We start from the raw sequence: 55,417 nt of genomic DNA, 5'->3' as shown, positions 1-55,417 counted from the left end.
AATGGATGAAGTCTCAGTCATGGTGTCGGTTCTGAGCGAATCTTCATTTTGAGTTGTTCGACCTGGATTTGAACGATGCGTGCCGGTGAATTTCCCGATATCGAGAGTTGCATTCGGCATCTGGAGGGCGCGTCCAGGTCGTTGCTGAGGACTGAAGCCAGCGGATTCGCCGACCGGTTCGCGCCATTGCTGCAGGCCGACACCGGGGACGTGATCTCCCTCACCCTGGCCCTGCTGGGCGACTATCGGCACGCCAAGGCCCTGGCCGAGCGGCTTTTGCCCACCGCCATGGACTGGTCGATCACGCCGTCGCCGGAAGGCCTGACGGGCAAGACGCGCGCGGCGCGCTATCTGGTGGTCATCGGCGGGGTGCGGGCGTCGAGCGGCGTGGCGTCGCTGGCCCTCATCGCCGCCTTGCTGCGACGGGCGGGCGGCGACGAGCAGACGTGACTGCCGCCTATTCCGATGGCGTCACGCGGGTCCAGAGCTCATTGAACGCGATCGAGTCGAAGAAGGCCGAGGCGCGGACGATGCGGTCGTCGCGCAGGTCGAGAAACCAGGCATAGGTGTTGATGTAAGGTTTCCCGTCGCGGGCGACGCCGCGGGCGTCGAAGAACACGATCACGGTGTCGCCGTCGGCATAGACGCTGCGGATCACGGGCTTTAGCGGCGCCTTCATGCGGGCGTTGAACGGGCGGATCACCTCGCGCATGAACGCCTCGCGGCTTGGATAGGTCTTGGACGCCAGCGAATAGCCCTCGATGGTCCACCGGACGTCGTCGGCGAGGAGATCGTAGGGGCTGCCCGTGCCGGCGGCCCAGGCCGCAAAGCCCGCCTCGACGGTCGCCACGTTGCGGCGTTCGATTTCGGTCCGCGCCTGCGGCGAGGCGCGCGCCTCCAGCCCGCCCAAGGCCAGGATGGCGGCGGCGGCGCCCAGGACGGCGTTGAGGATGCGGCGGGCCGGGAACGCCGGGCTGCGGACGCTCGGGCTTGTGGCGCTGAACATGGCTTCCTCAGGGATTGGATGGGCGCCGCGTGCGGCGCTCGCCGGTGGGGACCTGCCTAGATCTGGTTTTCCCAGGCCTTGAGCTGATGCGCCTTCAGCATGTCCTCGATGACCTTCGGAACCACGTTGCGGAACTTGCCGGTGTCGGCCGGGACGACCTCGATCATGCGGTCGATCATTTCCTTGGGGTCCATCTTGCCCTCGGGGGTGGCGAAGAAGTCGTCGAAACCCTTGCGCAGATCGGCGCGCTTGGTGAAGTTCCTGCTGTCGTCCAGCCAGCGGAACGGATTGTCGGCCATCGTTTCGTTGTAGCCGGTGTAGTAGGCGCCTGGATTGATGGTCTGGATCTTGACGCCGTAAGGGCCGAGTTCCTGCTGCAACGCCTCGGCGATCGCTTCCAGGGCGTGTTTGGTGGACACATAGACGCCCCAGTTGGCCGGGGTGAAGAGGCCGCCCATCGAGGAGGTGAAGACCACCTTGCCCGGCTTGCCTTCGCGCACCCATTTCTGGACGACGCCCTGGGTCAGCACCAGCGGCAGGAAGACGTTGACCTCGTAGTTCTTGCGGACGATCTCGACCGGGATTTCCCAGACCGGGCCGGCCTCGCCCATGCCGGCGTTGTTCCAGAGGACGTCGAAATCCCAGCCCTGCGCCTGCTTGATGTCGTAGGGGTCCGTAAGGTCGAGGCGTTCGACGCGGAAGTTCTTCAGGCCGAGGGCGGCGGCTTCCTCACGCAGCGGCGTGACCTGCGACGAGACCTGCGTGGTGGCGATGATGGCGTGGCCGTTCTGGGCCATGCCGATGGCCGCGCCCTTGCCGAAGCCGGAGCCTGCGCCGGTGATCAGGATGGTCTTGGTCATGGGACTTTCCTTTCGACATGCTCGCTTCAGGCGGCGAGGGCGGCCGCAGCGGCCTGGGCAATTTCGAGATCCTGGGCGACGGCCCCTCCGGACACGCCGACCGCGCCGATCAGGACGTTGCCGGCGTCCATGAGGGGAACGCCGCCGGCGAAGACGACCAGTCCGCCGTTGGTCTGCTCCAGGCCGAACGACGTGCCGCCGGGTTTGCAGAATTCGCCGATCGCTTCGGTGCGCATGGAAAACAGCGCGGCCGTCCGGGCCTTGTTGACGGCGATGTCGATCGAACCCAGCAGGGCGCCGTCCATGCGCGCGAAGGCCTTCAGGTGGGCGCCGGCGTCGAGGACCGCGACATTGACCGGAACGCCGATGTCTCTTGCGCGCGCCTCGCCGGCGGCGATGATCCTGCGGGCGTCGTCGATCGTCATCATCGCTCTGCCTCCTGCTCGTTCGGGTGCTCTCCGTTCGATGAGGCAGGTGTAGGCCGGCAGGCGCGTCGCCGTATTTCCAACTCTTGCTGCACTCTTTGCAGATCTTGCGCTTTGGCCGGCGCGCCGGACGAGCGAATGCCGCTAAGCCGTGACGAGCGCGCGGTACTGGCCGGGCGTCAGGCCGGTCATCTTGCGGAAGACGCGGGTGAAATTCGCCTGCGAGCCGAAGCCGGTGTCGAGCGCGATTTCCACGAGCGAGGACCGTGCCAGCCGCAGCTTTTCCTTGGCCGCCTCGATGCGTCGCTCGGTGACGTAGCGATGCGGGGCCAGGCCGGTGGCGGCGCGAAACATGCGGGAAAAGTGATAGGGGCTGAGGCAGACCTCGGCGGCGAGGTCGTCCAGCGATATCTCCGCGGCGACCCGGGCCTCGATGAAATCGAGGACGCGCTTCAGCCTCTCCGGAGCGATGGTCGGCGCCCGCGCAACGGGCCGCCAGCGCGCCGAGGAATAGGCGCCCAGCAGATGCGCCGCCAGCGCAAGCTGGATCCCGTCGAGGAACAGCCGGTCGGTCGTCTCCAGTTTTCGATTCAGCAACCCCTGAAAGAGCTGGCCGATCTGCAGCACCCTGGGGTCGGGGACGCCGCCCGCATAGGCGAGCTGCACCCCGGCCGGATCGATGTCGAAATTGGACAGCGCGCTCTCGCCGACGAGCGAGGGCGGCAGGAAGATGTGCAGGGATTCCGGCATCGAGCCGACGATCTCCACGTCGCTCTCATGGACGCCGGCCGGGCATATCCACGCAACGCCCGGGCGGGCGATGGCCTCCTGCCGGTGGCCGTCGCCGGTCCACCTGATCGTCGACTGACCCGAGAGCAGCACGGCGATTTCCGTGCAGTCGAGCGTAAGGTCGATCTGCCACCCCGGATCGAAACGCCGGAGCTCGACCTGCAGCGACGCGCATTCGACAAGCCCGCCCACGCGCTCGCTGGTCCGGTATTTCCTGTCCCCTTGCGATGCGTCGAAAGTCATGTCGCATCCTTGCCGTGAAGCTCTGCCGACACGTTGTCCTTGGATACTGCCGGACGCCTGCGGGCTGCGATCAGGAGTTCGACGAAAGCTCAGGCGGGGGCAGGCGTCGTGGTCCGAAGCGCCACCGCAGCCATCCTGGCGATTCTAACATCCGCGCGGCCGGCGTGCATCCGCCGGGAGGTCGCGACGATCGCAAAACCGCGGCTCTGACGGCTCGCAGGGTCGGACAATGTAGGAGGGGCGGCCATTCAGGCCGAACCAAGTGGCTCCCCGAGCAGGACTCGAACCTGCGACAAGTCGGTTAACAGCCGACTGCTCTACCAACTGAGCTATCGGGGATCACGTTGGAGGCCGGGCATATACCCAGCACTGATGCGGTGTGCAAGCGCTCAAATCGACTTTGCCCACAGATCAAAAAAAGAGCCCGGCCGGAGCCGGGCTTTGAACGAAGTTCGGTGATGGTGGGGTGTCTTCAAGGAAGACGCCGGCATGGTCCGGCTTCCATGGTTAAGCGGCGATTAACGCTCCGGGCCGCCAATGGCGGGGCGCGACGCCGAGATCTCTCGACGGGCCGCGCTCGCGCCGGTACGAGGTGCGAAACCTCAAGACGCTAGGGCGGAAATGCGCATCCATTTCACCGGGATAGCTGGGGCGGGCATGAGCGCCGTGGCCCTGATGATGCGCGACGCCGGGCATGAGATTTCCGGGTCCGACGAAGACGTTTTTCCGCCCATGTCGACCTATGTCGAAGGGCTGGGCTTTCCGTTCCACCGCCGATTCGACGCCGCCAACCTTCCGGATGGCCTCGACGTGCTGGTTCTTGGGACCAGCGCCAAGCTGGGCGCCGAATCGAATCCCGAGGTGATTGCGGCGCGGGCGCGCGGCGTGCGGGTCACCACCTTCGCCGAAATGCTGGGCGAGGCGACCTGCGAGCGGGCGGTGACCGTGGTCGCCGGGTCGTTCGGCAAGTCGACCTGCACCGCGCTGATGGCCCACGTGCTCGAGCAGGCGGGCGCCCGGCCCGGCTGGATGGTCGGGGCGATCTCGCCCTCGCTGCCGGCCACTGGCCAGTGGGGCGCCGGCGAGGTCGTGCTGGAGGGGGACGAATACATCGTCTCTTCGAGCGACAGGCGTTCGAAGTTCGAGCTCTATCACCCGGCCCACCTGCTGCTGACCTCGCTGGTCCACGACCACGTCAACGTCTTCCCGACCTTCGAGGACTACGAGGCGCCGTTCCGCAAGCTGCTGCGGCGCATCCCGGGCGAGGGCCTCGTCGTGATGCGCGATCATCCCGCGACGCGGGCGGTGGCCGGCGAGACCGGGGCGCGTGTCGTCTGGTACGACACCGCGCCGTGCGAGGGCTGGTTCGCCGCCGATGTCGTGTTCGGCGAAACCACGCGCTTCGACCTGGTCGCCCCCGACGGGCGCAGGATCGCCCTGACCACCCAGCTCCTGGGCGCGCATAATGTCGAGAACATCGTCGGCGTGGCGGCCTACCTGCTGGAGCGGGGGCTGGTGTCGGAGGCCGCCCTGGTCCGGGGCGTGGCCGGTTTCGCAGGCATCCGCCGCCGGCTGGACCGCCTGACCACCACCTCGCGCATCCCGGTGATCGAGGGCTTCGGCAGTTCCTACGAGAAGGCGCACTCGGCCATCGGCGCCATGCGGCTGCACTATCCGGACCGGCCGCTGGTGGTGGTGTTCGAGCCCCACACCTTCAGTTGGCGCAGCCGCGACGCCTTGCCCTGGTACGACAGCGTCTTCGAGGGCGCCGCGCGGGTGCTGATCTGTCCGCCGCCGGTGCACGGGGCGGGCAGCCACCACCAGTCGACCTTCGAGGAGATCCTGGCCCGGGCGCAGGGGAGCGGGGTCGCCGCCCTGGGCGTCGCCAGCGCCCAGGAGGCCACCGAGGCGCTGTCCCACCTGCACGGCGACGAGGTGGTGCTGCTGCTCTCCTCGGGGCCGCTGCTGGGCCTGCCCGACAGCCTGCCGCCGCTGTTCGACCGTCTCTATGGCGCGCCTGCCTACGCCTGAGGCGCCTTACAATCGCCCGTTGCGGAAGCTTCAGCTTGCGGTTGGAGGCCTGGCCGAGGCGGTGCAGCCTTCGCCGGTCAGGGGAGGGCGGAATGCACACACGGCGAAATCTCGGGCTGATGCTGGGGGCGGGGGCGCTGGCCGGCTGCGCGACCACCGCGGGCGGCTATTCCGACCCGCTGCAGCCTCGGGGCCCGCTGCGGCTGGCTCCGGTCCATGTCTCCGAGGACAGGGTCATCCGGGTCGTCGCCGGCCTGCGGCCCTATCGGCCGGCGGGCTTCGTGGTCCGGGCCGAGAAGCTGGGCGACAAGGTGCTGGTGCACAACTACGGCCATGGCGGCGGCGGCATAACCCTGTCGTGGGGAACCTCGCACCTGGCGGTGGACGAGGGGTTCGCCGGCCCCGAGCGCGACTATGCGGTGCTGGGATGCGGCGCGGTCGGCCTGGCCACGGCCCGGCTGATCCAGCGGCGCGGCGGGCGGGTGACGATCTACACCAAGGCGCTGCCGCCGGAGACCACCTCCAACATCGCCGGCGGACAATGGTGGCCGGCCTCGGTGTTCGACGCCAAGGTCGCGACCCCGCTGTTCATGGAGCAGTTCGACCAGGCCGCGCGGCTCTCCTACCTGCACTACCAGCAGCTCTCCGGCCCTGAATACGGCGTGCGCTGGACGCGCAACTACTCGCTCGACGAGGCGCCGTTCGGGAACCTGTTCCAGCGGCTCTCGGCCCTGGCGCCGGAAGTGCGCACCGTGCCGACCGGCGAGCATCCCTTCGGCCGTTCGACCCTGCGCTACTGGGACAGCATGATGGTCGAGCCGCCGATCTACCTCCAGGCGATGATGGAGGACGTGCTGGCGGCCGGCGGCAGGATCATCGTGCGCGACCTGAAGGGCCTGGCCGACGTCCAGGCCCTGCCCGAGCCGGTGGTCTTCAACTGCACGGGGCTGGGGGCCGGGGCCCTGTTCGGCGACACCGAGATCATGCCCGCGCGCGGGCAGCTCGTGGTGCTGCTGCCCCAGCCGGAGGTGACCTACAACCTGCTCTCCAACTTCACCTACATGTTCCCGCGCCGCGACGGGATCATCCTGGGCGGCAGCTTCGAGAAGGGGAACTGGTCGACAGATCCCGATCCCGAACTGACCGGCAAGATCATCGCCAGCCACAAGGCGATGTTCGCCAAGCTGAAGACCTAGGCGTCCTTGAACTGCGCCCGCCGGGGGCCGAGGTAGCCGAACAGGAAGGCGGCGACCTTGCGCATCTGGATCTCCTCGGCGCCCTCGGTGATCCGGTAGCGGCGATGGTGGCGGTAGATGTGCTCGAAGGGCTTGTGGCGTGAATAGCCGATGCCGCCGTGCACCTGCATGGCCCGGTCGGCCGCCTCGCAGACCAGGCGGTTAGCCCAGTAGTTGCACATCGAGACCTTGTCGGAGAGCTGCTTCTCGACCTCCTTGTGGGGCATCTGGTCCATGTCCCAGGCGGTCTTGCGGATCAGCAGGCGCAGCATCTCGCACTGGGTCGCCAGCTCGACCAGCGGCCACTGGATCGCCTGGTTCTCGGCCAGCGCCTTGCCGAACGGCTTGCGCGCCCGGGCGTACTTGACGCTTTCCTCGATGCAGTAGACCGCCGCCCCCAGCGACGAGGCCGCCTGGCGGATGCGGTTCTGGTGCACGAACGACTGCCCCAGCCCCAGGCCGCGGTCGACCTGGCCCCAATAGCTGTCCTCGGGGATCCAGACGTCGGTGAAGCTGACCCGCGGATGGTCGGTCGGCATGTTGAAGGTCCACAGCCATTCCTCGACCTTCACGCCCGGATTGTCGGCCGGCACGATGAAGCAGGTGATCCCCGCGGCGTCGCCGTCCTGGCCGCTGGTGCGGGCGAACACCATGCAGTGGGTGGCCACGTGCATGCCCGTCGACCACATTTTTTCGCCGTTGATCAGCCAGCCGGGCTGGCCGTCGCGGTCCTGGCGGACGGCGGTGGTCTCCATGAAGGTCGCATCCGAGCCGTGGTTGGGTTCGGTCAGGCCGAAGACCGTGCGCATCTGGCCCGACAGCAGCTTGTCGCCGTCGCGCTCGTACTGAGCATTCGTCGCGAACTCCTTGAACATCAAGATGAAAGGGTTGTTGCCGACGATCGAGTGCTCGTTCTGCAGGTCGTTGTGCAGGCCCAGGCCCTTGGCGGCCAGGTGTTCGCGGATCACCGCCATGTCGAGGTTGCTGCCGGCCTTGCCGCCCATCTCCCTGGGCCAGGCGTAGCGCAGGTGGCCGGCCGCGTCGGCGCGGCGGCGCGCCTCGTGCAGCAGCGCTTCCCATTCCTTCTTCGGCAGGCCGCCGGCGTCCCAGTCGGTGCGCTCGTATTCGCGGCGATGGTCGAAGAACCGGATGTTGTCGTTCTCGTTCTCCAGCGGCTTGATCTCCGCCTCGATGAAGGCGTCGAGCTCCGCCAGATAGGCGGTCAGCGCAGGCGGCAAGCTGAAATCCATAGCGTCTCTCCCTGTTTTGCCGGGCAGTCTAACCCAGGTCCGCGCTTCCGCCGGGTCAGGGCGCCGGCCGCGGGGTTTCGACCGAGGTTGACGTGGCGAGAGCCGTTTACAGCCGCGCAAAACCCCGCCCTGATCTGCCGAAGGCCAAGGGAGGCGCGCGCGACGAATGTCGGAACAGGTGCTGGAAGGGCTGCGACGGCTGGCGCCGGAGCTGGCGGGCGAAGGGGCGCAGGTCGAAGGCCTGCAGCGGCTCTCGGGCGGCGCCAGCATGGAGACCTGGGCCTTCGCCCTGGTCGGGCGCGAGGGGCGCGAGGAGCTGGTCCTGCGGCGGCGGACCGCGCCGATGGCGCCGGAGGAGGGCCGTTCGGTCTCGCTGGCCACCGAGGCGGCCCTGATCACCGCGGCCCACGAGGCCGGCGCGCCGGTCGCCCAACTGGTCCACCTGGCGCGGCCGCAGGACGGCCTGGGCGAGGCGCACATCACGCGGCGCGTGTCGGGCGAGACCCTGGGCCGCAAGATCGTCTCCGACCCCCGCTTCGAGGCCGTGCGGCCCAGGCTGGCCCGGCAATGCGGCCAGATCCTCGCCCAGATCCACGCCGCCCCGCCGCCGCCCGGCCTGAAGAGCGTCGACGCGCTGGAGGAGCTGGCGCGCTACGAGGAGGTCTACCGTAGGTCCGGGGCCGAGCGGCCGATCCTGGAGCTGGCCTTCCAGCACCTGAAGCGCATCGCCCCGCCGCCCGTATCTCCGGTGCTGCTGCACGGCGATTTCCGGAACGGCAACCTGATGATCGATCCGGAGACCGGCGTCGCCGCGGTCCTCGATTGGGAGCTGTCGCATATCGGCGATCCGGCCGAGGACCTGGGCTGGATCTGCGTGAACTCCTGGCGGTTCGGGCGTGCGGACCTGCCGGTCGGCGGGTTCGGCCGGTATCAGGACCTGCTGGACGGCTACGCCGAGGCCGGCGGGCGCGAGGTCCCGCTCTCGCGGGTGCTCTACTGGCAGGCCCTGGGCTCGCTGAAGTGGGGCGTCATGTGCCTGATGATGTACGCCAGCTACGCCACCGGCGCCGACGTCTCGGTCGAGCGGCCGATGATCGGGCGGCGGGTGTCGGAAACCGAGATCGACCTGGTCACCCTGCTGGAGAACGGCCTGTGATCGAACATCCCAAGTCTGAGGAACTGGTCGAGGCGGTCGCCCGCTGGATCGACAGCGTGCGCCCGCAGCTTTCGCCCCGCGACGCCTTCCTGGCGCGGGTGGCGGCCAATGCGCTCGGCGTCGTGCGGCGCGAACTGCAGCAGGGGCCGGCGGCCGAGGCCGCCGCCGTCGAGCGGCTCGCCGCCCTTCTCGGGCGCCAGGGCTCGCTGGCCGAGCTCAACGCCGACCTCTGTGCGCGCCTGCGGACGGGGGAGATGGACGCGGCCACGCCCGGCCTGCTGGCGGCGCTGCGGGCAAACATCACCGACCAGATCGCCATCGATCAGCCAAGCTATGCGCCAGAGCCGGGCTGAGCGGCGAATTCCTGCCCTAGCGGAGGGGGCTGATCGCGGATAGAGCGGCGTCATGTTGAGCCGCAATGACTGTCTGGACCTCGACGCCCGTGACCCGCTGGCGGGACGGCGCGCGTTGTTCGACCTGCCGGACGGGGTGATCTATCTCGACGGCAATTCGCTGGGCGCGCTGCCCCGCAACGTCCGGCCCCGCCTGGAGGCGGCGGTGCAGGGCGAGTGGGGGCGCGACCTCATCAAGAGCTGGAACACCGCCGACTGGATCAATCTTCCGGCCCGCGTGGGCGCGAAGATCGCCTCGCTGGTCGGCGCGGAGCCAGGCGAGGTGATCGCCGCCGACTCCACCTCGGTGAACCTCTTCAAGCTGGCGGCGGGGGCCATGAAGCTGCGGCCCGGCCGCAAGGTGATCGTCACCGAGCCGGGCAATTTCCCGACCGACCTCTACATCCTGCAGGGCCTGCGTGACCTCCTCGGCGACGTGGAGCTGCGGGTCGTCGAGCCCGGCGCCCTGCACGCGGCGCTGGACGACGGCGTCGCGCTGCTGTTGCTGACCCACGTCCACTACAAGACCGGCGCCGTCCACGACATGGCGGCCCTGACCGCCCGGGCCCATGCGGTCGGCGCCCTGGCGCTGTGGGACCTCAGCCACTCGGCCGGCGCCCTGGCGGTGGACCTGAACGGCTGCAACGCCGACCTGGCCGTGGGCTGCGGCTACAAGTACCTGAACGGCGGTCCCGGCGCGCCGGCTTTCCTGTTCATCGCCAATCGCTTGCAGGTGGATTTTCAGACGCCCCTGACCGGCTGGATGGGCCATGCCGCGCCCTTCGCCTTCAGCGACGACTACCGGCCCGCCCCGGGCGTCCTGCGCGGCCTGTGCGGCACGCCCTCGGTGCTGGGGCTGAGCGCCCTGGAAGCGGCGCTGGAAGCCTTCGACGGCGTCGACATGGCGGCTATCCGCGCCAAGTCGATGCGGCTGGGCGACCTCTTCCTCGACCTGGCGCTGGAGCGCTGCGAGGGTTTCGGCCTGGGCTGCTCGCGCGAGGCGGCCAGCCGCGGCAGCCAGGTCGCCCTGACCCACGAGCACGGCTATCCGATCATGCAGGCGCTGATCGCCCGCGGCGTGATCGGCGACTTCCGCGCCCCGGACGTCCTGCGCTTCGGCTTCACGCCGCTCTATGTCCGTCACGTCGACGTCTGGGACGCCGTCGACATCCTTTCCGACATCATGGCCCGCGGCGAATGGCGGCAGGCCCGCTTCCACGAGGTTTCGGCGGTCACATGAGCGAGAACCTGCACACCCCGCCGGCCATGAGCTACGGCGACTATCTCGGCCTCGACACCCTGCTGGCCTCGCAGAACCCGCGCTCGGACGAGCATGACGAGCTGCTGTTCATCATCATCCACCAGGCCTCGGAGCTGTGGCTGAAGCTGTCGCTGCATGAACTGGGCGCGGCGCGCGAGCATATCCGCGCCGACGACCTGGGGCCGGCCTTCAAGATGATCGCCCGGGTCAGCCGCATCCAGGGCCAGTTGATCCAGTCCTGGGACGTGCTCGGCACCATGACCCCCAGCGACTACCACGCCCTGCGCCCGCACCTGGGCCAGAGCTCGGGCTTCCAGTCCTTCCAGTACCGGATGCTGGAGTTCCTGATGGGGGCCAAGGACGCTGCGATGCTGCGCGTCCATGAGGGGACCGAGGTCCACGCGCCGCTGTCCCGGGCGCTGGCCGAGCCCAGCCTCTACGACGAGGCGATCGGCCTGCTGGCCCGGCGCGGGTTCGACGTTCCGCCGGACGTCCTGGAACGCGACTGGCGCGAGCCGCACCGCGAGCATCCGGCGGTCGAGGCGGCCTGGATCGTCGTCTATCGTGATCCGGATAAGTACTGGGATCTCTATGAGTTGGCCGAGAAACTTGTCGACCTTGAGTTCCGCTTCCAGCAGTGGCGCTTTGCGCACTTGAAGACCGTGGAGCGGATCATCGGCTTCAAGGGCGGGACCGGCGGCAGCGCCGGCGCGGCCTATCTGGCCAAGGCCCTGGAAGGCTCGTTCTTCCCCGAACTCTTCAAGGTCCGGACCGTCCTCTAGACGAGCGGCGGCGCGGTCAGGGCGCGGTTGATCGCCTCGCCCAAGGTCTCGGCCAGCAGCGGCTTTTCGACGATGTCCACGCCCGCGGCGTGGGCGCGGCTGCGCACCTGCGCGGTCGGATGGGTGGTGATCAGCAAGGCGGGCAGGCGAACCGCCCGGCGGCGCAGGACTTCGACCAGCTCCAGGCCGTCCATGCCGGGGAGCTGGTAGTCCACCACCAGGCACCCGTTCGCCGGGAGCTTGGCCTTCGCGGCCAGGCTCTCGGCGTCGGGGAAGGTCTCGACCTCGTAGCCGTCGATCTCCAGGGCGAACTTCAGCGCCGTGCGCACGGCCGGATCGTCGTCGACGAGAAGGAGGGAGGCGTGGCGCACGGCGGCTTCCATGGGCTCAGGCCGCGGCCTTCCAGGCCGGTTCCAGCGCCGCATGCGGCGGGCAGGGGGCGACCGGCGCCTGGGGCAGGCCGATCATCTCGTTGGCGAAGCCGTGGTTGACGTCGCGGTGGTGGGCTTCGTCGGCCCGCACCACCAGCACCACGTCGCGCAGGGTCGCGGTGTCGGCCAGGCCCCAGTAGCGCTTGGCGATGTTCGGCGCGGGCACGTTCGGGCTGCGGCCCTCGTCGATCTCGGCCAGATAGTGCGTGTAGCTGATCACCGCCTCTTCCTCGAAATAGCCGACGACCCGGTGGGCGGTCTTGGGCGAGACCAGGTAGAGGCCGAAGAAGAACAGGTAGAACACCCACTGCACGGCCACGACCACGAAGCGTTCGAACGCGGTCGGCTTGCTGATCTCGATGAAGGTCATCAGGTGCATGCGCTCGTTCTCGGCCTCGTCCATCAGGGTCTTGATCCAACCCTTGTCGTCGCACATGCGGCGCAGGCACTTCAGGTGGGTGAGGGTGGCGCCGACCATGCCGGGCACGGCCGCGACGGTCTCCAGCACCACGGCCCGGTGGCCATAGCGCTTGGCGAAAAAGGTGTCGGCGCAGAAGCGCAACAGCTTCACGAAGCCATGGGCGATGGCGTCGGAAAGGCCTTTGGGCTCATGATGGACGCTGGTGTCGACAAGGGGGGCGGTCACGTTCGGGCTCCTGCTCCGATGATGACGAACAGGTAGCCGCATGCGCCCTTGCACAGAATCCGTGTCTTCCTCTTAAGGGGTATCCCCTAGCTTCCGCAGGCCGCCCGATACGGTATCGGGCTGGCGTGCGGCCAACGAAGGAAAGCCAGGTCCTGTCGAACGGATCTTCCAACGTCTGGGTCGGTGCAGCCATCGCCATTCTGGCGACGCTGGCCGGGGTGGCCGCGCACGCGCTGCTGGCGCCGGTGGTCGGCGACCGCGTCGCCTTCCTGGTGTTCGTGCCGGCGGTGGTGCTGGCCTCGGCCCATTCGGGCCTGGTCCCCGGGGCGCTGGCGGCGATGCTGGGCGTGTGGTGCGGCCTGTTCCTGGCCCAGAGGCTCGGCCCTGTCGGCCCTGCGGACATCGCCAGCGCCGTCGTCTTCGCGGGCGTCGCCGCGGCCATCGTGGTCGGCGGCGAGTCGTTCCGGCGCTCGCGGCGCGAGGCGGCGGCGGTGAACCGCGACCTGGCGGCCCGCGAGGCGCATCTGAGCTCCATCCTCGACACCGTCCCCGACGCGATGATCGTCATCGACGAGCAGGGGATCATGCAGTCCTTCTCCAGCGCCGCCGAGCGGGTGTTCGGCTGGACCGCGGCCGAGGCGATCGGGCGCAACGTCAACACGCTGATGCCGCAGCCGCACAAGGAGGCGCACGACGGCTACCTCGAGCGCTACTACCGCACCCACGAGCGGCGGATCATCGGGGTCGGCCGCGTCGTGGTCGGCCTGCGCAAGGACGGCTCGACCTTTCCGATGGAGCTGTCGGTCGGCGAGATGCGGACCGCCGACGGCCGCTTCTTCACCGGCTTCGCCCGCGACCTGACCGAACGCGAGCGCACCGAGGCGCGGCTCAAGGAGCTGCAGTCCGAGCTGGTGCACATCTCGCGCCTGACCGCGCTGGGCGAGATGGCCTCGGCCCTGGCGCACGAACTGAACCAGCCGCTGTCGGCCATCGCCAACTACCTGCGCGGCTCGGTGCGGCTGCTGGCCGCCGAGCCGATCCCGCGCGAACGGCTCAGCGAGGCGCTGGACAAGGCCAATGAACAGACGCTGCGCGCCGGCCAGATCATCCGCCGGCTGCGCGACTTCGTGGCCCGCGGCGAGACCGAGCGGCGGGTGGAGAGCCTGCCCAAGCTGATCGAGGAGGCAGGGGCCCTGGCCCTGGTCGGGGCCAAGGAACATGGCGTGCGCGTCGCCTTCGACCTGGACCCGACGGTCAAGCTGGTGCTGGCCGACAAGGTTCAGGTCCAGCAGGTGATCCTCAACCTGATCCGCAATGCGATCGACGCCATGGAGGACGTCTCGCGGCGCGAACTGCGCATCGTCAGCCGCCCGGCCGAGGATCACCTGGCCCAGGTGACGGTCTCCGACACCGGCCCCGGGATCAGTCCGGAGGTCGCCGACCAGCTCTTCCAGCCCTTCATCACCACCAAGCGGAGCGGCATGGGGGTCGGGCTCTCGATCTCGCGCACGATCGTCGAGGCGCACGGCGGTCGTATATGGGTGGAGACGACGCCCGGCGGCGGCGCCACCTTCCATTTCACCCTGCGCAGCGTTGCGGACGAGGAACTCGATGGCTGACGAACTGGTGCATGTGATCGACGACGATCCGGCGGTTCGCGATTCTCTGGCCTTCCTGCTGGAGACGGCGGACCTGCGGGCGCGCACCTACGACTCGGCGGTCGCCTTCCTGGAGGCCCTGCCCGAGGTGACGGGCGGCTGCGTCGTCACCGACGTGCGCATGCCCGAGATGACCGGCATCGAACTGGTCCGCCGCCTGAAGGGGCAGGGGTTCCGGTTGCCCATCGTGATGATCACCGGCCACGCCGACGTGCCGCTGGCGGTCGAGGCGATGAAGGCCGGGGTCGCCGACTTCATCGAAAAGCCGTTCGACGACGAGGTGCTGCTGGCGGCGATCACTGCGGCGCTGCGCGATGGCGAAAAGGACCGTCAGGGCGCGGCCGAGGCGGCCGAGATCGCGGCGCGCATGGCCTCGCTGTCGGGCCGCGAAGGCGAGGTGCTCGAAGGTCTGGTGGCGGGCCACGCCAACAAGGTGATCGCCTTCGACCTGGGGATCAGCCCGCGCACCGTCGAGATCTATCGCGCCAACGTCATGACCAAGATGAAGGCCGCCAGCCTCTCGGAACTGGTGCGGATGGCCATGCTGGCGCAGCGGGCCTAGCGGTCCTTGGGGGCCATGGCGCACCAGATCGACACCGCGCCCAGGCTCAGCGCAAAGGCCGAGAACGCGACGACGACCAGGGCCAGGTAGATGGTTTCGAACGACATGGTGGGCTCCCTTCCGATGGATCTCACGGTGCCGCCAGCAGGCCCTCCGGAACATTCGTGAGTGCTCCTTAAGGGCTTTTACGGACCCGCCTGGATGGCGAACTCAACCCCCCTGGCCCAGCGGCGCAGGGCGCTTTCCTTTTGTCCGTTGCAAAGATCCCTAGTGATCCCTAGTGATCGCTAGGGAAAAACCAAGCAAGCACTAGGAAACGGGCGGAAGTGAGCGGGCGTCTGCTGATTGGGCTGGACAGCGGGGGCGCCAAGACCGCCGCCGCGCTCTGCGACGGAGAGGGCAGGGTGCTGGCGCGGGCGCGCGATCGCGGCGCGGCGATCGTCGGCCTGCCGGACGCGCGCTTCTTCGAGGTGGTCGGCGGGGTGCTGGGCCGCCTCGGCGCCGAGGCTGGCGTCGACCTGGCCCGGGTCGAGCGCGTCGCCATCGGGCTTTCCGGCGTCGACTATCCCGACGAGCAGGCCCGCCAGCACGCGCAGATCGCCCAGCGCCTGGGCCTGGAGGAGCGCCTCGACCTGGTCAATGACGGCCTGGTGGCCTTGTGGGGCGTCTCGCCGACCCGGCGCGCGGCCCTGGTGCAGCACGGCAGCGGGATCACCACCGCCTATCGCGACGACTATGGCCGCGAGGCGATCTACGACAGCCTGGACGTCGCCGAGGTCTACGACATCCGCCGGGCCGCCTTCGCCCGGACGGCGCGGATGATCGACGGCCGCGCCGAACCCACCAGCCTGCGCGAGCGGGTGCTGGCCCATTGCGGGGTCGCCGCGGAGGACTTCGCCGAGTGGGCGTTCCGCCATCCCAAGGTCGCGGCGGCCAGGCGGCTTGCGGTGGCCGGCGTGGTCTTCGCGGCGCGGAGCGACGGCGACGCCGCCGCGGCCGAGATGATCCAGGCCGCGGCCGCCGACTACGTGCTGGCCGTGCGGGCGATGAGCGCGCGCCTTGAGGGACCGTTCGAGGCCGCGTTCGGCGGCGGCGTCATCGCCCAGGGCGGGGCGGCCTTTCAGGCGGTGATCGGCGAGCGCCTGGCCCGCGAGGTCCCGCAGGCGCGCCTGACGCCGGTCGCCCTGCCGCCGGAGTTCGGCGCGGCGCTGCTCGCCGCCCACGGCTGCGGCCTCGACCCCGAACGACTGTTCGCCAACCTCGCGTCCCTGGAGAGCGCCCCATGAAGCCCGTCGTCCTTTGCATCGTCGGCGCCGGCGGCAGCTATACGCCCGAGATCGTCGAGGGGGTGCTGGAGCGCCAGGGCCTGACCGTCGCGCAGATCAGCCTGACCGACACCGACCCGGACCGCCTGGCCGTCATGGCCGGGCTGACGCGCCGGATGATCGCCGCCAAGGGCGCCAGGATCGCGGTCCGCGAGAGCGCCGATCTCGCCGCCGCCGTCGCCGGCGCCGACTTCGTGGTCACCCAGATCCGGGTCGGCGGCATGGCCGCGCGCCAGATCGACGAGACCATCCCGCTCCGCTACGGCGTCATCGGCCAGGAGACGACCGGCCCCGGCGGCATGTTCAAGGCCCTGCGGACCATCCCGGTGATGATCGACATCGCCCGCACCATCGCGGCGATCGCGCCGAACGCCTTCATCCTCAACTACACCAACCCCAGCGGCGTCGTGACCGAGGCGGTGCTGAACCACACCGACGCCAGGCTGCTGGGGCTCTGCTCCTCGATCCCGCTGCTGCAGCACCGCCTGCGCCGCCAGCTCGCCGAGGCGTTCGGCGCGGTCGAGATCGCCAGCGTCGGCCTCAACCACCTGGGCTTCATCCACCAGATCACCGCCGGCGGCGAGGACGTCACCCGCGCCGCCATCGCCCATCTGAACGAGCGCTATGGCGGCGGCGACGGCATGTTCGCCTCGGCCCTGAAGATCGCGCCGCTGCTGGGGGCCATCCCGGTCGAGAAGTACGGCGACCTCTACTTCCATCGCCGCGCCGAATACGAGGCCATGGCCCTGGCCGAGCGCACCCGCGCCCAGGCGGTGATGGACATCGAGGCCGAGGTCCTGGCCGAGGCGGCCGACCCCGCGGTGCAGGCCAAGCCGCCGGCCCTGACCCGGCGTGGCGGGGAGGGCTATAGCGGCGTCACCTTCGACACCCTCGACGCCATCCTCAACGACCGCGGCGCGAGGATCGTGATGAGCGCGCTCAACAACGGCGCGGTCATCGGCCTGCCCGACAACGTGGCCGTCGAGACCGTCTGCCATGTCGACGCCTCCGGCGCGCGGACCCTGCCGGTGGGCGAGATCCCGCTGGCCTATCGCGGCCTGGTCCAGGCGGTGAAGGCGCACGAGACCCTGACGGTCCAGGCGGCGGTGACCCGCAGCCGCGATGTGGCGCTGCAGGCCCTGCTGGCCCATCCTCTGGTCGGCGACATCGACGTCGCCGAGCCGATGCTGGACGATCTGCTGGCCGCCCACGGCCTCGACTATCAGTAAGGGGGAGAGATGAGCCTCGTCGAACGCCTGGGCCATGGCCCGCAGGACCGCCTGCTGATCGTCAACTGCGACGACGTCGGGTCCAGCCACGCGGCCAACCTGGCCTGCCTGGAGGCGATGACCTCGGGCCTGGCCACCAGCGGCACCCTGATGGTCCCCTGCGCCTGGGCGCGCGAAGCGGTCGACCTGTTCGCCGGGCTCGACCTTGGCGTCCACCTGACCCTGACGGCGGAATATCCCGGCTATCGCTGGCGCTCGCTGACCGGGGCCGCCTCCCTGCATGACGCCGACGGCTTCATGCCCTCCAGCGTCGCCGAGGTCTCGGCCCGCGCCACGCCGGCGGACGTGCGCGCCGAGTGCCGCGCCCAGATCGAGCAGGCCCTGGCCTGGGGTGTCGACGTCACCCACCTGGACTCGCACATGGGGACCAACCAGATCGATCCCCGCTATTTCGAGATCTATGTCGAGCTGGCCGCCGAGTTCGACCTGCCGCTGCGCATGCTCGGCCCGGGGCTAGACGCGCTTCTCGGCTTTGCGGGCCGCGACCGGGCCGCCGCCGCGGGCCTGGTCTTCAATGACGAGTTCGTCTCGCAATGGGGCCGTCCGACCGACGACCTGCTGCGCTCGGCCCTGCCCAAACTCGGTCCCGGCGTGGCCGAGGTGAACCTGCACCCGGTCCTGGATGGTCCGGAGCTGCGCGGCTACGACAGGAAGGAGCCCGACATCCGGGTCGGCGACTACGCCGTGGCCATGGACCGCGGCATGGCGGCGTTCATCGCCGGGCAGGGCTTCAAGCCGATCAGCTTCCGTCCCCTGCGCGACCTGCAGCGCGCGCCATGAGCCAGCCCGTGACCAACGCCCCGGGAACCCGGCAGTCCAGGGGACGGGCGCGGCGGGCCGCGGTGCTGGAAGCGGCCCGCGGGCTGTTCGCCAAACAGGGCTTCAAGGGTTCGAGCCTGGCGGCCATCGCCCAGGAAGCCGGCATCACGGACGCCGGGCTGCTCTATCATTTCCCGACCAAGAACGACCTGCTGCTGGCGGTGGTCGCGCAGGGCGACCGCGAGCAGGACGAGGCCCTGGCCAAGGTCCGCGACGTCCAGGGTCTGCCGCTGCTGCGGCGGATGGCCGAGTTCGGGGCCGACCTGGAGGCCGATCCGATCCTCACCGCCCTGGACGTGACCCTGTCGGCGGAGAACCTCTCCGGGGCCTCGGAGATCAACCGGTACTTCGTCGGCCGCTACGAGCGCTTCCGCGCCATGCTGGCCCAGGCCTTCGAGGAGGCGCGCCGCGCCGGCGACCTGACCGGCGACTTCGATCCGGCGATCGAGGCGGCCAACATGACCGCGGTGCTGGACGGGCTGCGCCTGCAATGGCTGCTCAGCGACGGGGCGGTGTCCATGGCCGAGGGCATGCGCGCCTATGTCGGCGGCGTCATCGCCCGGCTGTCGCCGCGCTAGACCGGCTCCCCGGGCGGGAGCCTGCGGGCGGTCAGTTCGGTGCGCAGGTAGAGGCCCAGGATGATCAGGGCGGTCACGCCCGCGCCCGCCCACATGGTCTGTTCGGGGAAGGCGGCCGGGGCCAGCGCGATCGGCGAGGGGTTGTTGGTCGCCACGATCAGGCCGGCCAGGGCGACGTTGAACAGGCTCTCGCCGACGATGAAGCCCGAGGCGAGCAGCACGCCCAGGCGCTGGGCGGCCTCGCCGTGCGGCTTCTTCGCGACCCAGCGGTCGTAGGTCCAGCCGACCACCGCGCCCAGCACCACGGGCAGGGTCACGGCCGCGGGCAGGTAGATGGCGATGCCCACGCCCAGCGGCGGCAGGCTGTACTTGCGGGTCCGCCGCAGCAGCTCGTCGACGATCACCAGCGCCACGCCCAGCGCGACCCCGACGCCGATGTAGCGCCACGGCAGGTCGCCCTGGATCACGCCCTTGGCCAGGGTCGAGATCAGCACCGCCTGGGGCGCGGCCAGCGGCTGGTCCGAAATGGTGTGGAGGTTCGGGGCGCCGGCGAAGCCGAAGGCCCTGTTGAGGATGTCGAGGATCGGCGGGATCACGCAGGCCCCGGCCACCACCCCGACGATCAGCGCCACCTGTTGCTTCCACGGCGTCGCGCGGACGAGCTGGCCGGTCTTCAGGTCCTGCAGGTTGTCGTTGGCGATGGTCGCGACATTGAGCAGGACCGCGGTGACGAAGAGGGCGTAGGCGACCAGGGCGGCGTGGCCGGTCGGCCCGACCGTGTTCGCGGCCAGCAGCACCAGCAGCAGCGAGGCGCCCAGCACCGAGAGGATGGCCAGGCCTGAGACCGGGCTGTTCGACGAGCCGATCAGGCCGGCCATGTAGCCGCACACCGCCGCGACCAGGAAGCCGGCGACCACGACGTAGAGCACGCCGCCGGCGACCAGCGGCCACAGCACGCTCTCCAGCGGCCCGGCGGCCAGGAAGCTGTTGAAGAGGACGGCCAGCGGCAGAAGGCTGCCCAGCAGCACCGCGCCGACGATCCAGATCGGGATGTCGCGTTCGGTCAGCGGCAGGTCCGCGCCCTGGCCGGCGGCGCGCAGGCTGGAGGCCCGCACCGCGCCGGCCAGCCCGACCCAGACCGGCCCGGCCAGCTTGGCCAGGGTCCAGATCGCCGCCGCGCCGATCGCGCCGGCGCCGATGAAGCGGACATTGGGGGCCCAGGCGCTCTGCGCGATCTCGGCCGCCGTCCCGCTCGCGGCGGGGTTCAGGTGCGTCAGGATCGGCACCGCCACGCCCCAGGCGATGATCGTGCCGACCAGCATGGCGACGCCCACCGCCACGCCCATCAGGTGCCCGGCTCCGATCAGGGCCAGTTGCAGGCCGCCCGCCAGGCCGGTGGCGGTGGTGGGCGTGGGGCGGAACCAGTAGGCGATCTCGCCGGCCAGGACCCGCATGCCGACGCCGGCCGCGACCAGCGCCGAGCCCAGCGATCCGACGACGACGGCCCAGAGCCCGGCCTTGGCCTCGGCGCCGCCGGCCAAATCCCGCGAGCTGGACCCGACCTTCAGCACCTCGGCGGCGGCGCGGCCTTCGGGGTAGGGCAGGTCGGAATTGGTCACCAGCGCCCGGCGCAGGGGGATGGTGTACATCACCCCCAGGACCCCGCCGATCACGCAGATCCAGAACGAGGTCCAGAACGGAAAGCCCGTCCACCAGCCGACCATCACCAGGCCGGGCAGGACGAAGATGATCGACGACAGCGTGCCGGCCGCCGACGCCACCGTCTGGACGATGTTGTTCTCCCAGATGGTCGAGGTCTTCAGCCCCCGCAGGATCACCATCGAGATCACCGCCGCCGGGATCGAGGAGGCGAAGGTCAGCCCGACCCGCAGCCCCAGATAGACGTTGGCGGCCGTGAACACGACCGTGATCAGGCACCCCAGCGCCAGGCCGCGCAGGGTGAGCTCGACTCGCTTGGCGCCCGCGTCCATTCCCGATTCCCCCGGTTCGGCGGCCCTCTATTCCGGATCAGTTGTGGCCGATCCCGGGGGCGCCCGCCAGGGCTCAGCTCGACTGGGTGTTGTCGGGCAGGCCGAGGATGCGCTTGGAGATGATGTTGTTCTGGATTTCGGCCGAGCCGCCGTAGATCGACATCGCCTTGCCGCCGAGCCAGCTACGCACCGCGTCGATCTCGTCGCCGGCGAAGGCCTCGCCCTCCCAGCCCAGGCCCTGGTGGCCCATGATCTCCAGCGTCAGTTCGGCGCGGGTCTGGGCGACGTGGGTGGCCGAGTTCTTGAGGATCGAGGCGGCGTTGGTCGCGCCCGACGCGCCCTTCGATTCCGCCGCCGCCCGCGCCAGGGTCAGGCGGTGGACCTGGGCGTCCATCAGGTGCTGGGTGAGGCGGGTGCGCAGGTCGCGGTCGGCGATGCGGCCTTGCGCGTCCAGCTCCAGGTAGCGCTTGGCGATCTCGTGCATCGGCGTGGCGCGCGGCCCGTTGGCGGCGCCGGTCTGGCTGGCGCGTTCGTGCTGCAACAGCCGCTTGCCCACCGTCCAGCCGACGTTCAGCTCGCCCAGCACCGCGTCCTTCTCGGCCCGCGCGTCGGTGAAGAAGGTCTCGCAGAACGGCGAGGCGCCGGCGATCAGCGCGATCGGCCGCGTCTCGATGGCCGGCTGGTGCATGTCGATCAGCATGAAGGTGATGCCGTCATGCTTCCTGGCCTTCGGGTCGGTCCGCACCAGGCAGCCGCACCAGTCGGAGTATTGGGCGCCCGAAGTCCACGTCTTTTGGCCGGTGATCACCCAGTGGTCGCCGGCGTCTACCGCCCGGGTCTGCAGGGAGGCCAGGTCCGACCCGGCGTTGGGCTCGGAGTAGCCGACGCACCAGCGCACGTCGCCGCGGACGATCGGCGGGATGTGCCTGCGCTTCTGCTCCTCGGTCCCGTAGTCGAGGATCGTCGGGCCGATCATCGTCACGCCCATGCCGAAGGTCAGCGGATTGAACGCGCCGATCTTGGCCATTTCCTGGCCCAGCACGCGGGCCTGCTGGCCGCTCAGGCCGCCGCCGCCGTATTCCGCCGGCCAGGTCGGCGTGCCCCAGCCCTTCTCGCCCATGCGGGTCTTCCAGAGCAGGACGTCGCCCTCCGCCGGCGCGCCGTCCATCAGGGCCGCGGCGACGCCCGGCTTGCCGCGCAGCGAGGCCGGGAAGTTCGCCTCCAGCCACGCGCGGGCCTCCGCGCGGAAATCCTCGAGCCCAAGGTCGCTTCCGAAATCCGCCATGTCCGTTCCTCCGCTATTGGCGGACAAACTATTGGCTGCCGCGCGCGCGGCAAGGCGCCCGTCGCGTAAGCCTGCGGCCTAAATTGCAGGGAGGCCCTGGCGCAGCTTAGTCGCCATGGCGCGCTTCGGCGGCTCGGTTATGGAACTGCAGGGCGATGAGAACGGCCTTGAAGGGCCGAAGCGCGGCCAGGGTCAGCAGCCCCATTCCAGGTAGCCAGAGCAGGAACTGCAGCCATACCGGCGGATGAAAGCTGAACTCGACGAACAGCATCCCGAAGCAGCCGATGGCCCCCACGACAAGCAGGATGAAGACCACCGGCCCATCGCCGGAATCGGCCTGCGAAAGGTCGGCGGCGCAGGCCTCGCACGTGGCGCGGACCTTCAGGTACCCGGAAAACAGCGGGGCCTCTCCGCAGTTCGGGCAACGGCAGCGGAGGCCCGCCAGCATGGCGTCGGACACGTTCATGCGACGGGCCGGGGCGAGGTCGCATGCGCCTGCCGGTAAAGCCCCTGCAGCGTGCTCCGCAACGCGGGCTTGGCGACGACAAGACGAATGAAGCGCGAGAGCCTGCCGGGCGTGAAGGGCCTGGCCAGCACATGGGATCCAGGCGGGGGCGCGCCGCTGGGGCTGCGGGTGAACACGATGTCGGTCCGGGGCGCGGCGGCCCTGGCTCGGCAGGCGAGTTCGTGATCGGGCAGGCCGTCGCCCTCGGGCGTGATCACCAGGATCGCCGGGCGTCCGCCATCGGACACCGCCGCCAGGGCCTCGGCGCTCCTGGCGAACTCGATGACGTTCATCCCGTCGGCGCGCAGGCCTTGGGCCATGGCGCTGCGATGCCCGACGTCGCGTTCGACGACGAAGACCGTGGGGATGTCGGCGATGTGGGGCGCGTAGGCTGGGTTCGCGCGCGGTAGGGCTGGTTTCATATTGATCGAATGATGCATCAAACATCAAAAAGCCAATAGGAAAAATCCATAGGTTGGTTTAATTGCGCTCGCGTGCATGGCGGCGATCAGGGTCCGCGATGGCGCTACCCGAAGGAGAACCGAATGGGCGTGACCGGGAATCTCGCCGCGTTGCGGCAGGGCGTTCGTCCGCTCGAGGGCGAGGTCATGATCGAAGGTTGGGCGGCTGAGCGCGTCCGCGGCGAGGAGTGCGTCTGCGGCCTGGTGCTGGTGACCAACTGGCGGATCATGTTCATCGACGCCCAGGGCGGGCTCAGCGCCTTGCCGATCTTCAAGATCGACTACGCAGAGCATCGCTCCCCGACCTGCGTCGTACTCTCGACATGGTACGACCGCATGCACCTGTCCTTCGACAGCCCGGCCGCTTTGGGCGCGGTCGCGAATCTTCTTCGGCAGGACCCCTGCTGGGGCGCAGCGGAGTTTGATCTTGCGCGTGATCCCGCCGGCGACGCCCTGAAGGCTCGCAACTTGCTACCCGCGATCGCGTCTTGATGATGCTCAGGGCATCATTATAGATAGCAGAATGATCACTGGATCGCAGATGAAAGCCGCGCGGGCCCTTCTTGGCATCGACCAGAAGGAACTGGCGCGCCTGTCCGGAGTCTCGTTGCCGACCATCCAGCGGATGGAAGCCAGCGACGGGATCGTTCGCGCAGTCGTAGACAGCCTGGAAAAGGTCGTCAACGCGATCAATGAGGCCGGCGTCGAACTGATCGCCAGCGGGGCGCGTAGCGAGGGCGCCGGTCGTGGCGTGAGGCTGCTCGAACGAAGATAGCGCCGATCGTGCAGGAATGATGTTTAAGGCATCATGCGTGGGGTTTAGGTTATCGACCTGGATGTGTTCGTCATGCTATGCGCCGGGACATGCACGGTCCTGGCCTGGCTTCATCGACATCGCTCGCCGGCCGAGGTGACGGCCGGTCGGCGGCTCCTTGCCGATCCCGCTTCGCCCCTGGCCCGGACGGCCGATGATCGTGCTGGCCACCCACGACGACGGCGAACGCCGCCTTCGGGTTATCGAGCTGCAGCACGATGGATCCCGCGCCTATGTCGAGGGGGATGCGCTCTACACGCATATCGATCGGGACGGTGAAAACCTCCTGGCCTATGTCGAGACCATGCGCGGCGCCCTCGCGGCTTCGGCGCGGGTTCTGTTGCTCGGAACCGCTGGCGGAGCGCTGGCCACCGCGCTGAGCCGCCGGGGAGCCGAGGTGACCGCGGTCGATGATATGGCCTGGGCCTTCACGGCCGCCAGGCGTTGGTTCCATCTCCCCAGCCGGATCGAGTGCGTCCACGCCGACGCGCGGGCCTTCCTGCGAGGCGGCAGGCGCCGCTGGAACGGCGTCGCGGTCGACCTGTTCCGCGGCATGGAGATACCCGATCAGTTCATGACCTCGGAGTTCGGCGACCTGCTGCTTGGCGCGCTCGAGCCCGGGGGCGTCGTCGTCTGGAACGTGGCTGACGCGCCCTTTTCCTGGACCGCCGCCTGGGTGGGCCGCGCGATGAGGCGGATCGGCCTTGTCCCGGAGATGATCCAGGTGACCAACGACGAGTACAGCAACACGGTGGTGGTCTGCCGGGCGCCTGGGCGGGCGGCGGGTCCTGCGCGCCGTCTGGGCGTTCAGCTTCTAAAGTGATGTGGCGGGCGCGCGGCGCTCGGGCTCGACGGGGCGATCCGATGGTCTCACCGCGACCGGCGCGCCTCGGAGCCGTTGCTCTCCAGAAGACTGACAAGGCCCGCAAGCAGTTGAGCGGGCGGCGGGGGGCATCCCGGGATATGCAGATCGACCGGAATGACTCCCTCCAGCGCCCCAAGACAGGCGTAGCTCTGGGCGAACAGGCCGCCGGTGCAGGCGCAATCGCCCGCGGCCACCACCCACTTGGGATCCGGCGTCGCCTGCCACGTCCGCTCGAGCGCTTCTCGCATGTTCCGGGTGACCGGCCCGGTGACCAGCAGCACATCGGCGTGCCGCGGCGAGGCGACGAAGCGGAGCCCGAAGCGCTCCAGATCGTAAAAGGCGTTGCCGAGCGCGTTGATCTCGAGCTCGCAGCCGTTGCAGGAGCCGGCGTCGATCTCGCGTATGGACAGGCTGCGCCCAAGGCGGCGCCTGGCGGCGCGGTCGAGCCTTGCGGCCAATGCGGCCAGCTCGGCCGTCGCGGCCGGATCGGCTGAGGGGCCCGGCTCGGTCAGGGCCGACTGGACAAGTCCTTGCAGGAACAGATTGCGCATGGGGCTACAGGTCGTGACCCGAGTAGGAGCAGTTGAACGACTTATTGCAGAGCGGGAAGTCGGCGATGATGTTGTCCTTCACGCAGGTTTCCAGCAGCGGCCACTGGAACCACGACGGGTCGCGCAGGTGGCAGGCGCCGACCCTGCCGGCGCCGTCCAGCCGCAGCCAGGCGAAGATGTCGCCGCGGAAGCCTTCGACCAGGGCCACGCCTTCCTGCGCGCCGCCGGCCGCCGCCGGCAGGTCCAGGCGAAACGATCCGGCCGGCAGGCGCGCCAGCATCTCGTCGATCATCGCCAGGCTCTGTTGGACTTCGCGGATGCGAACCCAGACCCGCGCATTGACGTCGCCTTCGGTGAAGACCGGGACCTCGAACGACAGCGCGTCATAGGGCGCATAGGGCCTCCATCGGCGCGCATCGAAGTCGCGGCCGGACGCCCGGCCGACGAAGCCGCCTGCGCCAAAGGTCCTGGCGTTCTCGGCCGATACGATCCCCGTGCCCACGGTCCGGTCCTGCAGCGAGTTGGTCTCGTCATAGATGTCGATCAGGCCCGGGAGCACGGATCGGATCTGCCGCAACGCTTCGGCGATGGCGTCTGGTCCGCCGGGGCGGATGTCCGCGGCCACGCCGCCAGGGACAATCAGGTCCATCATCAGCCTGTGCCCGAACGCGGCGGCGGCGGCCCGCAGCACCCGCTCGCGCAGGACGCCGAAATGGGCGTGGAGGATCGCGAAGGCGGCGTCGTTGCAGATGGCGCCGATGTCGCCGAGATGGTTGGCGAGGCGCTCGAGCTCGGCCATCAGTCCGCGGAGCCATTGCGCTCGTGGCGGAGCGGTGACGCCCAAGGCGACCTCGGCGGCCAGCGCGAAGGCGAGGGCGTAGGCGACGGTGCTGTCGCCCGAGATCCGCCCGGCCAATCGCGCGGCATGGTCCAGCGCCGCGCCGGCGATCAGGCTCAGGGTTCCCTTGTGGGCATAGCCAAGCCGCGCCTCCAGCCGCACGATGGTTTCGCCGTTGGCGGTGAAGCGGAAATGCCCGGGTTCGATGACGCCGGCATGGACCGGGCCGACGGGGACCTGGTGCAGCCCTTCGCCTTCGACCGGCAGGAAGGTGTAGGTCGACCCAGCCTGCGTGGACGGCTGCGCATCGCCCATCGGGTGATCGACCTCCCAGCGGCCATGGTCCAGCCAGGGGCGCAGGTCCGGCGCGCCCATGGGCCTCAGCCCGGTCAATTCGGCCAATGCGCGTTCCAGGCGGGCCGCCGGCGGATGGGCGAGGCTGAGCGCGCGATAGCCGCCGCCGGGGCAGGGCAGGCTGTGCACCGTCAAGCTCGGGCCGGTCGGCTCGCGCACCGCCACATGGACCGCTCCCGGCTCGCCCCACAGCGAGACCAGCTCCAGTTCGCCCTGCCGCAGGGCCCGGCCGATCCGCGTCCAGCCGGCGTCGTTGAGGAGCCTCGCTTCGGTCATCACCTCATCCCAACATCCTTGCCACGTGCTGGAACCACGCCACGACGGCCGGAGGCAGATAGACGCCGGCGATCAGCACGATCGCGAGATGGATCAACAGCGGCGCATAGGACGCGCTGACCTTGTGATTGGCGCCCCGGGGTTCGCCAAAGGCCACATGCTGCAGCCTCAGCACCAGGGCGCCGAACGCGACCAGCAGCCCGAACACCAGCGGGATCGCCAGCAGCGGTTCGCGCGCGAAGGTGGAGCTGACCACCAGGAACTCGCTCATGAACACGCCCATGGGCGGGATGCCGGCGATGGCCACGACCCCCAGGATCAGGCCCCAGCCCAGGGCGGGATGGGTGACGGTCAGGCCGCCCATGTCGTCCAGATCCTGCGTGCCCTTGGCCTGGGTCACGTGGCCGACCGCAAAGAAGATCGCCGACTTGGTCAGGCTGTGCATGGTCATGTGCAGCAGGCCCGCGAAGTTGGCCAGCGGCCCGCCCATGCCGAACGCGAAGGCGATGATGCCCATGTGCTCGATCGAGGAATAGGCGAACAGCCTTTTGATGTCGCCGCGGCGATAGAGCATGAAGCCGGCGAAGATCAGCGAGGTCAGGCCCATGGTGATCAGGAGCGGCCCTGGGGCGATCGCCTGGGCGTTGGCGGTCATCACCACCTTGAACCGCAGCACCGCATAGAGCGCCACATTGAGCAGCAGGCCGGACAGGACGGCCGAGATCGGCGTCGGGCCCTCGGCATGGGCGTCGGGCAGCCAGGCGTGCAGGGGCGCGAGGCCGACCTTGGTGCCATAGCCCAGGAGCAGGAAGATGAAGGCCAGGTTGAGCAGGGCCGGATCGAACCGCGCCGCGTTGGCGACCAGTTGAATCCAGGACATGGCGTTCATGCCCTCGCCGATCACCGGCTGGGCGGCGAGATAGACGAGGATGGTCCCGAACAGGGCCAGCGCGATCCCGACGCTGCCGAGGATGAAGTACTTCCAGGCCGCCTCGATGGCCTCGTGGGTGCGGTAGATGCCGACCATGACCACGGTCGTCAGGGTCGCCAGTTCGACCGCCACCCACATCACGCCGACGTTCTGCGCCGCGAGCGCCAGGCTCATGCCGAACAGCATGAACTGGTACATCGCGTGATAGAAGCGCAGGTAGACGGGCGTCAGGCGCCCCGTCTCCAGTTCGTGGCGGATATAGCTGGCGCTGAACACGCTGGTCGTGAAGCCGATGAAGGTGTTCAGCACGATGAAGACGATGTTGAGATCGTCGACGAACAGGATGTCGCTCGGCGGCGGCCGCTGCTCGATGAGCACCAGGGCCGAGAGGAACGACAGGCCGGACGCCAGGACGTTCAGCCTGGCCGAGATCTTGTAGCCCGGCAGCAGCGCCAGGATCAGCGCCGCGGCCAGCGGAATCGCCAGCACCCCGACGAGACCGACGGCGCCCAGGTCGCTCATTGGCGATCGCCCCTGAAGGTGTCGAGCGCCTGCACGTCGACGGTGTCGAACCGCTCACGGATGCGGAACAGGAAAATGCCGATGACGATGAAGGCGATCAGGATCGAGAAGGCGACGCTGATCTCGACCACGAGCGGCATGCCCCTGGCCCCGGTCGCGGCCAGCACCAGGCCGTTTTCCAGCGACATGAAGCCGACGACCTGACTGACGGCGTTGCGCCTGGTGATCATCATCAGCAGGCCCAGCAGCAGCACGGACAACGCGAACGCTAGGTCCTCGCGCGCCAGCACGCCGGACGCGGCCGTCACCGGCAGCATGACCATGATGGAGAGCGCGACCAGGCCGATGCCGACGATCATGGTCACGCCGATGCCGCCTACGGTCTCGACCTCCCGATGGATGCCCATCCGGCGGATGAGCCGGTGCAGGGCGATGGGGATCGCCACCCCCTTGAACAGCAAGGCGATGGCGGCGGTGACGTAGAGATGCGGCGCGGCCTGGATGTGCGCCTGCCAGCCGACCGCCAGGGCCAGCATCACCGCGTGCAGCGCGAAGGTGTTGAGCAGGCTGTAGAGGCGGTCCTGATAGAGCATCAGGAAGCTGACCAGCACCATCGAGCCGGCCAGCAGGTGGGCGATGTCGAAAGCGAGGCCGTCCATCAGAGACCTCGCGATACGAACAGAAGAAGAGTCGCCAGGAAGGCCATCATCAGCGCGGCGCCCAGGAACTCGGGCACGCGGAACACCCGCATCTTGGCGATGGAGGTCTCGAACAGTCCCAGCAGCACGCCCCCGACCGCGAGCTTGGCCAGATAGGCGCCCAGCCCGACCAGATAGGCGACCAGCCCCGCGCCGGGCCGGGCCATGCCGAACGGCAGGAACAGGGCGATGATCAGCGACAGGTAGAGCAGCAGCTTGAGCGCCGCGCCGATCTCGATCATCGCCAGATGCCGCCCGGAATATTCCAGCACCATGGCTTCGTGGACCATCGTCAGCTCGAGGTGGGTGGCCGGATTGTCGACCGGGATCCGTGCATTCTCCGCCAGGGCGACCAGGATCAGCGCGATCAGGGCCATGGCGAGCGAGATGCGCAGCCCGACCTGCGAGAAATCCATCACCTGGACGATCGTCGAGAGCTGGGTCGAGCGGGCCAGGAGCGAGAGGGTGAACACCACCATCAGCATCGCCGGTTCGGCCAGGGTCGCGATCATCACCTCGCGGCTGGAGCCGATGCCGCCGAAGCTCGTACCGACGTCCATGCCGGCGAGCGTCAGGTAAAACCGGGCGCTGCCCAGCAACGCGACGATGACGATGATGTCGGCCGACCAACTGAACAGCAGTCCGGAGGCGAAGGTCGGAATCAGGGCGGCGGCCACCCAGGTGGCGGCGAAGATGGCGTAGGGCGCGGCGCGGAACAGCCAAGAGGCGTTCTCGGCCACGACCGCCTCCTTGCGGATCAGGCGCAGAAGGTCGCGATAGGGCTGGAGCAGCGGCGGTCCCTGGCGGCGAAGCAGGCGCGCCTTCACCTTGCGCACGAGCCCCGTCAGCAGCGGCGCCAGCGCCAGGACCAGGATCATCTGCAGGCCCTGGGTCAGGATGTCGAGGATCACCGCCACAGGCTGATCACCACGAGCAGCAGCACCAGGAGGGCGAAGACCAGGCTCAGATACTGGCGTATGGTCAGGAACTGCAGGCCGTTCAGCCGTTCGGCCACGCTCTCGACGGCTCGGCCGATCGGGACATACAGATAGTCCCAGATCAGGTCGCGCAGCCTGACGCTGAACCGGGCCGGGCCCAGTTCGCCCGGACCAGGCATCTCAACGGTTTCCTTGGCTTGGAACACGACGGGTCCGAACACGCGCCGCAGCGGCTGTGCAAAGCTGCTGGCCGTATATTGAGTGACCGGGCGCGCATCGGGAAAGCCGCAGTCCCAGGCCGGCGCACGGCGCACGGCGCGCGAGGCGAGGGCGCGGATCGCCGAGCCGGAGACCAGGGCGGCGAAGGCGATGAAGACGAAGATGACGAGGCCGTTGTAGGAGCTGCGACCGGCCGAGATCGGGATCAGGGTGAGCCAGGGCTGCGAGGCCTGCGTCGGCAGGTGTCGTCCGGCCGTCGCGAGCTGAACCGGTCCGCTCAGAGCATCGATCAGGAGCCCGGGCAGGACGCCGCCCAGCAGGCAGGCCAGCGCCAGGACAAGCATGGTCCAGGTCTGGAACCGGTCGACTTCGACGGCCGTCTCCGCCGCGGGTGACCGGGGACGTCCGAGGAAGGCGACGCCGAAGGCCCGCACGAAGCAGACCGCGGCCAGCGCCGCGGCCAGGGCCAGCATCGCGCCGGCGGCGGGAACGAGGAACTTCAGAGTCCATTGCGGCAGGTCCGGGCTCACCAGCACCGCCTGGAACAGCAGCCATTCGGAGACGAAGCCGTTGAGCGGGGGCAGGGCGCAGATCGCCGCCGCGCCGACCAGGAATGCAAAGCTCGTGACCGGCATGCGTCGGATGAGGCCGCCGAGATTTTCGAGGCTGCGCTGCCCCGTCGCGGCCAAGACCGAACCGGCGCCGAAGAACAGCAGACTCTTGAACGTCGCATGGTTGACGGCGTGCAGCAGCGCCGCCGTCATCGCCAGGGCGGCGGCCTGGGGCATGTCGTTGGCCTTGAAGGCGAGGGCCAGCCCCAGGCCCATGAAGATGACGCCAAGATTCTCGATCGTGCTGTAGGCGAGCAGCCGCTTCAGGTCCTCCTGGATCAGCGCATAGAGCAGCCCGACGACGGCGGTGACGGCGCCGAGGGTCAGGACCGGCAGGCTCCACCACCACTGCGGCTGGCCGATCAGGTCGAAGGCGATGCGAACGAAGGCGTAGACCGCCACCTTGGTCATCACCCCGCTCATCAGGGCCGAAACATGGCTGGGCGCGGCCGGGTGGGCGAGCGGCAGCCAGGCGTGGAGAGGGATCAGGCCCGCCTTCGACCCGGCGCCGATCAAGGCCAGGATCAGGATCAATCCGGCCAGGGGATGCTGGGCCGCTCGCATGGCGTCGAAGTCGTAGTGCCCCTGCGGACCGGCCAGGAGGCCGAAGGCCAGCAGCAGCGCCAGGGCGCCGAAGCTCGCCATGACCAGATAGATGTAGCCGGCGAAGGCGACGCCCGGGGCCTTGTGGTGCGCCATCACCAAGGCCCACGACATGAGCGACATGAACTCCCACGACACCAGGAAGGTGAAGGCGTCGCCGGCGAGGATGGCCAGGCTCATGCCGGCCAGGAAGGCTGGATAGAAGGGCGTGACGCGGCCGGGCGAGGTCTCATGGCGATCGTAGCCGATCGCATAGACGCTGGCGGCGCAGCCGCCGAGATTCACGATGACCAGGAACAGCGCCGCAAGCGGATCGATCCTGAAGTGGGCGCCGATCCAGGGAACGCCGAGCGGCAGCACCACGCTCTCCACGTCGCCGGCCAGGAGCGCGGCCAGGGCCAGGCCCGCGGCGATCGCGCCGACGGCCGCGCAAAGCGGGTAGATCGGGAGCCGCCGGGGGCCGATCAGAGAGGTGACGCCTGCGACCACGCCCAGGCTGAGGAGGATGGCGTTCGCGCCCAGGATCGCTGGCAGGCCGCCGAAGATCATCGCAGCGCCTGGCCGACGCCAAGCAGCGTTCGAGCGGCTCTCGGTTCGGCAGGAATGATCATCCATCCATCTGAGCTGATATTTTTAGCATCATCAAGGTCTGACCGCCGGACGGCGCCGCGCCGAGGCGCTCTGCGAATTCTCCTGCCGCTGACACGGGAACCAGGCCTTCGAACCGCCGTGGTTCGTCAGGGAGGCCAAGCTGCGTCGTGACTTGCGATGTGGAATCCCGGTAGTGATGTCTGGAGAGATCATATTGATGGTTTGCACATCAGGATTTGTCGTCAAACGCAGTTGATCAGGGCGTCGGGCGTTTCGGTCCGGTGTTCGGGCGGTGACAGGGCAGGCAGGACGGCCGGGATGCGGTCTCCGTGACGGGGTGGCCGCGAGATGAAGATTCTGGTCGCGCGCGACGAAGACGGACGCAGGATTCGCGTTCTCGAGCGGCAACGCGACGGTTCGCGTCTCTACTTCGACGGCGGCGCGCTCTACACCCACGTCGATTCCGGCGGCAAGAACCTGCTGGGCTATGTCGCCGCCATGGAACGCGCCCTCGCCGGCGCCAAGAGCGTGCTCCTGCTGGGCACCGCCGGCGGCGCGCTCGCCACCCAGCTCAGCCGCAGCGGGGTCCGGGTGACCGCCGTCGACAATTGGCAGGCGGCCTTCGAGATCGCGCGCCGATGGTTCCACCTTCCGCCAGACGTGGAGTGCGTCCATGCCGACGCGCTGGAGTTCCTGCGGACCACGCCGCGGGCGTGGTCGGCCATCGCCGTCGACGTCTTCCATGGCGTTGAGATTCCGGAGGCCATCCTCACCAGCGACATCGGATCGCTGCTGGCGCGGGCCGTCACGCCGGGCGGGCTGGTCGTCTGGAACGTGGCCGACGGTCCCAAGTCATGGGCGGCGCAATGGATCGCGAAGGCGCTGGAGCTGGAGGGCCTGGCCCCCTCCCTGGTCTCGGTGATGCAAGGCGTCGGCAACACGCTCGTCGTTTGTCGAACCAAGGCGCGGCCAGGCTGATCGCCGCCTCAGGTTTCCGGCGTGAGATCCCGGCCCATTCCGGCCCGCGCGGCGGCGCGCCGGGGCGCCGGGGGCGGCGAGGCGCCTTGAAGGTGGGCGAGGAAGCGGTCGCGGGCCGGGTGTCGAACGGCCGGGTTCCAGGCGATGCTCAAGGTCAGCTCAGGAAAATCCGGCCCCGCATCGCGATAAACGACGCCGTCGCGATGGATGACGCGCAACGCTTCCGGGAGGATGGCGATCCCGTGTCCGGCGGCCACCAGACCGAGCATGACGTGCAATCGGCCGATCCCGCCCTCGATCACCGGGGCGTTTCCGGGCCGCGGGATTTGGACGATGGCTGCCTCGACAAGCGCGCGCGAGACGCGGCAGTCGTTCATGATGATGCGTTCGCCCGCCAGGTCGGCAGGTTGGATCGAGGCGGCGGCGGCCAGGCGATGGTACTGGTCGATCGCGATCATCATCTTCGACGTATGTACGGGCCGATGGGCCAGGTGGCCCGGCGAGCCTTGCGGCAGGAACACAAAGCCAGCTTGAACCCGACCCTCGTCGAGCGCCGGCCATTGATCGTCGGTGGCGATGTCGGCGATGGCGACGCGCACGCCGGGGTATTGGTTGCTGAAGGTGCTGATCGCCTGGGTCACGACGTCGAAGACCGCCGAGCCATCGAAACTCACCGCGAGTTCGCCCTGCGTGCCGTCGCCGACGTTTCGCGCAAACTTCGCCAGATCATCAAAATCCACCAGGATCTGCCGGGCGCGATCCAGCAGCGCGCGACCGGCCGCCGTCAGCGTCACGCCACGCCGGCTGCGATCGAACAGGAGTTCACCACACTCATCCTCGAGCCGGCGGAGTTGGCGCGAAAGCGGCGGCTGGGCGACGCCAAGCCTGCGGGCGGCGGCCTGGATGCTCCCTTCCGAAGCGATGGTTACAAACGTCCGGATGTGCTGGAGGTCCACGCCATACTCCAAGGGTATCGCTGCCTATAAGCAAGCGCATTATCGCGTATCACCCGCGCCAGCTAGATCGATCCGCAAACAGGAGGCGAACATGTTGCGGGTCCACCATCTCATCAACTCGCGGTCCCAGCGGATCATCTGGCTATTAGAAGAATTGGGCGCGCCGTACCAGGTTCTGCATTACGAGCGCGATCCATATACGGGCCGGGCTTCGCGAGAATTCAAAGCGCTTCATCCCCTCGGAAAAGCGCCGATCGTCGAAGAGGACGGTAAGATATTCGCTGAATCCGGAGCCATCATTGAGCATGTACTTCGGAAATATTCAGGTGGGCGCCTGCGCCCAGGGGACCACTCTCCCGATCGGATCGACTACGATGTCCTGTTGCATCATGCCGAGGGTTCGGCGTTCGCGTGGCTTCTGGCGTTCATCAAAAGCGACCGCTCAGCCGCCGCTGCGGAAGAGTTGCAGGCGCAGATTGCTTTCCTTTCGGGCGTCCTGGGAGATCGCAACTACTTCGTAGGCGAGGATTTCACGGCGGCGGACATACAGGTCGCCTGCTTTCTTGAGGTCGCGCGCGAGTTCGGGCAGCTCGCATCGCACGAGAACCTCAACCTGTTCTTGTCGCGCATGCATCGGCGGCCCGCCTATTTGCGGGCCGTCGAGGTCGGACGCGGCTACAATCTCGCCTGGTAGCCGCCGAACCGCTCTGGACCAGAATGCGAGCGGTCGCTTCGCCAAGGGCCTCGCGCCCGAGCACGCCTGAAAGGCGTGCTTCCTGGGTTTCATGGCCGGCTTGCGGGCCATGGCGGCGTTCCGAATGTGGGGCCAATGCGAGTAGGTAACGCGAGTTATCACTCGCATTATGGTCGCGGTCGACGGCGAGCGCCTCGCCTCGGAACAAGCCGAACTCGCACTCAAGCAGGACGTGGTCATGAGCGTTGGGAAGATGTCGTCAACTCGGCACGGTCAGATGCGCCGTGGGGGAGGCCCTACGGCGCCGTCGGCCGATGGCGTGGGGCCGAGTTGGCAGAGCCGCTGCCTCAACGGTCTGCTGCGGCGCCTTCCGATGAAGACGCATTGGGCGTCCGCCGAGGTCGTGCAGGCACAGGTCCGCAGATTGGCTTTGCGGCCCGCCGCCTATGGGCCCGCCGATCTGGGGCGCGGCGTCGAGGTCGCGTTGAAGAACGTCGGAGGGTGGCCCGTGTACCAGACCGCGCCGTCCGAGCATCCGGACGTCGCCAACTACGCGCTGTTCGTGCACGGCGGCGGATACATCCATGAAATCGTCCGCGCCCACTGGCGCTTCGTGGCCGCCCTGACCCGCCAGGCCCGCGTTCGGTGCGTCGTTCCGGTCTTTCCGCTGGCGCCTTTCGCCACCGCGAAGGACATCGTGCCGGCGATGGGCGCATTGTTGGCGAAGCTCCTGGAGGAGGCGGGGCCTGCGAAGGTTACGGTCGTCGGCAACTCGGCCGGCGCCGGACTGGGATTGGCGGCCGCCCAATGGCTGCGGGACACAAGATATCGTCAGCCGGACGGGCTGGTCCTGGTGTCTCCCGCCCTGAACGCGTCGGTGGACCATGACGAGCGCAAGGCGATCGCCGCGCGCGACCCGATGCTGGACATTCCGGGAATTCTGGAAGCTGCGCGCCTCTATGCCGGCGATCTGGACGTCGCCCACCCGTACGTCAGTCCGTTGAACGGTGATTTCCGCGACTTGGCGCCGATGATCGTATTCGCTGGGACGCGCGACTTTCTCTATCCCGACAGCGTCGATCTCGCAGCGAAGGCGCGCGCCGCCGGCGTCCCGGTCGAGTTGCATCTGCAGGAGGGCCAGCCGCACAATTACGCGATGATGCCGACCCCGGAAGGCCGGCGAGCGCGTGAGCGCATCGTGCGCGCCGTCTCGGCCGGTCAGGCGATCATCGGCCCGTCGTTGTCCGCCAAGGCCGAGGCGATCGCCGCCGTCGCACAGCAGGAGGGATAGATGGGCGACCTGACCCACACGCGCCGTGAAGCCGTAGGCGAGGGGTTCTCACTCGCCAAGATGATCCGGTCCCGCGACCTGACCTTCGAGGCCGTTCGCAGGATCGGGGCGGCGATCGGTCCGGGGATCACCGAGGCGCGGGGCGCGGAGATCGCCCAGGAGGTGCTCGAGTCCATGGGCATGGAGCGCCTTTGGCATCGAAACGTGGTCCGCTTCGGTCCCGGCACGCTGGAGACGTTCTTCGGCGATTTCCAGCCCAGCTATGTCCTGAAGGCCGATGACATCTTCTATGTCGACCTCGGGGTGGTCTGGGACGGACACGAGGGCGACGCCGGCGACACCTTCGTGGTGGGGGAGGACGCCGAGATGGCGGCGTGCGCGCAGGCCGCCCGCACGCTCTGGCGGGACGTTGCGGCCCGCTGGCGGGACGAGGGTCTGAGCGGGGAGGGGCTTTACCGGTATGCCGGCGAGCGGGCGGCCGCCATGGGCTGGCGCCTGAACTGGGAGGTGAAGGGCCATCGCGTCAGCGACTTCCCGCACGCCATCTACAAGGCCGGCGCCCTGGGCGACTTCGACGCGCCGCCGACCACGGGCCTCTGGATCCTGGAGATTCAGATCGCCCACCAGACCAGGCCGATCGGCGCCTTCTACGAGGACCTGTTGATCCGCGAACCGCCGTCGCCCTGACCGCAGCCCCAGCTTCCGGGCCAGATGATTGAGTCGCCCGCCTGGAGATCGCCTGGATCGCGGCAAGCCGCGCGATCATCGATTCCGCTAACTATCTGAGAAGTTTGGAGGCCTGACCGAGAATCGAACTCGGGTTCACGGATTTGCAGTCCGCTGCGTCACCACTCCGCCATCAGGCCGCCGCCGGCCGAAACCGGGGAGGGCGGATCGCTAACAGAACGGGCCGCTCCCTGCAATCCTCTCTCATGGGTCTCATGGGCCGATTGCCTTAACGGGAGGGGCGGACCTATAAGCGCGGCGAAGTTTCGTATCCCGTCTGCCCCGTCGAGGAATCATGGCCGCCGATTTCGCCGCCGCCCGGCTCAACATGGTCGAGAGCCAAGTTCGCACCAACGACGTGACGGACGTGCGGCTGCACGACGCCATGCGCGCCATCGCGCGCGAGGCGCTGATCCCCGCGGACAAGGCGTTCCAGGCCTATGCCGACGCCGACGTGGAATACGCCCCGGGCCGCTACCTGCTGCGCCCGCGTGAAGTCTCCAAGCTGCTCCAGGCCGCCCGGCCGGTGGAGGGCGAGCGCGCCCTGGCCATCGCCGCGCCTTACGCCGCCGCGGTCCTCCAGGCCCTGGACGTCGAGGTCGAGCGCCTGGACACCGACGACCTCAAGGCGCTCCCCGGCGGCGAATACGACCTGATCGTGGTCGAGGGCGCCGTCACCCAGGCCCCGCAGACCTGGCTCGACGCCCTGGCCCTGAACGGCCGGCTGCTGGTGATCGAGCGGGACGGGCCGACCGCCAAGGCCATTCTCTATGTCCGCGCCGAGGACGGGATCGGCCGCCGGACGCTGTTCGACGCGATGGCGCCGGTGCTCCCAGGATTTGAACCAAAACCCGGTTTCGCGTTTTAGGTTAAGGCGATCCTCGCGCTCAGATGGCGTACGTGAAACACGGTCGAAACCTGGGCGTGAAAAAAGCTTAAGGTCGAGCCCACTAGTCCGGCGCCCAATAGCCGGTCATATAGGACCCGGTCTCACTACGCCGTTTCGGGGATAACCATGTTCAATAGTCGTCGCGGAGGTTTGTTGGCCGCGGTCTACAGCGCAGGACTTGCGCTCGCGATCGCCGCGCCGGCGTCCGCCGAAACCCTGGCCGAGGCTATCGCTCTCGCTTACGATTCCAACCCGACCCTGCAGGCGCAGCGCGCCACGCAGCGGGCGCTGGACGAGAACTGGGTGCAGGCCAGGGCCGGCTACCGCCCGCAGGCGCAGGTCAGCGGCTCGGTCGCCTACGCCGACATCCGCACCCCCGGCCTCGGCGACTATATCGACACCAACGGCGACGGGATCCGCGACACGCTGGTGGGCGGCCGTCGCGACGACAACAGCGCTTCGGCGACCCTGCAACTGAACCAGCCGCTCTATACCGGCGGCCGGGTCGCCGCCGCGGTCAACGCCGCCGAAGCCGACATCCTGGCCGGCCGCGAACAACTCCGCCGGACCGAGGCCGTGGTGCTGCAATCGGTCATCCAGGCCTATGCCGACACCCGCCGCGACCAGGAGGGGCTGCGCATCCGCGAGGAGAACGTGCGCGTCCTCCAGCGCCAGCTCGACGAGTCCCAGGCCCGCTTCGACGTGGGCGAGATCACCCGCACCGACGTCGCCCAGTCCGAGGCGCGTCTCGCCGCCGCCGAGGCCCAGCTCTCCCAGGCCCAGGCGCAACTGGCCTCCAGCCGCGCCGTCTACGCCGCCGTGGTCGGCCAGAACCCCGGCGACCTGGCCCCCGAGCCGCCGCTCAGCGACCTGCTGCCCGCCGACGTGACCCAGGCCTACGAGGCGGCCGAGAACAACAATCCGCAGATCCGCCAGGCCCAGTATGCCGAGCAGGGCAGCCGCGCCCGCCTGGCCGCGGCCAAGGCCGAGCATATGCCGAGCCTCGGCCTGACCGGCTCGCTCGGATATACCGGCCAGGCCGATCCCTGGTCGGGCGAGGACTCCTCGCGCACCGTTCGCGCCGGCGCGACCCTGACCGTCCCGCTGTTCACCGGCGGCCTGACCTCGTCGCGCGTGCGCGCGGCCTCGGAACGCCACAACGCCGAGCGCATCAATGTCGAGATCGCGCGCCGTGCGGTGATGCAGAGCCTGACCCAGGCGTGGAACCAGCACCTGGCCAGCAAGGCGAACATCGCCTCCACCGACCAGCAGGTGAGGGCCGCCCGCATCGCCGCGGAAGGCACCAAGCAGGAGCAGGAAGTCGGCCTGCGCACCACCCTCGACGTGCTGAACGCCGAGCAGGAACTGCGCAACGCCGAGCTCTCGCAGGTCAGCGCGCGTCGTGACGAGTTCGTCGCCAGTTCGCTGGTGCTCTCCCAGATGGGCCGGCTGGAAGCCCCGATGCTGGACGTCGGCGTCACCCGCTACGATCCCGCCACCAACTTCAACAAGAACCGCATCACCTGGGGCTGGGTGCCGTGGGAAGAGCCGATCGCGGTGGTCGACGGGGTGCTGACCCCCAAGACCGTCGAGAAGCCGACCACGCCGCAGCCGCCTCCGGCCCCGAAGTAAGGTAAATTTTCAGTGCGCAGTTTCGCCTCACGGGCGAATACGCGCTTGCGCCTTCTGGCGGAAATTGCAGGATCACACCGTCGCGCCTAGCTTGGCGTGACGGATTCTCTCTCGCACCACCGGCGGCCCTGAAATGTCTGAACAGACCTCGCAAGAACCGACGATGGAGGAGATCCTGGCCTCCATCCGGCGCATCATCTCCGAAGATGACGCGCCGGCGGACGCCGCGGCTCCTGCGCCGGAACCCGAACCCGAGCCCGCCCAGGCGGCCGCGCCGGCGTTCGAGCCCGAACCGGAGCCGGTCGAGGAAGACGACGACGGCGCGCTGGAGCTGACCGAGAAGGTCGAATCCGTCGGCGATCTCGACGTCTACACCCCGTCGATGCACGACGAGCCGGAAGCGCCGGCCTATGAAGAGCCGCCGCCCCCGCCCGTCGAGGTCGGCGAGGGTCTGGTGGGCGCGGTCGCGGCCAGCGCCGCGGCCTCGGCCTTCGGCCAGCTCTCGGCGGCGATCCAGATGCCGGCCGAAGGGCGCACGCTGGAAGACGTGGTGCGCGAACTGCTCCGCCCGCTGCTCAAGCAGTGGCTGGACGAGAACCTGCCCGGCATCGTCCAGCAGACCGTCGACAAGGAAGTCGAGCGCATCGCCCGCGGGCGAGTACGCTAAAGGCCCAAAAGCGTCGCTCCCCCGCCTGGCGGGGACCCAAGCTGAGCCTGCACTGTCGATCGATTGCGAGTCCGCTTGGACCCCCGCCGGCGCGGGGATGAGCGGATTCCCATGTCATCGCGCTTCCACGCCGATGATCGAAAATGTATGCAGCGCCCCAAATGCTTGAAAAAAACTTCGACCCCAAGACCGCCGAACAGCGCCTCTACGCCATGTGGGAGGGCTCGGGCGCGTTTGCGCCCAGCGCCGACCCGGCCGCCGAGCCGTTCTCGATCGTCATTCCGCCGCCGAACGTCACCGGCTCGCTGCACATCGGCCATGCGCTGAACAACACCCTGCAGGACGTGCTGACGCGCTTCGAGCGGATGCGGGGCAAGGCCGCCCTGTGGCTGCCGGGCACCGACCATGCCGGCATCGCCACCCAGATGGTGGTCGAGCGTCAGCTCGCCGCCGCCGGCAACATCGGCCGCCGCGACATGGGCCGCGAGGAGTTCATCGCCAAGGTCTGGGAATGGAAGGCGCAGAGCGGCGGGACCATCACCAACCAGCTTCGCCGCCTGGGCGCGTCCTGCGACTGGAGCCGTGAGCGCTTCACCCTGGACGACGGGCTGTCGGCCGCGGTCCGCAAGGTCTTCGTCACCCTGCACAAGCAGGGCCTGATCTATCGCGACAAGCGCCTGGTGAACTGGGACCCGCACTTCCAGACCGCGATCTCGGACATCGAGGTCGAGCAGAAGGAGGTCGACGGCGCCTTCTACCACTTCGCCTATCCGCTGGAGGACGGCTCGGGCGAGATCGTCGTCGCCACGACCCGCCCCGAGACCATGCTCGGCGACACCGCCGTCGCCGTGCATCCCAGCGACGAGCGCTACAAGGGCCTGATCGGCCGCGCGGTCCGCCTGCCGATCGTGAACCGTCCGGTCCCGATCATCGCCGACGAGTACGCCGACCCGGAGAAGGGCTCCGGCGCGGTGAAGATCACCCCGGCGCACGACTTCAACGACTACCAGGTCGGCAAGCGCAACAACCTGCCGATGATCAACATCTTCACCGAGGATGCGAAGATCAGCGAGAACGCCCCGGCCGAGTATCGCGGCCTGGATCGTTTCGAGGCGCGCAAGAAGGTGGTCGCCGCCTTCGAGGAACTCGGCCTGCTGCGCGAGATCGAGAAGACCCGCCACGCCGTCCCGCACGGCGACCGCTCGGGCGTGGTCATCGAGCCCTACCTGACAGACCAGTGGTACGTCGACGCCAAGGTCCTGGCCCAGCCGGCGATCAAGGCGGTCGAGGAAGGCCGCACGGTCTTCGAGCCCCGCCATTGGGAAAAGACCTATTTCGAGTGGATGCGGAACATCGAGCCGTGGTGCATCTCGCGCCAGCTCTGGTGGGGGCACCGCATCCCGGCCTGGTACGGCCCGGACGGCAGGATCTTCGTCGCCGAGACGGAAGGCGAGGCCAAGGCCGCCGCCCGCGAGCACTACGGCCACGACGAGCCGCTGCGCCAGGACGACGACGTCCTCGACACCTGGTTCTCCTCGGGCCTGTGGCCGTTCTCGACCATGGGCTGGCCGGAGAAGACCAGCGACCTGGAACGCTTCTACCCGACCAGCACCCTGATCACCGGCTTCGACATCATCTTCTTCTGGGTCGCCCGGATGATGATGATGGGCCTGCACTTCATGGGCGAGGTTCCCTTCGACCGCGTCTTCATCAACGCCCTGGTTCGCGACGCCGAGGGCAAGAAGATGTCCAAGTCCAAGGGCAACGTCATGGACCCCCTGGAACTGGTCGACGACTACGGCGCCGACGCCCTGCGCTTCACCCTGACGGCGATGTCGGGCCAGGCGCGCGACATCAAGCTCTCGCGCCAGCGCATCGAAGGCTATCGCAACTTCGGCACCAAGCTGTGGAACGCCGCCCGCTTCGCCCAGGTGAACGGCTGCGCCCGCGCCGAGGGCTTCGACCCCGCCCAGGTCAAGGGCGTGCTCAACCGCTGGGTCGTCGGCGAGACCGTCCGCACCGCCCATTCGGTGACCAGGGCGCTGGAAGGCTGCAGCTTCGACGGCGCCGCCAACGGCCTCTACCGCTTCATCTGGAACACCTTCTGCGACTGGTACGTCGAGCTCGCCAAGCCGCTGCTCAACGGAACCGACGAGGCGCTGAAGGCCGAGACCCAGGCGACGGCCGCCTGGGCGCTGGACGTCATCCTGAAGCTGCTGCACCCGGTCATGCCGTTCCTGACCGAGGAGCTGTGGGCCCAGACCGCCGACCTTGGCGCGCCGCGCGGGGAGGGGATGCTGATCACCGCCCGGTGGCCCAGCCTGGCCGACACCCTGATCGATCCGGACGCCGACGCCGAGATCGGCCTGATCGTCGCGGCGGTCAGCGAAGGCCGCTCGGTCAAGGCCGAGCTCAACGTGCCGCACTCGGCCCGCCCGCAATTGCTGGTCATCGAGGCCAGCGAGGGCCAGCGCGCCGTGTTCGCGAACAACGCCGCGGTGATCGCCCAGACCTTGCGGGTCTCCGAGGTCGCCTTCGTCGAGCAGGCGCCGCAAGGGGCCATTCCGTTCGTCGTCAACGGCGCGACCCTGGCCCTGCCGGTGGCGGAGTTCATCGACCTGGCGGCCGAACGCGCGCGCCTGGCCAAGGAGATCGCCACCCACGCCTCCGACATCGCGCACGTGAACAAGAAGCTCGGCAATCCGGCCTTCGTCGCCAACGCCAAGGAGGAGGTGGTCGAGGAGAATCGCGAACGCCTGGCCGAGTCGGAAGCTGCGAAGGCGAAGCTGGAGCACGCCCTGTCGCTGCTGGAAGCGGTGGTCTGATCCGCTGACCTCCACATGGCCGGCCCGCAGCTCGGCCGGCCATGTGGATGAATGGTCGATCTGGCCGTCCGTTGTCCAGGATTGGCCGGATTCCATACCGCCGCGTCAAACGGGCGTTTGCCTATGACGCTAGGTTATGCTTGTTCACCTATGACGACGCGGGTGCGTTCAAGGCCCGCGCGAGCATTAGGAGAACGCCTATGTCCGAGGCTGCGCTGCCCGCTGGCTGGCCCGCCATGTCCATCGCCCAGGCCCACGCGCTGATCACAGCGCCAGGGTCGCCGGCCGAGATCGAGACGGTGGAAATCCGCGGAATCCCCACCCGGACCTGGAAGAACCTTCCGCCTTCGCTGCGTTCGATCGTCGAACTGGGCCGCGCCCACGGCGAGAAGGCGTTCCTCGTCTACGAGGACGAGCGTGTCACCTACGAAGCCTTCTACCGCGCCGTCTCGGCCCTGGCCCGCCAACTCCAGGCCGACGGCGTGCAGAAGGGCGACCGCGTCGCGGTCATCATGCGCAACCTGCCCGAATGGGTGGTCTCCTTCTATGCGGCCGCGTCGCTGGGCGCGATCGTCACCCCGCTGAACGCCTGGTGGACCGGCCCGGAGCTGGAGTACGGCCTGACCGATTCCGGCAGCAAGGTCGTGCTGATGGACGCCGAGCGCTACGAGCGCCTGACCGAGCACCTGCCGAACTGCCCGGACCTGGTCCGCGCCTATGTCAGCCGCTCGCGCGAAGAGATCGCCCATCCCCAGGTGGCCACCCTGGAAAGCGTGATCGGCGGCGCCAACGACTGGGCGAAGCTGCCCGACCAGCCGCTGCCGCCGGCCGACGTCGCGCCGGACGACGACGCCACCATCTTCTACACCTCGGGCACCACCGGAAAGCCGAAGGGCGCGCTGGCCACCCAGCGGGCGGTGAACTCGAACATCTTCGCGGCCGCCGTCGCCGGCGCGCGGGCCTTCCTGCGCCGCGGGGAGAGGCCGCCTGAGCCCGATCCCAACGCGCCCCAGCGCTCGTCGCTGATCTCGATCCCGTTCTTCCACGTCACCGGCTGCATGGCCGTGCTGAACCCCTCGCTGGCCGGCGGGGCCAAGCTGGTGATGATGCACAAGTGGGACGTGATCCGCGCGTTCGAGCTGATCCAGCGCGAGAAGATCCAGTCGGCCGGCGGCGTGCCGACCATCGCCTGGCAGTTGATCGAGCATCCGGCCCGCGCCAACTACGACCTCTCCTCGCTGGAGTCGGTCTCGTATGGCGGGGCGCCGTCGGCGCCCGAACTGGTGCGCAAGATCAAGGAAACCTTCCCGAAGTCCGCGCCCGGCAACGGCTGGGGCATGACCGAGACCTGCGCCACCGTCACCACCCACGGCGCCGAGGACTACGCCAACCGTCCCGATAGCTGCGGGCCGGCGGTTCCGGTCAGCGACCTGCAGATCCGCGATCCGGCCGACGGCGTCACCGTGCTGGCCCCGGGCCAGGTGGGCGAGCTGTGGGCGCGCGGCCCGCAGGTGGTGAAGGCTTACTGGAACAAGCCGGAAGCCACGGCCCAGACCTTCGTCGACGGCTGGGTGCGCACGGGCGACCTGGCGCGGCTGGACGAAGAGGGCTTCTGCTTCATCATCGACCGGGCCAAGGACATGCTGATCCGCGGCGGCGAGAACATCTACTGCATCGAGGTCGAGAACGTTCTCTACGACCATCCGGCGGTGATGGACGCCGCGATCGTCGGCATTCCGCACCGGACCCTGGGCGAGGAGCCCGCGGCCGTGGTGACGCTCAAGCCCGGCGCCTCGGCGAGCGAGGACGAACTGCGCGCCCACGTGGCCGAGCATCTGGCCGCCTTCAAGGTGCCGGTGCAGGTCCGCTTCTGGCACGAGACCTTGCCTCGCAACCCGAACGGCAAGATTCTCAAGAACGAGCTGAAGAAACTGTTCGTCGAGGAGCAGGCCTAACCCGCCTGGGCAAGGCTTGGGCAAGAAGCGCGCGGATGTCGTCCTGGTCGAACGGGGCCTGTTCGACAGCCGCGCCAAGGCCCGGGCCGCCATCGAGGCCGGCGGCGTCAGCGTCGCCGGCCGCGTGCTTTCCAAGCCCTCCGACCTGATCGACGAGGCCGCCGACATCGCCGCCGTCGCGGCCCATCCCTATGTCGGCCGCGGCGCGCTCAAGCTGGTCCATGCCCTGGATATCTGGCCGGTGCAGGTCGAGGGCCGCACGGTCGTCGACGTCGGCGCCTCCACCGGCGGCTTCACCGAGGTCTGCCTGCTGCGCGGCGCGGCCAGGGTCTACGCCGTCGACGTCGGCCGCGGGCAACTGCATCCCAAACTGGCGGCCGATCCGCGGGTGGTGGGGCTGGAGGGCGTCGACGCCCGCGCCCTGGACGCCCGCCTGATTCCGGCGGCCCCCGACCTGATCGTCACCGACGTCAGCTTCATCGGCCTGGCCAAGGCCCTGCCGGCGGCGCTGGCCCTGGCCGCGGACGGCGCCGATCTGGTCGCCCTGGTGAAGCCGCAGTTCGAGGTCGGTCCCGAGCACGTCGGCAAGGGCGGGCTGGTCAAGGACGAGGCGGCGCGCCGCCGGGCGCTGGACGAGGTCGCAGCGTTTCTCACGGCCTCGAAATGGACGGTCCGCGAGGTCGCCGACAGTCCGATCGCCGGCGGCGACGGCAATCACGAATACCTGCTCTGGGCGCGCCGCGGCTGAGCCGGGCGCAGGCCAAAAAAGAAGCCGCCCGCGCGAGGCGGGCGGCTTCCGTCCGTCGAATACGCCGACGGGCTCCCCCTTGGGAGCAGGGGTGTCGCATTCTCCCTACGGCTCGTCATGGCCGGGCCGTCAGGTCCCGGCCATCCATAGACGCCGAGCTTCGCCGAAAGCCCCCGGCACGCCTGCGCGGCCGGGGATGACGATCGGAGGAGGCGGGGGCGAGGCGACGGCGCCGCATGCCCCGCCCTTGGGAGCTCTAGTCGACCACCTGGTAGTTGCCGTTGGCGTCGGGGCAGACGCGCACGAAGCGCTTCTGGGTGCGGCCGTCGGGCAGGTAGATCGGGCTTTCCGCCAGGGTGCAGCCGTCGGTGGCGGCGGGGCGCTCGACCACCCGATAGGGCTCGCCGCGGTCGTAATAGCGGCGCTCGTCGTATGAGCGGGCGTAGTAGCCGTTATCGACGGGGGGCTGGCCGTAATAGCCATTGTAGCTGGTCTGCGGGGCGCGATAGGCCGTGCCGCCGCAGGCCGCCGAGTTCTTGCCGACGGCCGCGCCGCCCAGCGCGCCGAGCGCGCCGCCCAGCAGGGCGCCTTCGGTCCGCGCGTTGCGGGCCGCGGCGTTGGAGCCGATGGCCGCGCCCAGCGCGCCGCCGACCAGGGCGCCGACCGTGCCGCGGTTCGTCGAGTCACGACGGCAGGGGTCGTAGTAGCTGTTGCCGTAATAGGGCGCCGACTGGGCGGCGGCGAAGGTCGGCACGGTCGCCGCCGCGCCCAGCGCCATGACGCCGGCCACGCCCGCGAGCGCGCTCTTGGCGAAGGTCGAACGGAAGTTCATTGCGAAATACCCCTCTTGGGACTGATGCGATGATGAGTTGAGCGGCTTCTTGTTCAGTTAGCTGCGGCCGCTCGGACGCCAGACGCCGTCACGACTACGGCAGACCTCGTAACTGTGATTGCGCCCGCCGTAGTTGTCCTGGACCCAACGGCAGTTGCTCGGAGCGCTGTAGTTGCTGCGCTGGTAGTTGTTGCTCGTGCGGGCGGCCGGGCGCGGGGCCGGGGCAGGGCGGTAGTTGCTGCACTTGCTGTTGCGCTTGCCGATCTCGTGGCCGGCCACCGCGCCGACCGCGCCGCCCAGCACGGCGCCTTCGGTCTTGGCGCCCTTGGCCGCCACGCCGCCGCCCGCCAGGGCGCCGACCAGGCCGCCGACGATGGTGCCTTTGTTGGCGCTCTGTCGTTGCTGCTCGCGGCACGGGTCATAGGACTGGGCCGACGCGACGCTCGGGAAGGCCATCACCGGCACGCTCGTGGCGATCATCCCGGCGGCGGCGAGAGCAAGAGCGCGTTTCATCGGCTTTCTCCATCATTCGAACTCGGAGGCGGCGCCGAGGCCCCGCCTGCGCTATGGAACTTGGCTGAACGAGTCTGAACGGTGCTTGAGCGCCCCGTTCATGTTCGTTCATCTTCGTTGACGCCTTATCCCGCTTGGGATTGCGGGGTCGGCGCCACAAGGCGAGATTTCAAGCATGCGACGTCCCCGGCCTCATCGGGCCCGACCCATCGACGCCCCCTCCGGCCCTGCGGCGGAGGTTGTGATCGAGGCTGTAGGCGGCGAAGGCGACGGGATTGCGGCCGGGCCGCTCTATGCGCCGTTCACCCTGCCGGGCGAGCGCGTCCGCCTGGCCGCCGGTCCCCAGCGCCGCGAAGTCGAGGCGGTCCTGGAGGCCAGCCTCCAGCGCGTGACCCCGCCGTGCCCGCATTTCGGCGTCTGCGGCGGCTGCGCCCTGCAGCACTGGGAACACGGCGCCTATCTGGCCTGGAAGGTCGAGCGGCTGATCGGCACCCTGGCCCGCGAGCGGATCGAGACGCAGGTCCTGGCGCCCTTCGCCGCCCAGCCGCATACCCGCCGCCGCCTGGCCCTGCACGCCCGCCAGGGCCGCAAGGACGCCGCGCGTCTCGGCTTCAAGACCCGCAAGTCCTGGGACGTCGTCGACATCGCCGCCTGTCCGATCGCCGATCCGGCCCTGGAGGCCGCGCTCCCGGCCCTGCGCCGCCTGGCCGCGCCGCTGTTCGAGCATCCGAAATCGGCGCCCACCCTGCACGTGACCCTGACCGCCACCGGCCTCGACATCGACATCAGCGGCGTCGAGCGCAAGAGCGGCGGGCTCTCGGCCGACGCGCGCATGCGCATGGCCGAGATCGCGGCGGAGGCCGACTTCGCCCGCGTCACCCTGGACGGCGAGGTCGCCTACATGGCCCGCCAGCCGGCCGTCCGCATCGGTGCGGCGATGGTCGCCCTGCCGGCCGGCGCCTTCCTGCAGGCGGTTCCCGAGGCCGAGGCGGCCATGGCCGCCATGGTCGTCGAGGCCGCCGCGGGCGCCCAGCGGATCGCCGACCTGTTCTGCGGCGTGGGGACCTTCACCTTCCGGCTGGCGAGGATCGCGCCGGTCCTGGCCGCCGACGGCGCGGCCCCGGCCATCCGCGCGCTCGGCGCGGCGGTCTCCACGGCGCCTGGCCTGCACGGGATCACCGCCGAGGCCCGCGACCTGGCCCGCCGCCCGCTGCTGGCCGAGGAGATGAAGCGCATCGACACCGTGGTCTTCGACCCGCCCCGCGCCGGCGCGGCCGAGCAGTCGGCCGAGATCGCGCGCTCGGGCGTGGCCCGCGCCATCGGCGTCTCCTGCAATCCGGCCACCTTCGTCCGCGACGCCCGCACCCTGATCGACGCCGGCTTCACCCTCGAGCGGGTGCTGCCCGTCGATCAGTTCCTATGGTCGCCGCACGTCGAGCTGGTCGGCGTCTTCAGCCGCTGACGGCGGCCGGAGCGGTCGGCCCGGAAACCAGCGGCGCGATCACGGCGCCGGCCTGGGCGTCCGAGATTTCGCGTACGATCCTGCGCAGCAGCAGCGCCGCCCCGATGGCCATGCACGAGCTGGCCAGCTTCAGCTCCATGCTCAGCAGCAGCGGACCGGGATCCTGGCCCGTCCGGCCGGGATAGCCTTCCATGACGCCGAGCAGGGCGCTGAGCAGGTACAGTCCCCACCAGAACGACACGCGTTCGGGGAGGGGCGTCTCCTTCCAGTTCGCCGGGGCGAGGCTGATCCGCCAAGTCTCGCTCATCGCCCTGAAGGGCATGACGCAGTTCGCGATCGGAACGAACAACCAGGCGATCGACCAGGCCGGCGAAATCGACTTGTCGCTCGCCAGCGCCGCGGCGTTCTGGTTGGCGCGGTAGAACCACAGCAGTCCCAGGGCCGCCGTCAGAAGACAGGCCGCCAGCCACGCCGCCGTCGTCGCGAAATAGGCGAGCCTGGCGCCGATGGAGAGCTCTGCGGCGCCGTTCATCAGCCGGCCGATCTCCATGGCCGCCAGCACCGCCATGCCGGCCTCGGTGGCCGCGTAGGCGACGAGCGTTACGGATAGCGCCCGCGCCAGCCGCCGTGGATCCCTTGGCGCTCGGCCGTTCGTCTCGACCATTCTTTCGCCTCCCCAAGTCCCGCCTGATAAGTTGCATGACGCATCTGGCGCCACAACAAGGCGATCTGATCAGCCTGCAAACAGGTCGCCCTGGTCGCCGGCCTTGGGCGGGACCTTGAACTGCGACAGGTCCAGCGACTCCAGCTTCGCATCCAGGCCGAGCCGCTTCTTGGCGGCGGCGAAACGTCGGGCCATCAGGTCGGCGATCGGGCCTTCGCCACGCATCCGCTTGCCCCATTCGGGATCGTAGTCGAGCCCGCCGCGCATCTGCCGGACCAGCGACATCACCCGCCGCGCCCGGTCGGGGTGATCGGTCTCCAGCCATTCGCGGAACAGGTCCTTGATCTCCCGCGGCAGCCGCAGCGCCACGTAGCCCGCGCCCTTGGCGCCGGCCTCGGCCGCCCGCTCCAGCACCGCCTCCATCTCGTGGTCGTTCAGGCTGGGGATGGCGGGCGCGAACATCACCACCACCGGGACGCCGGCGTCCGCCAGCGCCTTGATCGCGCCGATCCGTCGTTCCGGCGTCGCGGCCCGCGGCTCCATGCTGCGCGCCAGCCTGCGGTCCAGCGTCGTCACCGAGATCGCCACCCGGCAGAGGTTCCGCCGGCCCATCGGCCCGATGACGTCCAGGTCGCGCAGGATCAGCGCCGACTTGGTGATGATAGAGCAGGGGTGGTTGAAACGGCTCATCACCTCCAGCACCCCGCGGGTCACCCGCGCGGTCCGCTCGGTCGGTTGATAGGGATCGGTGTTGCCGCCGATGTGGATGAACTCGGGCCGATAGCGCGGCGCCGACAGCTCCTTCTCCAGCAGCCTGGCCGCGTCCGGCTTGAAGAACAACTGGCTCTCGAAATCGAGCCCCGGCGAGAGCCCCATATAGGCGTGGGCTGGACGGGCGTAGCAGTAGATGCAGCCATGCTCGCAGCCGCGATACGGGTTGATCGACCGCGAGAAGCCGACGTCGGGGCTGTCGTTCTTGCTGATGATCGTCCTGGCCCGCTCGGGCGTCAGCGTCGTGCGCAACTGCGCCGGCTGCGGGTCCTCGAGCGACCAGCCGTCGTCGAACGCCTCGCGGGCCTGGCTCTCGAACCGCCCGCTGGCGTTGGACCGCGCGCCGCGGCCGCGCACCGTGATCTGTTGGGTGAACGTACTCACCGGGCCATCATAGGCGTCTCCATGAGAACAAATCAAGAACACATCTTGACGCGCCGCCCGAAGCGCCGCCTCAAGGGACGCATGATCTCGGTCATCATCCCGACCTCGAACGCCGAGCGCGAGCTCCAGGTGCTGCTGCCCGTGCTGGTGCCGGCGGCGGTCGACGGCCTGGTGCGCGAGGTGATCGTCGCCGACGCCGGATCGACCGATGCGACCCTGGTCATCTGCGAGGACGCCGGGGCCGAGGCGGCGGCCGACCTGGCCAGCGCGGCGGCCATGGCCCGCGGCGACCTGTTCCTGGTCCTGCCCCCCGACCTGCGCCTGCGCCGCGGCTGGGAGGAGAGCCTGCGCCGCCATATCGAGGGCAGGGGCGGCGCGGCCTGGCTGGCCGAAGGGCCGCCCACCCTGGTCGAGCGCCTGACCGGCCCCAGGCGGGCCGGCGTGCTGCTGTCGCCCGAGGCGTTCCGCAAGCTGGCGCCGAAGGACTTCGCCGATCTGCGCCGCCGCCTGGGCCGGGCAGCCTGGCTCAGCTAGCGGTCGAGCCGCGCGTCGATGAAGCTCGCGCCCTGGGCCAGGGCGTCGAGGGTCTTGGTGTCGAGGCCGAACTTCTTGCGATAGGTCCAGTAGCCCGCCATCACCTTCTCGACGTAGTTGCGGGTCTCCTGGCTCGGCAGCGACTCGATCAGCATCAGGCTGTCGGCGTCCTCGCCCACCATCTTGGCGGTCTTCAGCAGGGTTCCGGGGCCGCCGTTATAGGCCGCCACCGTGCGCAGGATGTCGTAGCCGACGCCGCGTTCCATCAGCCAGGTCACGTAGTCCTGTCCGACCCGCAGGTTGAAGGCCGGGTCGAACATCGGGCTCATGTCGGCCTTCAGCTTGTCGTCGCCGGCGGCGCGGGCGGCGGCCTCGGGCATCACCTGCATCAGGCCGACCGCCCCGGCGCCCGACACGGCCGTCGGGTTGAACCGGCTTTCCTGGCGGACGATCGCGTAGACCAGGGCGCGGTCGATGGTGAAGCCCGACTTCGGCTCCAGCACCGGCGTCGGATAGTCCGGCTCGGCGAACGAGCGGCCCTGCGGCAGGGCCGAGGCCACGTCGGCGTCGGAGGTCAGCGGCGCGTTCAGCGCCAGGATCAGCGACATCCACTGCGAGCGCTCGGCCGGGGTCTTGGCCAGGGCCAGGCCCGCGCGCAGCTCCAGCCCCGCCTCGACCGGCATGCCGATCTGGGCCAGGGCCGTCGCACGGTGGGCGCGGGCGTCCTCGCGGATGAACGGCGTCAGGTGCGCGCTGGGGGCCGAGGCGAAGGCGGCCGGCACGATCTCCGGGGGCGGCGCCTCGGAGACCCGGTCCAGCGCCTCCAGCCGCACCCGGCGCTCGGCGATCATGCCGTAGAAGGTGGTCGGATGGCGCGCGGCCAGCTTCAGGAAGCCCTGGGCCCGGTTGAGATCGCCGGTCTGCTCCAGCGAGCGGGCCGCCCAGTAGGCCGCGCCCGAGCGCAGCCACGGATCTTCGTCCTCGTCGCGCGCCACCTGGCTGAAGAAGCGTTGCGCGGCGTCGTAGTTCTTCAGCCGGTAGGCGGCGAGCCCGGCGATCCAGCGCTCGCCGGCGGCCGGCGCCAGGTCCATGGCCAGCTTGACGTCGCCCGAATAGAAGGCCTCGCGGGCCCTGCGGGTGCGGTCGGCCGGGGCCTTCCCGGAAATGCCCTGGGCGGTGACCTCGACCCGGCGCCAGTCGGCGCCCGCCAGCACGGGGGTCTTCAGCGGCTTGGCGACCATGGGCTTGCGCTTCGAGGCCAGGGTGTAGATGCGCTCGGCGCCCGGAAGGTCGCTGTACTGGTCCAGCCATTGGGCCAGTTCGTCGTAGGAGGCGACATGGCCGCCCGGGTGCATCAACTGGCGGAAGGCCAGGTGCCCGGTCAGGGAACGGTCCTTGATCTCGGACGTCTGCATCTCGGCGTCGATGAAGTCGCCGCGATCCACCGCGTCGAAGGCGGCGGCGTAGCGCTTGGCGTCCCACGGGCTCAGGGCCTGGGGCGCGGCGTTCGTCGTTCCGGCTATGGCTGAGCAGATCATGGTCAAGACCGCGATCCGCATGCCCTTGCGTGCCCGCATGCGATCCCCACGTCGCCGCCTCTGCGCGCGGCTGGACGTGACCCTCAGTTCTCGTGACGGCTCAGTCTTAAGCGTCGCGGTGGGGGCGATCAAGCCGTTCGGTCAGGGTCAGAAGGTCGCTCCACGCCTTCTTCTTGGCGCCCGGCTGGCGCAGCAGGAAGGCCGGATGCAGGGTCGGCATGGCCGGAAGTTCGAGGTCGCCGGCCGCCGATCGCCACTCGAACCAGCGTCCGCGCAGCGACAGGATGCCCTCGTCGCGCTTCAGCATCGACTTGGCCGACGGCGCCCCGACCAGCAGCAGCATCTTCGGCGAAACCAGCTCGATCGCCCGCTCCACAAAGGGTTGGCAGACCATCTGTTCCTGCACCGAGGGGGTGCGGTTGCCCGGCGGGCGCCAGAACACCGTGTTGGTGATGAACACCCGGTCCTTCAGGCCGGCGGCGGCCAGCATCTTGTCCAGCAACTGGCCCGCCCGGCCGACGAACGGCTCGCCGCGCAGGTCCTCTTCGGCGCCGGGACCCTCGCCGATCACAATAAGCGGAGCATCGGCCGCGCCGCGGGCGAATACGGCCTGCCGGGCGCCTTCGAACTTGAGCGGGCATCCGTCGAATCCGGCGATGGCCGCCTTCAGGGCCTCCAGGTCCTTGGCCTCCGCGGCCAGGCGTCGCGCCTCGACGACGGCCGAAGCGACGTCGGGGCCGGCGCCCGCGCGCGGCGGCGGGGCGGGCGCGACAAGCGGCTTCTTCTCGGCGGGCTTTGGCGGCACGAACTTGCCCGCCTCGATGCGATCGATGGGCGTATCGTGCAGCATCGCGTCCACCCCCGCCTCGGCCCAGAAGGCGAGCAGGCTTTCGGCGACGCGGTCGAAGGGAACAGCTTGGCTCATGGTTCTCTTTAAAGAGCGTCTATAGCCGAGTTCGCGCTTGACCGCCCTTGCACAAGCTTCGGATAAGTCGCCCGACGGATCAACGCCACGTGAAACAAGGGGAGGGGAACCCCGCGCGCGGCAAATTTGGAGCTACGGGGATCATGAGCGACACCATCGCCACTGAGACGATCGAACGCGAAGCGATGGAATACGACGTCGTGATCGTCGGCGCCGGGCCTTCGGGCCTGTCGGCCGCCATTCGCCTGAAGCAGCTCGCCGAGGCCGCCGGGACGGAGATTTCGGTCGCGGTCCTGGAAAAGGGCTCCGAGGTCGGCGCCCACATCCTCTCGGGCGCGGTGATCGACCCGAAGGGCATCAACGAGCTGCTGCCCAACTGGAAGGAACTCGGCATCCCGCTGGAGACCAAGGTCACCCGCGACAAGTTCGTGATCCTGGGCCCGAACGGCGACCTGGACATCTCCTTCCTGCCGTTCCCCAAGTGGATGCTGAACCACGGCAACTACATCGCCTCGCTCGGCAATGTCTGCCGCGCCCTGGCCACCCACGCCGAAGCGCTCGGCGTCGAGATCTATCCGGGCATGGCCGCGTCCGAGGTGGTCTATAACGAGGACGGCTCGGTGAAGGGCGTCGTCGCCGGCGTGTTCGGCATCGACAAGGACGGCAATCCCGGCCCCGACTTCCAGCCGGGCATCGAACTGCACGCCAAGTACACCTTCATCGGCGAGGGCGTCCGCGGCTCGCTGGCCAAGCAGCTCCAGGCCCGCTTCGGCCTCACCAACGGCCGCGACGCCCAGAAGTTCGGCATCGGCATCAAGGAGCTCTGGCAGGTTCCGGACGAGAACTTCGAGCCGGGCCTGACCCAGCACACCTTCGGCTGGCCGCTCGACAACGCCACCGGCGGCGGCTCGTTCATGTACCACTTCGGGGACAACTACGTGGCCATCGGCTTCGTGGTGCACCTGAACTACAAGAACCCCTGGATCTCGCCGTTCGACGAGTTCCAGCGCTTCAAGACCCACCCGGCCATCCGCGGCTATCTCGAAGGCGGCAAGCGCGTCGCCTACGGCGCCCGCGCCATCACCGAGGGCGGCGCGCAGTCGCTGCCGCAGCTCTACTTCCCCGGCGGCGTGCTGCTCGGCTGCTCGGCCGGCATGGTCAACGTCCCGCGCATCAAGGGCAGCCACAACGCGGTCAAGAGCGGCATGATGGCCGCCGAGGCGGCGTTCGAAGCCATCCAGGGCGGCCGCTCCAGCGACGAGCTCTCCGGCTACGAGGACGCCTACAAGAAGTCGTGGGTCCACAAGGAGCTGTGGGCCGTCCGCAACTTCAAGCCGCTGTGGTCGAAGTTCGGCACCATTCCGGGCATCGTCCTGGGCGGCGCCGACGCCATGATCGCCAACATCCTGGGCGGCTGGTCGCCCTGGGGCACGCTCAAGCACGGCAAGTCGGACGCCGAATCGACGGGCCTGGCCAAGGACTACAAGCCGATCGTCTATCCGAAGCCGGACAACGAGTTCAGCTTCGACAAGCTGTCGTCGGTCTTCCTGTCCTCGACCAACCACGACGAGAACCAGCCCGCGCACCTGAAGCTCAAGGATCCGCGCATCCCGATCGACGTGAACCTGCCCCGCTACGGCGAGCCCGCGCGCCTGTTCTGCCCGGCCGGCGTCTACGAGGTGCTCTACGACGAGGCGGGGAACAATCCGAAGTTCCAGATCAACTTCCAGAACTGCGTCCACTGCAAGACCTGCGACATCAAGGATCCCTCGCAGAACATCAACTGGACCACGCCGCAGGGCGGCGACGGGCCCAACTATCCGAACATGTAGGCAGGAAGGGGACCCTCGCGGTCCCCTTCTTTCTTCGGGCTCCTGATTCCACCCCAGTTCGTCGACCACGCCTTGAACTCGCCCGCGAAAGCGCCGAGGTTCGCAGGCATGCGCCGTCTGCTTGTCGCCATCGCCCCGCTTCTGCTGCTTACCGCTTGCGCCACCACGTCGGAGAAGGTCGCCTGGACCCCTCCGGTCAATGACGGCATGGGCGGCTCCGCCTACGGGGCCTTCCTGGCGGGGCAGGGCGCGCTGAACGACGGGGCGGGGGCCGAGGCGGCCGCCTATTTCGCCCGCGCCGAGCTTGAGGGCGGCTCCAGCGACCTGCTGCGCGACCGCGCCTTCACCGCCGCCGTGCTGGCCGGCGACATCACCAGGGCCGCGGCCCTGGCGCCCGACGGGCCTGACGCCTCCGAAGCCACCAGGCGCCTGGGCCAACTGGTCAAGGGCGTCGAGTTCATGGCCGCCGGCGACAGCGAGGCCGCCCAGGCCGCCCTGTCCGGCGACGCCATCGGGTTTCCCCATCGCGGCGCGGCCGCTCTGCTCTCGCCCTGGGCCGCGGCCATGGCCGGCGACCAGGAAGGCTCGCTCGTGCGGCCCGAGATGCGCGGCGACCGCGTGGTCGACTACTTCGGCCAGCTCGGCCAAGCCTATCTCTACGAACGCGCCCGCCGCTACGACGAGGCCGAAACCGACTACAAGTCGATCACCGGCGGCGAGGCCCCCGGCGACATCGCCGTCCAGGCCTATGGCGGCTTCCTCGAACGCCGCGGCCGCCGCGCCGACGCGATCGCCCTCTATGACAAGGCC

General features: G+C 69.1%; 54 protein-coding genes and 2 tRNA genes (1 of these 56 only partly in view). 30 read left to right on the top strand and 26 right to left on the bottom strand.

Annotated elements, in window-relative coordinates; all coding sequences use genetic code 11:
* Positions 1-75 precede the first annotated feature (75 nt).
* Entirely contained in the window at positions 76-450 is a 375-nt protein-coding gene (locus RTL41_RS14275; protein ID WP_312165620.1) for a hypothetical protein, read from the top strand.
* A 7-nt stretch (positions 451-457) separates the two neighbouring features.
* On the opposite strand, the gene RTL41_RS14270 is transcribed toward RTL41_RS14275, so the two are convergent.
* From RTL41_RS14270 to RTL41_RS14250, 5 genes are all read right to left on the bottom strand, one after another.
* Positions 458-1,006: a nuclear transport factor 2 family protein gene (locus RTL41_RS14270; RefSeq protein ID WP_312165618.1), complete on the bottom strand. Its 549-nt coding sequence runs from the start codon at positions 1,004-1,006 to the stop codon at positions 458-460.
* A gap of 56 nt (positions 1,007-1,062) precedes the next feature.
* The gene (locus RTL41_RS14265) at positions 1,063-1,866 is read right to left on the bottom strand and encodes an SDR family oxidoreductase (RefSeq protein WP_312165616.1); all 804 of its coding nucleotides are present in this window, start codon (positions 1,864-1,866) and stop codon (positions 1,063-1,065) included.
* A 26-nt stretch (positions 1,867-1,892) separates the two neighbouring features.
* Positions 1,893-2,294, bottom strand: a complete 402-nt coding sequence (locus RTL41_RS14260) for a heme-binding protein (RefSeq protein ID WP_312165614.1) — start codon at positions 2,292-2,294, stop codon at positions 1,893-1,895.
* Positions 2,295-2,435: 141 nt separating this feature from the next.
* On the bottom strand, positions 2,436-3,323 hold the full coding sequence (locus RTL41_RS14255; protein ID WP_312165611.1) for an AraC family transcriptional regulator: 888 nt from the start codon (positions 3,321-3,323) through the stop codon (positions 2,436-2,438).
* A 263-nt stretch (positions 3,324-3,586) separates the two neighbouring features.
* Positions 3,587-3,662 (bottom strand) — tRNA-Asn (locus RTL41_RS14250).
* A gap of 198 nt (positions 3,663-3,860) precedes the next feature.
* On the opposite strand from RTL41_RS14250, the gene RTL41_RS14245 reads away from it, so the two are divergent.
* Positions 3,861-5,354 (top strand): Mur ligase family protein, encoded by a 1,494-nt coding sequence (locus tag RTL41_RS14245; RefSeq protein ID WP_312165610.1) that lies wholly within the window; start codon positions 3,861-3,863, stop codon positions 5,352-5,354.
* A 92-nt stretch (positions 5,355-5,446) separates the two neighbouring features.
* Positions 5,447-6,550: an FAD-dependent oxidoreductase gene (locus RTL41_RS14240; RefSeq protein ID WP_312165608.1), complete on the top strand. Its 1,104-nt coding sequence runs from the start codon at positions 5,447-5,449 to the stop codon at positions 6,548-6,550.
* Here RTL41_RS14240 and RTL41_RS14235 read toward each other — a convergent pair.
* Positions 6,547-7,839, bottom strand: coding sequence for an acyl-CoA dehydrogenase (locus RTL41_RS14235; protein WP_312165606.1), 1,293 nt, complete (start codon positions 7,837-7,839; stop codon positions 6,547-6,549). The two genes, RTL41_RS14240 and RTL41_RS14235, sit on opposite strands and share 4 nt — an antisense overlap.
* 166 nt (positions 7,840-8,005) lie before the next feature.
* Here RTL41_RS14235 and RTL41_RS14230 point away from each other — a divergent pair, with 166 nt between their 5' ends.
* From RTL41_RS14230 to kynA, 4 genes are read left to right on the top strand one after another with little or no spacing between them, the layout of a single operon-like run.
* Positions 8,006-8,995, top strand: coding sequence for a phosphotransferase family protein (locus RTL41_RS14230; RefSeq protein ID WP_312165603.1), 990 nt, complete (start codon positions 8,006-8,008; stop codon positions 8,993-8,995).
* Complete coding sequence (locus tag RTL41_RS14225) at positions 8,992-9,348, top strand: DUF6285 domain-containing protein (RefSeq protein ID WP_312165602.1); 357 nt, start codon at positions 8,992-8,994, stop codon at positions 9,346-9,348. The genes RTL41_RS14230 and RTL41_RS14225 overlap by 4 nt, the downstream gene beginning before the upstream one ends.
* A 52-nt stretch (positions 9,349-9,400) precedes the next feature.
* A complete protein-coding gene (gene kynU / locus RTL41_RS14220) occupies positions 9,401-10,627 on the top strand; it encodes a kynureninase (RefSeq protein WP_312165601.1) in 1,227 nt (408 codons plus the stop codon).
* Positions 10,624-11,430: a tryptophan 2,3-dioxygenase gene (gene kynA, locus RTL41_RS14215; RefSeq protein ID WP_312165600.1), complete on the top strand. Its 807-nt coding sequence runs from the start codon at positions 10,624-10,626 to the stop codon at positions 11,428-11,430. Before kynU ends, kynA begins: the two co-directional genes overlap by 4 nt.
* Here kynA and RTL41_RS14210 read toward each other — a convergent pair.
* Together RTL41_RS14210 and RTL41_RS14205 are read right to left on the bottom strand one after the other, a co-directional pair.
* Complete coding sequence (locus RTL41_RS14210; protein ID WP_312165597.1) at positions 11,427-11,801, bottom strand: response regulator; 375 nt, start codon at positions 11,799-11,801, stop codon at positions 11,427-11,429. The genes kynA and RTL41_RS14210 overlap by 4 nt on opposite strands.
* 16 nt (positions 11,802-11,817) lie before the next feature.
* Entirely contained in the window at positions 11,818-12,507 is a 690-nt protein-coding gene (locus tag RTL41_RS14205; RefSeq protein ID WP_312165595.1) for an alternative oxidase, read from the bottom strand.
* Between the two features lie 125 nt (positions 12,508-12,632).
* Here RTL41_RS14205 and RTL41_RS14200 point away from each other — a divergent pair, with 125 nt between their 5' ends.
* The 6 genes from RTL41_RS14200 to RTL41_RS14175 all read left to right on the top strand — a co-directional run bounded on the left by RTL41_RS14200 (position 12,633) and on the right by RTL41_RS14175 (position 18,738).
* A complete protein-coding gene (locus RTL41_RS14200) occupies positions 12,633-14,126 on the top strand; it encodes a PAS domain S-box protein (protein WP_312165594.1) in 1,494 nt (497 codons plus the stop codon).
* Complete coding sequence (gene fixJ, locus RTL41_RS14195; protein ID WP_312165593.1) at positions 14,119-14,727, top strand: response regulator FixJ; 609 nt, start codon at positions 14,119-14,121, stop codon at positions 14,725-14,727. The genes RTL41_RS14200 and fixJ overlap by 8 nt, the downstream gene beginning before the upstream one ends.
* A gap of 326 nt (positions 14,728-15,053) precedes the next feature.
* On the top strand, positions 15,054-16,013 hold the full coding sequence (locus RTL41_RS14190; protein WP_312165591.1) for a BadF/BadG/BcrA/BcrD ATPase family protein: 960 nt from the start codon (positions 15,054-15,056) through the stop codon (positions 16,011-16,013).
* The gene (locus RTL41_RS14185) at positions 16,010-17,281 is read left to right on the top strand and encodes a hypothetical protein (protein ID WP_312165588.1); all 1,272 of its coding nucleotides are present in this window, start codon (positions 16,010-16,012) and stop codon (positions 17,279-17,281) included. The genes RTL41_RS14190 and RTL41_RS14185 overlap by 4 nt, the downstream gene beginning before the upstream one ends.
* Positions 17,282-17,290: 9 nt before the next feature.
* Complete coding sequence (locus RTL41_RS14180; RefSeq protein WP_312165586.1) at positions 17,291-18,121, top strand: ChbG/HpnK family deacetylase; 831 nt, start codon at positions 17,291-17,293, stop codon at positions 18,119-18,121.
* Entirely contained in the window at positions 18,118-18,738 is a 621-nt protein-coding gene (locus tag RTL41_RS14175; protein WP_312165585.1) for a TetR/AcrR family transcriptional regulator, read from the top strand. The genes RTL41_RS14180 and RTL41_RS14175 overlap by 4 nt, the downstream gene beginning before the upstream one ends.
* Here the strand turns inward: RTL41_RS14175 and RTL41_RS14170 are convergent.
* From RTL41_RS14170 to RTL41_RS14155, 4 genes are all read right to left on the bottom strand, one after another.
* A complete protein-coding gene (locus tag RTL41_RS14170; RefSeq protein WP_312165584.1) occupies positions 18,735-20,729 on the bottom strand; it encodes an OPT family oligopeptide transporter in 1,995 nt (664 codons plus the stop codon). The two genes, RTL41_RS14175 and RTL41_RS14170, sit on opposite strands and share 4 nt — an antisense overlap.
* Positions 20,730-20,802: 73 nt before the next feature.
* Entirely contained in the window at positions 20,803-22,014 is a 1,212-nt protein-coding gene (locus tag RTL41_RS14165; protein ID WP_312165582.1) for an acyl-CoA dehydrogenase family protein, read from the bottom strand.
* A gap of 106 nt (positions 22,015-22,120) precedes the next feature.
* Positions 22,121-22,480, bottom strand: a complete 360-nt coding sequence (locus RTL41_RS14160) for a DUF983 domain-containing protein (protein ID WP_312165580.1) — start codon at positions 22,478-22,480, stop codon at positions 22,121-22,123.
* Positions 22,477-22,941, bottom strand: coding sequence for a hypothetical protein (locus tag RTL41_RS14155; RefSeq protein WP_312165577.1), 465 nt, complete (start codon positions 22,939-22,941; stop codon positions 22,477-22,479). The genes RTL41_RS14160 and RTL41_RS14155 overlap by 4 nt, the downstream gene beginning before the upstream one ends.
* A 123-nt stretch (positions 22,942-23,064) precedes the next feature.
* On the opposite strand from RTL41_RS14155, the gene RTL41_RS14150 reads away from it, so the two are divergent.
* From RTL41_RS14150 to RTL41_RS14140, 3 genes are all read left to right on the top strand, one after another.
* Positions 23,065-23,472 carry a hypothetical protein gene (locus tag RTL41_RS14150; protein WP_312165574.1) on the top strand — a complete coding sequence of 136 codons (408 nt, stop codon included), beginning with the start codon at positions 23,065-23,067 and terminating at the stop codon, positions 23,470-23,472.
* Positions 23,473-23,503: 31 nt separating this feature from the next.
* Positions 23,504-23,755: a helix-turn-helix transcriptional regulator gene (locus tag RTL41_RS14145; RefSeq protein ID WP_312165572.1), complete on the top strand. Its 252-nt coding sequence runs from the start codon at positions 23,504-23,506 to the stop codon at positions 23,753-23,755.
* A 193-nt stretch (positions 23,756-23,948) separates the two neighbouring features.
* The gene (locus tag RTL41_RS14140; protein ID WP_312165570.1) at positions 23,949-24,617 is read left to right on the top strand and encodes a hypothetical protein; all 669 of its coding nucleotides are present in this window, start codon (positions 23,949-23,951) and stop codon (positions 24,615-24,617) included.
* 47 nt (positions 24,618-24,664) lie between these two features.
* Here RTL41_RS14140 and RTL41_RS14135 read toward each other — a convergent pair whose 3' ends face one another.
* The 6 genes from RTL41_RS14135 to hyfB are packed head-to-tail and all read right to left on the bottom strand — an operon-like array spanning position 24,665 to position 31,749.
* Positions 24,665-25,210, bottom strand: coding sequence for an NADH-quinone oxidoreductase subunit B family protein (locus RTL41_RS14135; protein ID WP_312165568.1), 546 nt, complete (start codon positions 25,208-25,210; stop codon positions 24,665-24,667).
* Between the two features lie 4 nt (positions 25,211-25,214).
* Positions 25,215-26,678, bottom strand: a complete 1,464-nt coding sequence (locus tag RTL41_RS14130; RefSeq protein WP_312165566.1) for a hypothetical protein — start codon at positions 26,676-26,678, stop codon at positions 25,215-25,217.
* Positions 26,679-26,682: 4 nt separating this feature from the next.
* A complete protein-coding gene (locus RTL41_RS14125; RefSeq protein WP_312165564.1) occupies positions 26,683-28,131 on the bottom strand; it encodes a hydrogenase 4 subunit F in 1,449 nt (482 codons plus the stop codon).
* The gene (locus RTL41_RS14120; protein ID WP_312165562.1) at positions 28,128-28,790 is read right to left on the bottom strand and encodes a hypothetical protein; all 663 of its coding nucleotides are present in this window, start codon (positions 28,788-28,790) and stop codon (positions 28,128-28,130) included. The genes RTL41_RS14125 and RTL41_RS14120 overlap by 4 nt, the downstream gene beginning before the upstream one ends.
* On the bottom strand, positions 28,790-29,746 hold the full coding sequence (locus tag RTL41_RS14115) for an NADH-quinone oxidoreductase subunit H (protein WP_312165560.1): 957 nt from the start codon (positions 29,744-29,746) through the stop codon (positions 28,790-28,792). Before RTL41_RS14115 ends, RTL41_RS14120 begins: the two co-directional genes overlap by 1 nt.
* Entirely contained in the window at positions 29,737-31,749 is a 2,013-nt protein-coding gene (gene hyfB / locus RTL41_RS14110) for a hydrogenase 4 subunit B (RefSeq protein ID WP_312165558.1), read from the bottom strand. The genes RTL41_RS14115 and hyfB overlap by 10 nt, the downstream gene beginning before the upstream one ends.
* Positions 31,750-32,139: 390 nt before the next feature.
* On the opposite strand from hyfB, the gene RTL41_RS14105 reads away from it, so the two are divergent.
* Positions 32,140-32,769 carry a hypothetical protein gene (locus RTL41_RS14105; RefSeq protein WP_312165556.1) on the top strand — a complete coding sequence of 210 codons (630 nt, stop codon included), beginning with the start codon at positions 32,140-32,142 and terminating at the stop codon, positions 32,767-32,769.
* 8 nt (positions 32,770-32,777) lie between these two features.
* Here RTL41_RS14105 and RTL41_RS14100 read toward each other — a convergent pair whose 3' ends face one another.
* Positions 32,778-33,725 carry a LysR family transcriptional regulator gene (locus tag RTL41_RS14100; protein WP_312165554.1) on the bottom strand — a complete coding sequence of 316 codons (948 nt, stop codon included), beginning with the start codon at positions 33,723-33,725 and terminating at the stop codon, positions 32,778-32,780.
* Between the two features lie 91 nt (positions 33,726-33,816).
* Between RTL41_RS14100 and RTL41_RS14095 the strand changes: the two genes are divergently transcribed.
* The 3 genes from RTL41_RS14095 to RTL41_RS14085 all read left to right on the top strand — a co-directional run bounded on the left by RTL41_RS14095 (position 33,817) and on the right by RTL41_RS14085 (position 36,397).
* A complete protein-coding gene (locus RTL41_RS14095) occupies positions 33,817-34,419 on the top strand; it encodes a glutathione S-transferase (RefSeq protein ID WP_312165553.1) in 603 nt (200 codons plus the stop codon).
* 169 nt (positions 34,420-34,588) lie between these two features.
* Positions 34,589-35,710: an alpha/beta fold hydrolase gene (locus RTL41_RS14090; protein ID WP_312165550.1), complete on the top strand. Its 1,122-nt coding sequence runs from the start codon at positions 34,589-34,591 to the stop codon at positions 35,708-35,710.
* Positions 35,711-36,397 carry a M24 family metallopeptidase gene (locus RTL41_RS14085; protein ID WP_312165549.1) on the top strand — a complete coding sequence of 229 codons (687 nt, stop codon included), beginning with the start codon at positions 35,711-35,713 and terminating at the stop codon, positions 36,395-36,397.
* A 105-nt stretch (positions 36,398-36,502) separates the two neighbouring features.
* On the opposite strand, the gene RTL41_RS14080 is transcribed toward RTL41_RS14085, so the two are convergent.
* Positions 36,503-36,576, bottom strand: a tRNA-Cys gene (locus tag RTL41_RS14080).
* Positions 36,577-36,731: 155 nt separating this feature from the next.
* Between RTL41_RS14080 and RTL41_RS14075 the strand changes: the two genes are divergently transcribed.
* The 6 genes from RTL41_RS14075 (at position 36,732) to RTL41_RS14050 (ending at position 45,152) form a co-directional block, all read left to right on the top strand.
* Entirely contained in the window at positions 36,732-37,304 is a 573-nt protein-coding gene (locus RTL41_RS14075) for a protein-L-isoaspartate O-methyltransferase (RefSeq protein WP_312165546.1), read from the top strand.
* A gap of 174 nt (positions 37,305-37,478) precedes the next feature.
* Complete coding sequence (locus tag RTL41_RS14070) at positions 37,479-38,957, top strand: TolC family outer membrane protein (RefSeq protein ID WP_312165544.1); 1,479 nt, start codon at positions 37,479-37,481, stop codon at positions 38,955-38,957.
* Between the two features lie 133 nt (positions 38,958-39,090).
* Entirely contained in the window at positions 39,091-39,624 is a 534-nt protein-coding gene (locus RTL41_RS14065; RefSeq protein ID WP_312165542.1) for a DUF2497 domain-containing protein, read from the top strand.
* Between the two features lie 161 nt (positions 39,625-39,785).
* Positions 39,786-42,449: a valine--tRNA ligase gene (locus tag RTL41_RS14060; protein WP_312165540.1), complete on the top strand. Its 2,664-nt coding sequence runs from the start codon at positions 39,786-39,788 to the stop codon at positions 42,447-42,449.
* A gap of 200 nt (positions 42,450-42,649) precedes the next feature.
* Positions 42,650-44,404: a class I adenylate-forming enzyme family protein gene (locus RTL41_RS14055; RefSeq protein WP_312165538.1), complete on the top strand. Its 1,755-nt coding sequence runs from the start codon at positions 42,650-42,652 to the stop codon at positions 44,402-44,404.
* Positions 44,405-44,420: 16 nt separating this feature from the next.
* Positions 44,421-45,152: a TlyA family RNA methyltransferase gene (locus tag RTL41_RS14050; RefSeq protein WP_312165535.1), complete on the top strand. Its 732-nt coding sequence runs from the start codon at positions 44,421-44,423 to the stop codon at positions 45,150-45,152.
* 256 nt (positions 45,153-45,408) lie between these two features.
* Here RTL41_RS14050 and RTL41_RS14045 read toward each other — a convergent pair whose 3' ends face one another.
* Positions 45,409-45,984, bottom strand: coding sequence for a hypothetical protein (locus RTL41_RS14045; protein ID WP_312165532.1), 576 nt, complete (start codon positions 45,982-45,984; stop codon positions 45,409-45,411).
* A 57-nt stretch (positions 45,985-46,041) separates the two neighbouring features.
* Positions 46,042-46,497 carry a glycine zipper 2TM domain-containing protein gene (locus tag RTL41_RS14040; RefSeq protein WP_312165530.1) on the bottom strand — a complete coding sequence of 152 codons (456 nt, stop codon included), beginning with the start codon at positions 46,495-46,497 and terminating at the stop codon, positions 46,042-46,044.
* Between the two features lie 175 nt (positions 46,498-46,672).
* On the opposite strand from RTL41_RS14040, the gene RTL41_RS14035 reads away from it, so the two are divergent.
* Complete coding sequence (locus tag RTL41_RS14035; RefSeq protein ID WP_312165528.1) at positions 46,673-47,959, top strand: class I SAM-dependent RNA methyltransferase; 1,287 nt, start codon at positions 46,673-46,675, stop codon at positions 47,957-47,959.
* Here RTL41_RS14035 and RTL41_RS14030 read toward each other — a convergent pair.
* Entirely contained in the window at positions 47,949-48,623 is a 675-nt protein-coding gene (locus RTL41_RS14030) for a DUF4328 domain-containing protein (RefSeq protein WP_312165526.1), read from the bottom strand. The two genes, RTL41_RS14035 and RTL41_RS14030, sit on opposite strands and share 11 nt — an antisense overlap.
* 69 nt (positions 48,624-48,692) lie before the next feature.
* On the bottom strand, positions 48,693-49,778 hold the full coding sequence (locus tag RTL41_RS14025; protein ID WP_312165524.1) for a PA0069 family radical SAM protein: 1,086 nt from the start codon (positions 49,776-49,778) through the stop codon (positions 48,693-48,695).
* An 81-nt stretch (positions 49,779-49,859) separates the two neighbouring features.
* Between RTL41_RS14025 and RTL41_RS14020 the strand changes: the two genes are divergently transcribed.
* Positions 49,860-50,312 carry a cell wall biosynthesis glycosyltransferase gene (locus tag RTL41_RS14020; protein ID WP_312165521.1) on the top strand — a complete coding sequence of 151 codons (453 nt, stop codon included), beginning with the start codon at positions 49,860-49,862 and terminating at the stop codon, positions 50,310-50,312.
* Here the strand turns inward: RTL41_RS14020 and RTL41_RS14015 are convergent.
* Both RTL41_RS14015 and RTL41_RS14010 read right to left on the bottom strand, forming a co-directional pair.
* The gene (locus RTL41_RS14015; RefSeq protein ID WP_312165518.1) at positions 50,309-51,889 is read right to left on the bottom strand and encodes a lytic transglycosylase domain-containing protein; all 1,581 of its coding nucleotides are present in this window, start codon (positions 51,887-51,889) and stop codon (positions 50,309-50,311) included. The two genes, RTL41_RS14020 and RTL41_RS14015, sit on opposite strands and share 4 nt — an antisense overlap.
* A 67-nt stretch (positions 51,890-51,956) precedes the next feature.
* Positions 51,957-52,775 carry a uracil-DNA glycosylase gene (locus tag RTL41_RS14010; RefSeq protein WP_312165516.1) on the bottom strand — a complete coding sequence of 273 codons (819 nt, stop codon included), beginning with the start codon at positions 52,773-52,775 and terminating at the stop codon, positions 51,957-51,959.
* A 143-nt stretch (positions 52,776-52,918) separates the two neighbouring features.
* On the opposite strand from RTL41_RS14010, the gene RTL41_RS14005 reads away from it, so the two are divergent.
* The gene (locus tag RTL41_RS14005) at positions 52,919-54,607 is read left to right on the top strand and encodes an electron transfer flavoprotein-ubiquinone oxidoreductase (RefSeq protein WP_312165514.1); all 1,689 of its coding nucleotides are present in this window, start codon (positions 52,919-52,921) and stop codon (positions 54,605-54,607) included.
* A 108-nt stretch (positions 54,608-54,715) separates the two neighbouring features.
* Positions 54,716-55,417: the beginning of a tetratricopeptide repeat protein gene (locus tag RTL41_RS14000; protein ID WP_312165512.1), read on the top strand. 1,002 nt of this gene lie beyond the right edge of the window; the window shows 702 of its 1,704 coding nt (coding positions 1-702); it begins with the start codon at positions 54,716-54,718; its stop codon lies beyond the right edge, outside the window.

Origin of the sequence: Phenylobacterium sp., from assembly GCF_031984885.1 — a bacterium.
In the GTDB taxonomy this organism is placed as follows: Bacteria; Pseudomonadota; Alphaproteobacteria; order Caulobacterales; family Caulobacteraceae; genus Phenylobacterium.
Note: the sequence above shows the minus strand (reverse complement) of the source record. Positions and strands in the feature narration are given on the sequence as shown.

Excerpts from the sequence above, each read along its gene's own strand:
- RTL41_RS14275 (WP_312165620.1), top strand. The coding sequence starts at position 76 with ATGCGTGCCGGTGAATTTCCCGATATCGAGAGTTGCATTCGGCATCTG.
- RTL41_RS14270 (WP_312165618.1), bottom strand. The coding sequence starts at position 1,006 with ATGTTCAGCGCCACAAGCCCGAGCGTCCGCAGCCCGGCGTTCCCGGCC.
- RTL41_RS14265 (WP_312165616.1), bottom strand. The coding sequence starts at position 1,866 with ATGACCAAGACCATCCTGATCACCGGCGCAGGCTCCGGCTTCGGCAAG.
- RTL41_RS14260 (WP_312165614.1), bottom strand. The coding sequence starts at position 2,294 with ATGATGACGATCGACGACGCCCGCAGGATCATCGCCGCCGGCGAGGCG.
- RTL41_RS14255 (WP_312165611.1), bottom strand. The coding sequence starts at position 3,323 with ATGACTTTCGACGCATCGCAAGGGGACAGGAAATACCGGACCAGCGAG.
- RTL41_RS14245 (WP_312165610.1), top strand. The coding sequence starts at position 3,861 with ATGGCGGGGCGCGACGCCGAGATCTCTCGACGGGCCGCGCTCGCGCCG.
- RTL41_RS14240 (WP_312165608.1), top strand. The coding sequence starts at position 5,447 with ATGCACACACGGCGAAATCTCGGGCTGATGCTGGGGGCGGGGGCGCTG.
- RTL41_RS14235 (WP_312165606.1), bottom strand. The coding sequence starts at position 7,839 with ATGGATTTCAGCTTGCCGCCTGCGCTGACCGCCTATCTGGCGGAGCTC.
- RTL41_RS14230 (WP_312165603.1), top strand. The coding sequence starts at position 8,006 with ATGTCGGAACAGGTGCTGGAAGGGCTGCGACGGCTGGCGCCGGAGCTG.
- kynU (WP_312165601.1), top strand. The coding sequence starts at position 9,401 with ATGTTGAGCCGCAATGACTGTCTGGACCTCGACGCCCGTGACCCGCTG.
- kynA (WP_312165600.1), top strand. The coding sequence starts at position 10,624 with ATGAGCGAGAACCTGCACACCCCGCCGGCCATGAGCTACGGCGACTAT.
- fixJ (WP_312165593.1), top strand. The coding sequence starts at position 14,119 with ATGGCTGACGAACTGGTGCATGTGATCGACGACGATCCGGCGGTTCGC.
- RTL41_RS14185 (WP_312165588.1), top strand. The coding sequence starts at position 16,010 with ATGAAGCCCGTCGTCCTTTGCATCGTCGGCGCCGGCGGCAGCTATACG.
- RTL41_RS14180 (WP_312165586.1), top strand. The coding sequence starts at position 17,291 with ATGAGCCTCGTCGAACGCCTGGGCCATGGCCCGCAGGACCGCCTGCTG.
- RTL41_RS14175 (WP_312165585.1), top strand. The coding sequence starts at position 18,118 with ATGAGCCAGCCCGTGACCAACGCCCCGGGAACCCGGCAGTCCAGGGGA.
- RTL41_RS14170 (WP_312165584.1), bottom strand. The coding sequence starts at position 20,729 with ATGGACGCGGGCGCCAAGCGAGTCGAGCTCACCCTGCGCGGCCTGGCG.
- RTL41_RS14165 (WP_312165582.1), bottom strand. The coding sequence starts at position 22,014 with ATGGCGGATTTCGGAAGCGACCTTGGGCTCGAGGATTTCCGCGCGGAG.
- RTL41_RS14160 (WP_312165580.1), bottom strand. The coding sequence starts at position 22,480 with ATGAACGTGTCCGACGCCATGCTGGCGGGCCTCCGCTGCCGTTGCCCG.
- RTL41_RS14155 (WP_312165577.1), bottom strand. The coding sequence starts at position 22,941 with ATGAAACCAGCCCTACCGCGCGCGAACCCAGCCTACGCGCCCCACATC.
- RTL41_RS14150 (WP_312165574.1), top strand. The coding sequence starts at position 23,065 with ATGGGCGTGACCGGGAATCTCGCCGCGTTGCGGCAGGGCGTTCGTCCG.
- RTL41_RS14145 (WP_312165572.1), top strand. The coding sequence starts at position 23,504 with ATGATCACTGGATCGCAGATGAAAGCCGCGCGGGCCCTTCTTGGCATC.
- RTL41_RS14140 (WP_312165570.1), top strand. The coding sequence starts at position 23,949 with ATGATCGTGCTGGCCACCCACGACGACGGCGAACGCCGCCTTCGGGTT.
- RTL41_RS14135 (WP_312165568.1), bottom strand. The coding sequence starts at position 25,210 with ATGCGCAATCTGTTCCTGCAAGGACTTGTCCAGTCGGCCCTGACCGAG.
- RTL41_RS14130 (WP_312165566.1), bottom strand. The coding sequence starts at position 26,678 with ATGACCGAAGCGAGGCTCCTCAACGACGCCGGCTGGACGCGGATCGGC.
- RTL41_RS14125 (WP_312165564.1), bottom strand. The coding sequence starts at position 28,131 with ATGAGCGACCTGGGCGCCGTCGGTCTCGTCGGGGTGCTGGCGATTCCG.
- RTL41_RS14120 (WP_312165562.1), bottom strand. The coding sequence starts at position 28,790 with ATGGACGGCCTCGCTTTCGACATCGCCCACCTGCTGGCCGGCTCGATG.
- hyfB (WP_312165558.1), bottom strand. The coding sequence starts at position 31,749 with ATGATCTTCGGCGGCCTGCCAGCGATCCTGGGCGCGAACGCCATCCTC.
- RTL41_RS14105 (WP_312165556.1), top strand. The coding sequence starts at position 32,140 with ATGAAGATTCTGGTCGCGCGCGACGAAGACGGACGCAGGATTCGCGTT.
- RTL41_RS14095 (WP_312165553.1), top strand. The coding sequence starts at position 33,817 with ATGTTGCGGGTCCACCATCTCATCAACTCGCGGTCCCAGCGGATCATC.
- RTL41_RS14090 (WP_312165550.1), top strand. The coding sequence starts at position 34,589 with ATGGTCGCGGTCGACGGCGAGCGCCTCGCCTCGGAACAAGCCGAACTC.
- RTL41_RS14085 (WP_312165549.1), top strand. The coding sequence starts at position 35,711 with ATGGGCGACCTGACCCACACGCGCCGTGAAGCCGTAGGCGAGGGGTTC.
- RTL41_RS14075 (WP_312165546.1), top strand. The coding sequence starts at position 36,732 with ATGGCCGCCGATTTCGCCGCCGCCCGGCTCAACATGGTCGAGAGCCAA.
- RTL41_RS14065 (WP_312165542.1), top strand. The coding sequence starts at position 39,091 with ATGTCTGAACAGACCTCGCAAGAACCGACGATGGAGGAGATCCTGGCC.
- RTL41_RS14060 (WP_312165540.1), top strand. The coding sequence starts at position 39,786 with ATGCTTGAAAAAAACTTCGACCCCAAGACCGCCGAACAGCGCCTCTAC.
- RTL41_RS14055 (WP_312165538.1), top strand. The coding sequence starts at position 42,650 with ATGTCCGAGGCTGCGCTGCCCGCTGGCTGGCCCGCCATGTCCATCGCC.
- RTL41_RS14045 (WP_312165532.1), bottom strand. The coding sequence starts at position 45,984 with ATGAACTTCCGTTCGACCTTCGCCAAGAGCGCGCTCGCGGGCGTGGCC.
- RTL41_RS14040 (WP_312165530.1), bottom strand. The coding sequence starts at position 46,497 with ATGAAACGCGCTCTTGCTCTCGCCGCCGCCGGGATGATCGCCACGAGC.
- RTL41_RS14035 (WP_312165528.1), top strand. The coding sequence starts at position 46,673 with ATGCGACGTCCCCGGCCTCATCGGGCCCGACCCATCGACGCCCCCTCC.
- RTL41_RS14030 (WP_312165526.1), bottom strand. The coding sequence starts at position 48,623 with ATGGTCGAGACGAACGGCCGAGCGCCAAGGGATCCACGGCGGCTGGCG.
- RTL41_RS14020 (WP_312165521.1), top strand. The coding sequence starts at position 49,860 with ATGATCTCGGTCATCATCCCGACCTCGAACGCCGAGCGCGAGCTCCAG.
- RTL41_RS14015 (WP_312165518.1), bottom strand. The coding sequence starts at position 51,889 with ATGCGGGCACGCAAGGGCATGCGGATCGCGGTCTTGACCATGATCTGC.
- RTL41_RS14010 (WP_312165516.1), bottom strand. The coding sequence starts at position 52,775 with ATGAGCCAAGCTGTTCCCTTCGACCGCGTCGCCGAAAGCCTGCTCGCC.
- RTL41_RS14005 (WP_312165514.1), top strand. The coding sequence starts at position 52,919 with ATGAGCGACACCATCGCCACTGAGACGATCGAACGCGAAGCGATGGAA.